At 60.8% G+C, this 57,053-nt stretch carries 52 protein-coding genes and 3 pseudogenes (2 of these 55 cut by a window edge); 30 read left to right on the top strand and 25 right to left on the bottom strand.

Going from position 1 to position 57,053, the window contains the following annotated elements; all coding sequences use genetic code 11:
• From LB545_RS08710 to LB545_RS08680, 7 genes are all read right to left on the bottom strand, one after another.
• Positions 1 to 57, bottom strand: the 5' portion of a protein-coding gene (locus LB545_RS08710) for an ABC transporter permease subunit (protein WP_140523229.1). The gene continues 783 nt to the left of window position 1, outside the view; the window shows 57 of its 840 coding nt (coding positions 1-57); it begins with the start codon at positions 55 to 57; the stop codon falls past the left edge of the window.
• Positions 54 to 800 carry an amino acid ABC transporter permease gene (locus LB545_RS08705; RefSeq protein ID WP_140499588.1) on the bottom strand — a complete coding sequence of 249 codons (747 nt, stop codon included), beginning with the start codon at positions 798 to 800 and terminating at the stop codon, positions 54 to 56. The genes LB545_RS08710 and LB545_RS08705 overlap by 4 nt, the downstream gene beginning before the upstream one ends.
• A 48-nt stretch (positions 801 to 848) precedes the next feature.
• Positions 849 to 1,709 carry a transporter substrate-binding domain-containing protein gene (locus LB545_RS08700; protein WP_140523232.1) on the bottom strand — a complete coding sequence of 287 codons (861 nt, stop codon included), beginning with the start codon at positions 1,707 to 1,709 and terminating at the stop codon, positions 849 to 851.
• Complete coding sequence (locus tag LB545_RS08695) at positions 1,706 to 3,292, bottom strand: FAD-dependent oxidoreductase (protein ID WP_140523234.1); 1,587 nt, start codon at positions 3,290 to 3,292, stop codon at positions 1,706 to 1,708. The genes LB545_RS08700 and LB545_RS08695 overlap by 4 nt, the downstream gene beginning before the upstream one ends.
• Positions 3,293 to 3,361: 69 nt before the next feature.
• On the bottom strand, positions 3,362 to 4,312 hold the full coding sequence (locus LB545_RS08690; RefSeq protein ID WP_224656359.1) for a LysR substrate-binding domain-containing protein: 951 nt from the start codon (positions 4,310 to 4,312) through the stop codon (positions 3,362 to 3,364).
• Positions 4,313 to 4,504: 192 nt separating this feature from the next.
• Complete coding sequence (locus tag LB545_RS08685; protein ID WP_140523237.1) at positions 4,505 to 6,043, bottom strand: FAD-dependent oxidoreductase; 1,539 nt, start codon at positions 6,041 to 6,043, stop codon at positions 4,505 to 4,507.
• A 202-nt stretch (positions 6,044 to 6,245) separates the two neighbouring features.
• Positions 6,246 to 7,097 (bottom strand): transporter substrate-binding domain-containing protein, encoded by an 852-nt coding sequence (locus LB545_RS08680; protein ID WP_140523240.1) that lies wholly within the window; start codon positions 7,095 to 7,097, stop codon positions 6,246 to 6,248.
• Positions 7,098 to 7,252: 155 nt separating this feature from the next.
• Between LB545_RS08680 and LB545_RS08675 the strand changes: the two genes are divergently transcribed.
• The 5 genes and pseudogenes from LB545_RS08675 (at position 7,253) to LB545_RS08655 (ending at position 11,614) form a co-directional block, all read left to right on the top strand.
• The gene (locus LB545_RS08675) at positions 7,253 to 8,173 is read left to right on the top strand and encodes a LysR substrate-binding domain-containing protein (RefSeq protein WP_181165427.1); all 921 of its coding nucleotides are present in this window, start codon (positions 7,253 to 7,255) and stop codon (positions 8,171 to 8,173) included.
• A gap of 99 nt (positions 8,174 to 8,272) precedes the next feature.
• A complete protein-coding gene (locus LB545_RS08670; RefSeq protein ID WP_224704887.1) occupies positions 8,273 to 9,559 on the top strand; it encodes an NAD(P)/FAD-dependent oxidoreductase in 1,287 nt (428 codons plus the stop codon).
• Positions 9,463 to 9,933: pseudogene (locus tag LB545_RS30985) on the top strand (DUF1403 family protein); the annotation flags it as partial. The gene LB545_RS08670 and the pseudogene LB545_RS30985, both read left to right, overlap by 97 nt.
• 81 nt (positions 9,934 to 10,014) lie before the next feature.
• Positions 10,015 to 10,266, top strand: a pseudogene (locus LB545_RS08660) (DDE-type integrase/transposase/recombinase); the annotation flags it as partial.
• Between the two features lie 205 nt (positions 10,267 to 10,471).
• Positions 10,472 to 11,614, top strand: a complete 1,143-nt coding sequence (locus LB545_RS08655; RefSeq protein WP_140560036.1) for a GSU2403 family nucleotidyltransferase fold protein — start codon at positions 10,472 to 10,474, stop codon at positions 11,612 to 11,614.
• Positions 11,615 to 12,058: 444 nt separating this feature from the next.
• On the opposite strand, the gene LB545_RS08650 is transcribed toward LB545_RS08655, so the two are convergent.
• From LB545_RS08650 to LB545_RS08625, 6 genes are all read right to left on the bottom strand, one after another.
• On the bottom strand, positions 12,059 to 12,973 hold the full coding sequence (locus tag LB545_RS08650; protein ID WP_140523252.1) for a polysaccharide deacetylase family protein: 915 nt from the start codon (positions 12,971 to 12,973) through the stop codon (positions 12,059 to 12,061).
• 197 nt (positions 12,974 to 13,170) lie between these two features.
• Positions 13,171 to 13,929 carry an SDR family NAD(P)-dependent oxidoreductase gene (locus tag LB545_RS08645; RefSeq protein WP_140581761.1) on the bottom strand — a complete coding sequence of 253 codons (759 nt, stop codon included), beginning with the start codon at positions 13,927 to 13,929 and terminating at the stop codon, positions 13,171 to 13,173.
• Positions 13,926 to 14,222, bottom strand: a complete 297-nt coding sequence (locus LB545_RS08640; RefSeq protein WP_140581764.1) for a hypothetical protein — start codon at positions 14,220 to 14,222, stop codon at positions 13,926 to 13,928. The genes LB545_RS08645 and LB545_RS08640 overlap by 4 nt, the downstream gene beginning before the upstream one ends.
• Positions 14,223 to 14,281: 59 nt before the next feature.
• The gene (locus tag LB545_RS08635) at positions 14,282 to 15,451 is read right to left on the bottom strand and encodes a mandelate racemase/muconate lactonizing enzyme family protein (protein ID WP_140581767.1); all 1,170 of its coding nucleotides are present in this window, start codon (positions 15,449 to 15,451) and stop codon (positions 14,282 to 14,284) included.
• Between the two features lie 8 nt (positions 15,452 to 15,459).
• Positions 15,460 to 16,536, bottom strand: coding sequence for a tartrate dehydrogenase (locus LB545_RS08630; RefSeq protein WP_140581769.1), 1,077 nt, complete (start codon positions 16,534 to 16,536; stop codon positions 15,460 to 15,462).
• 79 nt (positions 16,537 to 16,615) lie between these two features.
• Entirely contained in the window at positions 16,616 to 17,593 is a 978-nt protein-coding gene (locus LB545_RS08625; protein WP_140581772.1) for an asparaginase, read from the bottom strand.
• A 213-nt stretch (positions 17,594 to 17,806) separates the two neighbouring features.
• Between LB545_RS08625 and LB545_RS08620 the strand changes: the two genes are divergently transcribed.
• The 15 genes from LB545_RS08620 to LB545_RS08550 all read left to right on the top strand — a co-directional run bounded on the left by LB545_RS08620 (position 17,807) and on the right by LB545_RS08550 (position 32,981).
• A complete protein-coding gene (locus LB545_RS08620; RefSeq protein ID WP_140560030.1) occupies positions 17,807 to 19,468 on the top strand; it encodes an ABC transporter substrate-binding protein in 1,662 nt (553 codons plus the stop codon).
• A 63-nt stretch (positions 19,469 to 19,531) separates the two neighbouring features.
• Complete coding sequence (locus LB545_RS08615; protein ID WP_140523273.1) at positions 19,532 to 20,455, top strand: ABC transporter permease; 924 nt, start codon at positions 19,532 to 19,534, stop codon at positions 20,453 to 20,455.
• Positions 20,455 to 21,465, top strand: coding sequence for an ABC transporter permease (locus tag LB545_RS08610; protein WP_210239516.1), 1,011 nt, complete (start codon positions 20,455 to 20,457; stop codon positions 21,463 to 21,465). The genes LB545_RS08615 and LB545_RS08610 overlap by 1 nt, the downstream gene beginning before the upstream one ends.
• A gap of 97 nt (positions 21,466 to 21,562) precedes the next feature.
• Positions 21,563 to 22,498 carry an ABC transporter ATP-binding protein gene (locus tag LB545_RS08605; RefSeq protein ID WP_181171881.1) on the top strand — a complete coding sequence of 312 codons (936 nt, stop codon included), beginning with the start codon at positions 21,563 to 21,565 and terminating at the stop codon, positions 22,496 to 22,498.
• On the top strand, positions 22,495 to 23,550 hold the full coding sequence (locus LB545_RS08600; RefSeq protein ID WP_140560028.1) for an ABC transporter ATP-binding protein: 1,056 nt from the start codon (positions 22,495 to 22,497) through the stop codon (positions 23,548 to 23,550). The genes LB545_RS08605 and LB545_RS08600 overlap by 4 nt, the downstream gene beginning before the upstream one ends.
• 29 nt (positions 23,551 to 23,579) lie before the next feature.
• Positions 23,580 to 24,329 carry an SDR family NAD(P)-dependent oxidoreductase gene (locus LB545_RS08595; protein ID WP_140523280.1) on the top strand — a complete coding sequence of 250 codons (750 nt, stop codon included), beginning with the start codon at positions 23,580 to 23,582 and terminating at the stop codon, positions 24,327 to 24,329.
• A gap of 84 nt (positions 24,330 to 24,413) precedes the next feature.
• A complete protein-coding gene (locus LB545_RS08590; protein ID WP_224704886.1) occupies positions 24,414 to 25,178 on the top strand; it encodes a FadR/GntR family transcriptional regulator in 765 nt (254 codons plus the stop codon).
• 41 nt (positions 25,179 to 25,219) lie between these two features.
• The gene (locus LB545_RS08585; protein ID WP_140560027.1) at positions 25,220 to 26,119 is read left to right on the top strand and encodes a polysaccharide deacetylase family protein; all 900 of its coding nucleotides are present in this window, start codon (positions 25,220 to 25,222) and stop codon (positions 26,117 to 26,119) included.
• A 317-nt stretch (positions 26,120 to 26,436) separates the two neighbouring features.
• On the top strand, positions 26,437 to 27,972 hold the full coding sequence (locus LB545_RS08580; RefSeq protein WP_140581777.1) for a sugar ABC transporter ATP-binding protein: 1,536 nt from the start codon (positions 26,437 to 26,439) through the stop codon (positions 27,970 to 27,972).
• Positions 27,973 to 28,052: 80 nt separating this feature from the next.
• Entirely contained in the window at positions 28,053 to 28,949 is an 897-nt protein-coding gene (locus LB545_RS08575) for an ABC transporter permease (RefSeq protein WP_181171880.1), read from the top strand.
• A complete protein-coding gene (locus LB545_RS08570; protein ID WP_140581782.1) occupies positions 28,949 to 29,959 on the top strand; it encodes an ABC transporter permease in 1,011 nt (336 codons plus the stop codon). Before LB545_RS08575 ends, LB545_RS08570 begins: the two co-directional genes overlap by 1 nt.
• 30 nt (positions 29,960 to 29,989) lie before the next feature.
• On the top strand, positions 29,990 to 31,204 hold the full coding sequence (locus LB545_RS08565; protein ID WP_140581785.1) for a sugar ABC transporter substrate-binding protein: 1,215 nt from the start codon (positions 29,990 to 29,992) through the stop codon (positions 31,202 to 31,204).
• A gap of 183 nt (positions 31,205 to 31,387) precedes the next feature.
• The gene (locus LB545_RS08560; RefSeq protein ID WP_140523295.1) at positions 31,388 to 31,720 is read left to right on the top strand and encodes a hypothetical protein; all 333 of its coding nucleotides are present in this window, start codon (positions 31,388 to 31,390) and stop codon (positions 31,718 to 31,720) included.
• Entirely contained in the window at positions 31,713 to 32,753 is a 1,041-nt protein-coding gene (locus LB545_RS08555; RefSeq protein ID WP_140581788.1) for a CobW family GTP-binding protein, read from the top strand. Before LB545_RS08560 ends, LB545_RS08555 begins: the two co-directional genes overlap by 8 nt.
• Positions 32,754 to 32,807: 54 nt before the next feature.
• Entirely contained in the window at positions 32,808 to 32,981 is a 174-nt protein-coding gene (locus LB545_RS08550; protein ID WP_181167739.1) for a hypothetical protein, read from the top strand.
• Between the two features lie 496 nt (positions 32,982 to 33,477).
• On the opposite strand, the pseudogene LB545_RS08545 reads toward LB545_RS08550, so the two are convergent.
• Positions 33,478 to 34,045: pseudogene (locus LB545_RS08545) on the bottom strand (transposase); the annotation flags it as partial.
• 430 nt (positions 34,046 to 34,475) lie between these two features.
• Here LB545_RS08545 and LB545_RS08540 point away from each other — a divergent pair.
• Positions 34,476 to 35,351, top strand: coding sequence for a hypothetical protein (locus LB545_RS08540; protein ID WP_224704885.1), 876 nt, complete (start codon positions 34,476 to 34,478; stop codon positions 35,349 to 35,351).
• 215 nt (positions 35,352 to 35,566) lie between these two features.
• On the opposite strand, the gene xth is transcribed toward LB545_RS08540, so the two are convergent.
• Positions 35,567 to 36,343, bottom strand: a complete 777-nt coding sequence (gene xth / locus LB545_RS08535) for an exodeoxyribonuclease III (RefSeq protein ID WP_140560023.1) — start codon at positions 36,341 to 36,343, stop codon at positions 35,567 to 35,569.
• Positions 36,344 to 36,353: 10 nt separating this feature from the next.
• Positions 36,354 to 36,536 (bottom strand): DUF3606 domain-containing protein, encoded by a 183-nt coding sequence (locus LB545_RS08530; protein WP_140523303.1) that lies wholly within the window; start codon positions 36,534 to 36,536, stop codon positions 36,354 to 36,356.
• Positions 36,537 to 38,122: 1,586 nt separating this feature from the next.
• On the opposite strand from LB545_RS08530, the gene LB545_RS08525 reads away from it, so the two are divergent.
• From LB545_RS08525 to LB545_RS08515, 3 genes are all read left to right on the top strand, one after another.
• Positions 38,123 to 39,133 carry an SDR family oxidoreductase gene (locus tag LB545_RS08525; RefSeq protein WP_140555432.1) on the top strand — a complete coding sequence of 337 codons (1,011 nt, stop codon included), beginning with the start codon at positions 38,123 to 38,125 and terminating at the stop codon, positions 39,131 to 39,133.
• A 187-nt stretch (positions 39,134 to 39,320) separates the two neighbouring features.
• Positions 39,321 to 39,527 (top strand): sugar phosphorylase, encoded by a 207-nt coding sequence (locus tag LB545_RS08520; protein ID WP_140560021.1) that lies wholly within the window; start codon positions 39,321 to 39,323, stop codon positions 39,525 to 39,527.
• Positions 39,528 to 40,644: 1,117 nt separating this feature from the next.
• Positions 40,645 to 41,421 (top strand): MBL fold metallo-hydrolase, encoded by a 777-nt coding sequence (locus LB545_RS08515; protein WP_210239517.1) that lies wholly within the window; start codon positions 40,645 to 40,647, stop codon positions 41,419 to 41,421.
• 115 nt (positions 41,422 to 41,536) lie between these two features.
• Here LB545_RS08515 and LB545_RS08510 read toward each other — a convergent pair whose 3' ends face one another.
• The 9 genes from LB545_RS08510 to LB545_RS08470 all read right to left on the bottom strand — a co-directional run bounded on the left by LB545_RS08510 (position 41,537) and on the right by LB545_RS08470 (position 51,172).
• Positions 41,537 to 42,151, bottom strand: coding sequence for a TerC family protein (locus LB545_RS08510; RefSeq protein ID WP_140560019.1), 615 nt, complete (start codon positions 42,149 to 42,151; stop codon positions 41,537 to 41,539).
• Between the two features lie 171 nt (positions 42,152 to 42,322).
• Positions 42,323 to 43,579, bottom strand: coding sequence for a CaiB/BaiF CoA transferase family protein (locus LB545_RS08505; protein WP_140560018.1), 1,257 nt, complete (start codon positions 43,577 to 43,579; stop codon positions 42,323 to 42,325).
• A 71-nt stretch (positions 43,580 to 43,650) separates the two neighbouring features.
• Complete coding sequence (locus tag LB545_RS08500) at positions 43,651 to 45,177, bottom strand: tripartite tricarboxylate transporter permease (RefSeq protein ID WP_181171879.1); 1,527 nt, start codon at positions 45,175 to 45,177, stop codon at positions 43,651 to 43,653.
• Between the two features lie 20 nt (positions 45,178 to 45,197).
• Positions 45,198 to 45,662, bottom strand: coding sequence for a tripartite tricarboxylate transporter TctB family protein (locus LB545_RS08495; protein WP_140560016.1), 465 nt, complete (start codon positions 45,660 to 45,662; stop codon positions 45,198 to 45,200).
• Between the two features lie 20 nt (positions 45,663 to 45,682).
• A complete protein-coding gene (locus LB545_RS08490) occupies positions 45,683 to 46,672 on the bottom strand; it encodes a Bug family tripartite tricarboxylate transporter substrate binding protein (RefSeq protein ID WP_181171878.1) in 990 nt (329 codons plus the stop codon).
• A gap of 407 nt (positions 46,673 to 47,079) precedes the next feature.
• The gene (locus tag LB545_RS08485) at positions 47,080 to 47,784 is read right to left on the bottom strand and encodes a GntR family transcriptional regulator (RefSeq protein WP_181171877.1); all 705 of its coding nucleotides are present in this window, start codon (positions 47,782 to 47,784) and stop codon (positions 47,080 to 47,082) included.
• A 288-nt stretch (positions 47,785 to 48,072) separates the two neighbouring features.
• Positions 48,073 to 49,026, bottom strand: a complete 954-nt coding sequence (locus tag LB545_RS08480) for a hydroxymethylglutaryl-CoA lyase (protein WP_140581790.1) — start codon at positions 49,024 to 49,026, stop codon at positions 48,073 to 48,075.
• 92 nt (positions 49,027 to 49,118) lie between these two features.
• Positions 49,119 to 50,279 (bottom strand): galactonate dehydratase, encoded by a 1,161-nt coding sequence (gene dgoD, locus LB545_RS08475; RefSeq protein WP_140560012.1) that lies wholly within the window; start codon positions 50,277 to 50,279, stop codon positions 49,119 to 49,121.
• A gap of 209 nt (positions 50,280 to 50,488) precedes the next feature.
• Entirely contained in the window at positions 50,489 to 51,172 is a 684-nt protein-coding gene (locus tag LB545_RS08470; RefSeq protein ID WP_140560011.1) for a metal-dependent hydrolase, read from the bottom strand.
• A 182-nt stretch (positions 51,173 to 51,354) separates the two neighbouring features.
• Between LB545_RS08470 and LB545_RS08465 the strand changes: the two genes are divergently transcribed.
• The 6 genes from LB545_RS08465 to LB545_RS08440 form a co-directional block, all read left to right on the top strand.
• Positions 51,355 to 52,035 (top strand): GntR family transcriptional regulator, encoded by a 681-nt coding sequence (locus LB545_RS08465; protein ID WP_140630286.1) that lies wholly within the window; start codon positions 51,355 to 51,357, stop codon positions 52,033 to 52,035.
• A 121-nt stretch (positions 52,036 to 52,156) separates the two neighbouring features.
• Positions 52,157 to 53,008, top strand: coding sequence for an enoyl-CoA hydratase/isomerase family protein (locus tag LB545_RS08460; protein WP_140560009.1), 852 nt, complete (start codon positions 52,157 to 52,159; stop codon positions 53,006 to 53,008).
• A gap of 236 nt (positions 53,009 to 53,244) precedes the next feature.
• Positions 53,245 to 54,276 carry a Bug family tripartite tricarboxylate transporter substrate binding protein gene (locus LB545_RS08455; RefSeq protein ID WP_140560008.1) on the top strand — a complete coding sequence of 344 codons (1,032 nt, stop codon included), beginning with the start codon at positions 53,245 to 53,247 and terminating at the stop codon, positions 54,274 to 54,276.
• A gap of 75 nt (positions 54,277 to 54,351) precedes the next feature.
• Complete coding sequence (locus LB545_RS08450; protein ID WP_140560007.1) at positions 54,352 to 55,386, top strand: Bug family tripartite tricarboxylate transporter substrate binding protein; 1,035 nt, start codon at positions 54,352 to 54,354, stop codon at positions 55,384 to 55,386.
• 39 nt (positions 55,387 to 55,425) lie between these two features.
• Entirely contained in the window at positions 55,426 to 55,923 is a 498-nt protein-coding gene (locus LB545_RS08445; protein ID WP_140560006.1) for a tripartite tricarboxylate transporter TctB family protein, read from the top strand.
• Positions 55,911 to 57,053: the 5' portion of a tripartite tricarboxylate transporter permease gene (locus LB545_RS08440; RefSeq protein WP_140560005.1), read on the top strand. The gene runs 378 nt beyond the window's last position; only the first 1,143 of its 1,521 coding nucleotides appear in the window; it begins with the start codon at positions 55,911 to 55,913; its stop codon lies beyond the right edge, outside the window. Before LB545_RS08445 ends, LB545_RS08440 begins: the two co-directional genes overlap by 13 nt.

Raw genomic sequence — 57,053 nt, 5'->3', positions numbered from 1 at the left:
GCAGAAGCTTTCTTCTGCGAAGCGGCCCCTTTCGATACGGAAAGCCGCGCCGCTCATTGGCCGTATCCCGGCAGGGTCAGCCTGTGCTCGATGAAATGGAGCCCGGCGGCCAGGAGCGAGACGACGAGCACATAGAACAGGAACAGGAGCAACATCATCTCCGGCACGTTCACATTGTCCGACCACACCTGGTTCAGCGTATAGGTCATCTCCGGGACGGAAATGACGTAGGCGAGCGATGTCGTCTTGGCGAGACTGACGAGATTGTTGGTGAGGGCCGGCAGGCTGATGCGGAAGGCCAGCGGTAGGGTGACATACAGGTATATCTGCCACTTGCTCATGCACAGGCTCTCGGCTGCTTCCTTCGTCGATCCCGGCACCGCCTCCAAGCCGGCGCGGAAGATCTCGACATTGAAGGCGCCGCCGAAAATGCCGAGCGAGATGATCGCCCAGGCGAAGGACGAGATCAGCGGCTGGTAATAGCCGCCAACATCGACCTGCGGCGTGAAGGCGCCGAGAGCGAAATAGAAGAACAGGAGCTGGATCATCGGCGGCGTGTTGCGGAATGCCTGGATATAGGCATCCATCAGCACCCGCAGGACGGGAGACCGGGCGCTTTGCGCCCAGGCCCCCAAGACGCCGATCACCAGCGACACGACGATCGACCAGAAGATCAGCTGTAGCGATATGCTGATGCCGGACAGGAAGCGCCCATATTCATAGCTGTCGTAGAAGACGATGAAATTGAGGCCCGTGCGGTCGTAGAGATCCTGGAAGAAGGGCGCGATCAACTGGAACATTTTAGCTCCGGCAGCCGGTCATCGATCAGCGTTTCGCAGAGCATCGGCTCAGTTGCCGCCCTTCAGGTAGCTCGTGTCCCACTCAGCCTTCTTGTGCTGCTCGGCGATCCACTGCGACGGCTTCACCTTCCATTTCTTTTCAAGCTCGACCAGCTTTCCGGACGCTTGCCAGCGATAGGCCATGCCTGCCATGAACACGCCCAAGGCCTTGTCCACTTCCGCCACGGGCACCGCGGCCGCCCAGGGATTGTCGAAGAGAACGGAAACAGGCATCTCATAACCCTTCCACTCGCCCGAAGCGAGGTCGGCCATAATGCTCGCATCGTCATAGACCCAGGCGATGCACTTGCCGGAGCGCAAGGCTTCCTTACCCTCCGTGTTTCCGGTGAAGGCGACGACCTTGGCGTGATATTCCGTCTCCACCAGCTTGTTGTAGTAGACGCCCTGCTTGGCGCAGACCGGCTTGTCGGCGATGTCCTTCCAGTCCTTGATGACACCCTCCTTGGCCAGCAGGGTCGGACCGGACGTCCAATAGGCCGGCTCGATGATGCCGACCGCCTTGCGCCGCTCAGTGGTGTCGTACATGCCGCCGATGATGACGTCGATCTTGCCCTGCTGCAGGAACTGCATGCGGTTGGCGGACGTGACCACGACCGGCTCAAGCTTGACGCCGAGCGCATCGGCTACCGACTGGGCGAGGTCCACCTCGATGCCTTGCATCGAACCATCCGGCGATGGGAAGGACCAGGGCTTGAACGCGCCGAGAACGCCGACACGCACGGCGCCTCGTTCCAGAATCTGCTGCAGATGCGATTCGGCCGCCTGCGCGCTGCTGGCGGGAAGGATCGCACTTGCGGCCAGCGTGACTGCAAGGGCGGCGATGGTTTTCAGTGCTGATCCGATTTTCATGCTTCTACATCTCCCATTTTGTGTGTTGTCGGCTGAATTGGAAGGTCCGATGCGGCGCGGAACGCCGTCTTCTGGTATCGGATGAACCCGTCGATTTCACTGACGGTCCGCTCCGGCGCCCAGCCGACCAGATCGGCAATGGCATCGGCAGCCTCCTCAACCTCGGCGCGGTCGAGATGGCGGCGCCAGGCGAGGCCTGTCCTCGTATAGAGAATACCTTTCAGGTCGCGGGCATGCTCGACCGAAACCGCTGTGCGGAAAGCGGCGCGCCTGCCTTGCGAAAGCGGCCTCGAAATTGCGAACTCCGCACCGCTGTCGCCTGTCTCCGGGATCCGCCTCGCCACGGACTTGCGCGTCGGCTTCAGTTGCTTCTCGACGATCCGCAGCATCTCGCGCCCTGCGCTCAGATGGCTCATGACCGGCCCTGCCGTCATCGCGAAGATACCCGGCCTGCCGGCAGATGCGAGATCGTGGATCTGACGCGTGCGCCGCCCCATCGGCTCGGCTGCATCGAAGGTGAGCGGCCGCACGCCGGCCCAGGTGAATTCGACGTGGCGGCGGCCGAGCCGCAGGCCGGGAAGCATGTGACTGGCTTCCGCAAGCAGGAAATCGATGTCTTCGTTGGTGGCTGCGGCACCGGCGGCGTCGCCGTCGAAAGGCGTCTCCGTCGGCCCGAAATAAAAGCAGTCGTCATGCGAAGGCAGACAATAGAACGGCATACCGCTGCGGTTGATCGTGGCGATGCCGTAGCCGCGATAGGAATCCGGCAGCCTGACCGCGATATGAGCGCCCTTGGTGCCGCGAACAAGGCAGGGCGCTGGCTTGCCGGCGACGGGATTGGCGTTCACCGCGTCCACCCAGGTGCCGGCCATGTTCAGCACGACGGACGCGCGAACCTCGGCCGCTTCCCCCTTACCGTCGCGCAGTTCGACGAGCCAGCCTTCCGGCTTCCTACGTATAACGGAAGCTTCGCAGAACAGGCGTATTTCGGCGCCGTTTCGCTCGGCGTCGAGGGCGGCATCCACGCACAGCCTGTCCGGCCAGTCCATGATGTATTCACGGTAGGTGGCAATCGACCGCAGACTTTCGGGGTCCCGCAGGTCGTTTGCGAATGGCAGGTGGGTTTCGAAATCACTCTTCAGCCGACGATAGGCGAGCGCCGGTTCCGGTGGCCCGAGACGGCGCAGGATGCGGAAACCGAGATCCAAATGCCAGCCGCGGACGGGGCTCTCCGGATAAATCGGAAAGCACATGGTGAAGGGCTTGCACCGTTGCGGGCTCCGCCCGACAAGTTCGGTTCGCGCTTCCATCCCCGCCCGCGCCATGCGCAAGGCCGCGGCGAAGCGCTGCGGATGAAACGCAAAGGTGCGGATCGGGTTGGGCGTTTCGAAATATCGAAGGCCGCAATGCAGGATGCGCGAGGATCGGCTGGAGGCGCCGGCGGCGAAATCGCTCCTGTCGACCAGGAGGACGCTGTAACCCGCTGCGGCCAGTTCTCGCGCCGCGCTCGAACCGTTGATGCCGGCGCCGACCACGACGACATCGTAGTCCCGGCCCTGCATCTCGATAATTCTAGGCGACATTGGCGGCCTGTTTTCCTGGACGGTCGATCACGCCAATAAAGCGCTGATACCGAAATGTTCAAAATAGAATTATCGGCGATTGATATGCGTAGTGTGCATATCGTCCTGGTCCGGCAATTGTCTCAGGATCCGATCGCGCTTTTGCGCCATCAGCTCCAGCAGGGCATCGGCGGCGGGGTTGGGCCCGCGCGACTCCGGGCGCAGCAGGGCAACGTTAAACGGGATCTTCGGCGCGAAGGGGATCAGCCTGACCCGGTCGTCCAACTGCTCGACCGCGGTGTAGGGATCGATGATCGCAATACCGATCCCGTGCTTGACCATTTCATAGGCCGACACCGAAAAGGTCGTCTCATAGGCGGCATCCACCTTGACGCTACTGGACAGCAGCGCCTGATCGAGGAGATGCCGTGCCGAGACGAAGGAAGTCCAGGAAATGAATGGCCCCTGGCGCAGGTCGGCCGGGCCGAGCCGGCTGCGCCCGGCGAGCGGATGATCGCGCGGAACAGCCGCGATATAGGGCGCGTCACTGAAGACTTCGGTCCGGAACCCGGAGCGCTTGAACGGTGTTTCCGCCAGTCCGAAATCAATCTGCTGCGCGGCCGCCCATTCCTCGATCTTGACGGACATGCGCACGTTCAGCGTGACCTTGGTCTTCGGCCAGTTCTTCCTGAAATCGGCCAGCAGATGCGGCACGAAATTGATGCCCAGCGCCGGCATGACCGCAAGGCTGATCTCGCCGCCTTCCCCGCTTGCCAACCGTGCTGCGAAGCTGCTCAACGCGTCCAGCGAGACATAGGCTCGCTCGATCTCGTCGAGTAACAGGTGTGCCACGGTGGTCGGCGTGATCAGGCCCCTGCGGCGCTCGAAAAGCGAAACGCCAAGCTCGTATTCCAGCTTGTCGAGAAGCCGGCTGACGGCCGGCTGGCTGCGCCCCAGCAATTCGGCCGCGCCGCTGACGGTGCCGGTGAGCATGACGGCGCGAAATGCCGAGTAGTGCAGAAGGTTCAACGTACTTGTCATGGCGCACCGGTCTTCCCCGGACTCCCTGCAAAGCCATTCGTCCCGTAATCGCGATTCCCGCGATCGCGTACCGGCTGTGTAGCATCTATCCATCAGCAGGCTGTCATTATCTTTGACGGCTTCAAGGCGCGGACTGTCCTGCAAAGAGGGCATGAAACACTGCCTCTGGTGGCAGGTGGGCCCGATATTGGGTCAAGCGGGCGGATCAATGTGCAGCCGATGGGCGATAGCCTCCCGGGCGGAAGCAGCCTCCTGCCGCTTCCTCTGCGCCGACCATGAGCGCGCCTTGGCAAGCACCTCGGCTGCCAGGTCTACGTCTTCGCCAAGCGGGTCGTCGTTCCAGACGAGGCCGCTGCGGCGTACCAGCAGATCGTCGATGGTCTCGGCATGCTCGCTCTCCACGCCCCGTTGCATGATCGAAAGCTTGTCCTCGCGTGAGCTGTTCCCGGTTTCGCGCGGAACGCTCCTGGAAGCGAAATCCGGCTGCTGGCTCGGCCGTGACGGTGCCAGTCCCTTGCCCAGTGCCGTCAATGCGAGCTGCCCTGCCGAGCGATGGCTCATGATCGGCCCTGCCGTCATGGCGAACAGGTTGGGCGCTCCTTCAGGACCGAAGTCATGCAGTTGCCGCGAACGTGCGCCCATGGGCTGCGCCGGATCGTAAGTGAGCGGCCGCACGCCCGCCCAGCCATAGAGAATGTCGGACCGCCTGATATCGAGCGTCGGCAGGAGATGATTGGCTTCGCCGAGCAGGAACTCGAAATCCTCCTCGGTCGGATGGATGTCGTCGGGATCGCCGTCATACAACGTTTCGGTCGGTCCGAAATAATGCAGGCCACGCCACGGGATACAGTACAGCCCCTCATTCAGCCGGTTGAGCGTTGCGATGCCGAAACGGCTGCATTCGGGCGGCAGGCGGACCACGATATGCACGCCCTTGGTGCCGGTGATGCGACGACCGATCCGCCCAGCCTCGACGCGCGCATTAATGCGGTCGATCCATATCCCGCCCATGTTGAAAACACTGCGCGCGACGACGTGAACGGGCCGGGCGGCAGCATCCAGCGTATCGCCGAGCTCCAGCTGCCACAGATCGCCCTGCTGCGCCGCATGGGTGACTTCGGTATAGTTGCGTACCGACGCACCCAGACGCTGCGCTTCCAGCACCGCATCCACCACCACCCGTTCGGGCCAGTCGAACTGGTATTCGTCGAACATGGCGACCGACTGGAGCGCCTGCTTGTCGCGCAGATGCTGGAGAAGCGGCATCTGCGCGACTTCTGCGCCCGATAACCGGCGGTAATTCAGCGGCACCTCGCGGCCGCCCAGGGATTTCAGGATGCGGAACGCCGCATCGATCTGCCACCCGCTATAAGGGCCTCCACGGTAGACGGGAAAGCAGAACCTCATGGAGCGTATACGGTCGGGCGTGTCGCGGACGAATTGCGCCCGTGACTGCATCGCCGCCCGGGCCATCCGGCACGCGGTCAGGAAGCGCTGCGGCTGGCGCACGAATTCCCAGACGGATTTTCCGGGCGCGAGATAACGCAGACCACAATGAAGGAGCCGCGAAGACCGTCCGCTGGCGCCGGCGGCGAAATCACTCTTGTCGACGAGCAGCACCGAATAGCCGGCAGCACTGAGGCAACGCGCTGTTTCGGCGCCGTTGATGCCGGCACCAACGATGGCGACGTCGAAGACTGATCCGGAAAGTTCATCGAGTGAAAGGCGCATGATATCCCTGCTTGTTTGCAACTATGGATCCGCTTGGCGCAGGCGCCCGCGCCGGGCCGATCGAACCAAGAGTTGAAAAAAATCGACCGGAGGACCGCGTCCACCGGTCTCAAAATGGAGCTTTTCCGTCTCCGGCCGGCGGCTCGACAAAGGCTGTCTGTCGACCGCCAACCGGCCTGGCGGCGCGCCTGTCGCGTTGAGACTACTGGCTGTCCATTTTCGTGTTGTCAGCCTCAAGCAGCTTTTCGTGTTCGGCTTCGAACCACGGATCCGCGACCACTTTCCATTTCTCGGCAAGTTCGATGAGCTTGCCGGAGGCATGCCAGCCATGGCTCATGCCGGTCATGAATTTTCCCCAGATGCCGTCGCGCTCCTCCAGTGGAACGCCTGCCGCCCAATAGCTGTGATAACGGGATTTCAGGGGCATTTCGTAACCATCCCAGCCTTCGGTTCTCAACGACTGCTGGATCGCCGTATCGTCCGACAGCCACGCTGCGCATTTGCCGCTGCGCAGGGCCTGTTTGGTTTCCGTATTGCCGGAAAAGGAAATGATCTTGGCGTCATAGGCCTGAGCGATCACGGTATTGTAGAAAAGGCCTTGCTTGGCGCAAAGCGGCTTGCCGCTGAGATCCTCCCAACTCTTGATCAGTCCGGCCTTGGCCATGACATTGGCGCCCGATACCCAATAGGCTGGCTGCACCATCCCGACGACCTTGCGTCGCTCCGGCAGGTCGGACATCGCCCCGAGGATGAGGTCGATCCTTCCCTGCTGCAGGAGTTGCATGCGGTTGGCGGATTCGATCTGAACCAGTTCCAGCTTGACGCCCAGCTTTTCGGCGACATCCGCAGCGAGATCAGGCTCGATCCCGACGAGCCTGCCATCGGGGTCACGATAGGACCAGGGCGGATAGGCACCCTGCACTCCGACCCGCAGCGTGCCGCGTTCAAGGACTTCCTTGAAGCGATCATTGGCCGCGTCCGCCTTTGCGGCAACTCCCGCAAGGACCGCGCCAGCCACGACGGCGATCGACGTGAACTTCACCCATAAATCCATTGCCCAATCCTCCCATTGCAATTATTGGCGACAAATGTCGCGGTCCGGCGATTGGTCACCGCCTCATCAATCGGACTTCGCGCCGATCCCATTGTCAAATAAGGGGAATTATGGACGCTATGCAGTTCCGTTATAGGCTGCAAAGGAGAGGCGGCTTGAACATCAGGCAACTCGAAGCCTTCAAGGCAACGATGACTGCAAAGACCACCATCGGGGCCGCGGAGCTTCTCGGCGTTTCCCAGCCGGCCGTAAGCCGGCTTCTGGGTCAATTGGAAACATCTTTGTCAGTGACCCTGTTCGACCGGTCCGGCGGGCACCTCAATCCCACGCCGGAAGCCCTCCTGCTGCATGAGGAGGTTCTTCGTGCCTTCGTGTCGATCGACAAAATCCGCGAGATCGCCCGCGAAATGCAGGTCGCCAATTCCGGGATGGTCTCGGCGGCGTCGCTGCCGATGCTGGCAATGGACTTCATGCCTTCGGCGATCGCCCGCTTCACGGCAAGCCGGCCGGAGAGCCGCATTTCGCTGCGTATCCAGATGTCGCCGCGCATAGAAGAACTCGTCGCCAGCCAGCTTGTGGATGTCGGCATCGCCGAATATCCCTTCGACCGCTCCGGCATCGAAATCGAGGAATTCTGCTCCGCGCATTATCTGATGGCGGTTCCAAGCCATCATCGGCTGGCGCAGAAGGCACGGCTGACGCCGGAAGATTTACGCGACGAACGCTATATCTCCATCACCCACAATCATCTGGGGAGGCAACTCGCCGACCAGATTTTCGACCGCTACGGCGTTAAGCGCCGCATTGTCCTTGAAGCCCAGCTTTTTAGCACCATCGCCAACATGGTGGCCAAGGGGCTGGGAATCGGATTGATCGACCCCTTCACGGCGTTCGATTTTCGCGAGCATCCGGGAGTGCGCTCCATTCCCTTCGAGCCCGCGGTCAGCCTGCGTCTCGGCATGCTTTATCCGACACACCGTTCCCCCTCGCGCGTCGCGCGCGAATTCATTTCCAGCCTCAAGGCATCGCGCCGCGATGTCCTGCGTCAGATCGACGATATCTTCCACCGCAATTGAAGCCGGGCGCGCATCTATGCCGATCCGGCATAGCCCTATGCCACGCGCGGCTGCCTTCTCCTGTTATTGTCGCGGCGAAGGATCGGGCAAGGAACATAGATGGGCACCTTTCAAACGGACGTGGCCATTGTCGGTGGAGGAATTGTCGGCTGCTCGACCGCTCTTTCCCTAGCCCGCAAAGGGAGGTCGGTAACAATCTTCGAGCGCGGCAAGATCGCTTCCGAACAATCCAGCCGTGCCTGGGGTTTCATCCGCCGGCAAGGACGGCATGAAGCCGAGCTGCCGCTCGCGGTCGAAGCCTTGGAACTGTGGGCGGACTTGACCTCGAGATACGGCACACAGGCGACGCAGTTCACCCGCAGCGGAATCCTGGTCCCCGCGGAAACCGCTGCCGATGAGGATCGGATCCGCAGCGGCCACGATATTGCGCGCAGCTTCGGCCTTTCGACGCGCCTGCTGGATGCCGCGGACGTTCGTCAGACAATCCCCGAATTGGCTGGGCAATGGCGCGGCGGACTTTTCACCGCCGACGACGCCCATGCCGATCCGGCTCTTTCGACCCGGACCATCGCGGCTGCGGCACGCGAAGCCGGAGTCACTATCCTGGAAGATACACCGGTTTTCCGGCTCGACCTCGACAGGCAGGACAGACCGAGGCTCCTGGCGTCTAACGGGATCTTCGAAGCAAAAACCGTCGTTTTGGCAAACGGCATCGGCGCACCGGTGCTGGCCGCTTCGGCCGGCCTGCACCTGCCTATCCAGATCGTCAAATCCTCCGTCGGCCGCACCCGGAAGGCAGCACCCTTCACCCGCATCGCGATGTGGGGTCCCCGCGTTGCATTCCGCCCCTCTATGGGCGGCGATTTCATTATCGGTAACGGCTATCGCGGCATGGGAGTCGATTACGAAATCACCGTCGACTCATTTCGCTGCATGCGCCATTTCATACCCGCCTATCGCAACAACTGGCGTCAACTGCACCTCAGCATCGGAGCCGATTTCCGTCATCAATTAGCCGCGCGCTTCAGCCGCCGCAATGCCGTGCAGGCGCTGCCGGAGCCGAAGCCCAATATGCGCAAGGTGATGGCCAACCTTGCTGGCTTCCGGCAGATCTTTCCGCATCTGAATACGATCGAACTGCAGAACGCCTGGGCCGGCAGGCTGGATATCACGCCCGACGTCATTCCAATCATCGATCAGCCCAAGCCAGAGCTCGAACTCTTCGTGGCGGCCGGCTTCAGCGGCCACGGCTTTGCGCTTGGACCTTCCATCGGCAAACAACTCGGCGAATGGGTCACACAGGGCAGCCCCTCGATCAATCTTTCCGCCTTTGCTCTTTCCCGGTTCGAAAAGGGCATCGTTCACAAAGCGCAACAGGCGCTTTGAGATCGTGTTCGTTCACGCGGCCTCGCCTTAGACTTAACGGCGGAGCCGGGCTTGACGGACTTGTCAGACAGGCCGGAGCCGAGCTCACCGCGATAGGAAGCGCGGCCGGCAGCATGCGGCTCGCCGGCCGCGCCGAGGACGCCCTGCGCGACCCCTGGTACCTGCGCCCGGCCGGCGCCGATCCCGGCCCCGCCGGCGCGGTTCTTGGCGCCTGGCGGCAGCTGTCCGTGCAGCCGCCCGCTGGCAGCGCCGACCGACTCGAAAAGATCGTCGACCAGCTCGGGCTCCATTGCCACCGCGCGGCGCTCGCCGACCTTTGCACGGAGATCGAAAAACTGGCGGGATCGCAGCGGCCGGTGCCGTTCGCTGCAACGGCAATCGCCGCCCGCGTCGCCGCGATTCGGCCCGACCCCGAGCTTTTGGCCTGGTGCTTGCCGACCTGGTGCTGGCAGCACCAGCCCACCCTGGAGGCTGTCGTTTCCTGTGACAACTCAAATCGCTTGCAGTATCGTTCCCGGCGTCGGCTAAAGCCGATCCGGACCCGCAAGAGTAAATACCTGAGTAACCGGATCGAACAGGACCATCGGCGCATCAAGCGCCGCATCGGGTCAATGCTCGGCTTCAAATCACCGGGATCAGCCGCGATCATCCTAAACGGCATCAAAATGGTTCACATGATCAGCGGCGGTCACGCGGTGCCTGATTGATCGGCGCGGCTCCAGCATCGTTGGCGGTAGCATTGGCCAAAGCCGGGCGCATCGATCGCCATGTGTGGCATGACGGGTCTGCGTGAACCCTGGATGATGCGGCGGCGTTATAAGATTTCTGCAACTGTCTTATAACCACCGCTTGCGTCGCTTGAGTTCATCCTGTTATAAGAGAAACTCATTTTTCTTATAACGGAGCCGGCGCATGAAGACGGTCGATCTCGTTTATCGCACGATGTATGCGGAACTCGTTCAGCGCTGCCTTGGTGCATCGTTCGAAACCGACTTCTCAACGGCGGGAAATTTCGTTCGGGTTCCGGTGAAGGGGCGGGATTATTGGTATTTTGAGGAGACCCAACCCAAGAAGACGCGGAAGTATGTCGGCCCGTCCGATGATCCCGAGATCGCGAAACGCGTTGCAGCCTTCCAAGAGATCAAGGAAGACCTCCGCGGGCGACGGAAACTCGTCTCCACGCTGACTCGCCAAGCAGGGCTGACTGCACCGGACCGGTTCACTGGCGATGTCGTTGGAGCAATGGGAGCAGCAGGAATCTTCCGCCTGAGAGGCGTGCTCGTCGGTACGGTTGCCTTCCAGACGTATGCGGGACATCTCGGCGTGAGATTGCCCGGTGCCTCATTGCAAACCGGCGATGCCGATTTCGCGCAGCACTACTCGATCTCCTCGTCAGTCGACGACAGCCGGCCGCCGATCTTGGAAATCTTGAGAGAGATTGACCCGACCTTCAGGGAGATCCCGCACAGATCGGATCCCGCACACGCGACGCAATTCGAGAATGCAACGAGATACAAGGTCGAATTCCTCACGCCGAACCGGGGATCCGATCACTACACCGACCATGCCACTCCGATGCCAGCACTGGGCGGAGCTTCGGCGCAGCCCTTGCGTTTCCTTGATTTCCTCATCCACGAGCCCATCCGGACCGTGATGCTGCATCGGTCAGGGGTGCCTGTAACCGTGCCGTCGCCGGAACGCTATGCAGTTCACAAGCTCATCGTCGCCTCTCGCAGGCAATCAGATGCAAACGGCGTCGCCAAGCGCGAAAAGGACGTCTATCAGGCCAGCCTCCTTATCGAGGCACTGGAGGCCACCCGTCGCCAGGACGACCTTGCAACAGCGTTCGCGGAAGCGTGGGGCAGGGGGCAGCACTGGCGCGAGGCGATGCTGAAGGGGCTGAGCCTGATGCCGCCGAAGAAACGACAGGAAGTTGAGGAGACAGTCAGAAAGGCCCTTGTCGAGATCGGCGAGGAGTTGGACGGCTTCAACTCGGCCGTGAAGTCGTCGCCAGAAAAAAGTGCGACCCGAAAGCCGCCCTGTCGCTTGGACTGAGGAATATCCTCGTTGATCAGGATCGCGTACGAGGGAATATACCGTAGCTGAGGTCTGTTCGCCGTGTTCGTCTAAAACAAGGCACTAAGGAACTATAAGCTGGATTGCCTCGGGCGATCGCTTGCCTACCTGGCCAATACGGTAAAGAACCCTGCCTGACCAGCCGGAAAAGTGCGTAGATCGCACCACGACCGCAGCGGCCGTATGGTGGTTTTGCGTCTTCACCACGCTGGCGAGTTGGAGCGCGACCTGACCCGTGAATGCGCCAGCTGGTCTTCCTACCGCCAGAGCACGCGGCCGCAAAGGCGGACGGAAATTAGCGCTCACCAAAGCGCGGATACGCCTCGCCCAAGCTGCCACGGGCCCGCCAGTTCCGCAATAGCATTCCGAACAGCCCGATCGACGAGAATGCTGCGCTTCGGTGGAGACGAGCGTTTGCTTTTTTCAACCCATAGCCGTGCCAGACAGCTCTACCGACCCTGCGGGGAGCCGCGCAAAAGTGTACCAATTATAGATCTGCTCGCCCGTCCAGAATGCCACGTCGCGATGAGAGGAGATATAATCCAGCAATTCCTCCAGATAGCCAATCCGATGCGGAACACCGCTAAGATAAGGATGGACGCTGATGGACATGATCCGGGGCGAGGTCGCGCTCTCCCGATACAGCCGGTCGAACTGGCGCTTGCCGCGCTCGAGCAGTTCCGCCGACGAGTGCTGCGCCACAGCCATTATTGCGACATCGTTAATCTCCACCGTATAGGGGAGTGTCACCAGCCGGCCGGCCGTCGTCTTCAGTTCGCAAGGCAGGTCGTCCATTACCCAATCGGCGACGTACCGAATTCCTTCTTCAGCGAGGATGTCGGCCGTGTCCGAGGTCTCCGTAAGCCCTGGGCTTTCCCATCCCACCGGCGGCTTACCGGAAATCTTGGACAGCGCGCCGATTGTGCGCCGAATTGCAACGCGCTGGTCTTCGAGGTTGTGCATCGGCCCTTGGAGCCAACCGTGACCCATCAGTTCCCATCCGGCGTCGTGCGCGGCATGCGCGATCCTGGGATAGACCTCGCACACTGATCCATTGATGGCCAACGTCGGAACAATTGTTCGGGATGTCAGGCTCTCGTGGATGCGCCAGAAGCCGACCCGCATGCCGTATTCGTGCCACGACCAATTCGGAATATCGGGTAGCATCGGCATGCCCATCGGCGGCGGCAAGACGGTGCGCGGCATCGGCCGCCTCGCGTCCCAATGTTCGACATTGACGATCAGCCACACCGGCATCCTGACGCCGTCAGGCAATTTCAGCGGCTGTCTATCGACGATGGCCTGGTAGTCTATTCGTTCGCGAGGGCTCAGCGGCATGCGACGGTCCTAAGGGCTTGGAACGCACTTGGATTGATCAGCTTCATAGGGTGACTCGCCGTCAACCCAGTCGCACCACCAGTGGGCCGATACGTATAGACCTCCACCACGCCGCCGCCAAGCGGATGCAACGTGGGGCGCCTTGGCTTGGCACAAAGGACGACCAGTTGCACAAGCAAGCAGACGCATGATGATGTTTAGCCTTGTTTGATCGTCAGCCCGCCGTCTACCAGCAAAGTCTGGCCCGTCACGTATCGCGCTGCGTCGGAAGCCAGAAACAGGATTACATCCGCCACCTCGTCGGGTTCGCCGATGCGACGCAATGGAATGGAAGGAGCCTGAGCCACCAGCCGCGCTTCACCCATCGAGTGCTCCTCGGAGAGGGATTGTGCCGTGCGGATGAAACCGGGCGCGACGCCGTTGACGCGGATCCCGTCGCCGCCCAACTCGGCGGCCAAGCCTCGCACCAAACCCAGAACGCCGGCTTTGGCGGCGGAATAATGGACATGTTCGGCCCAGCCATAGCTCATGCCTGAAATCGACGATACCGCCACGATGGCGCCTTTGCGACGCTCTCGCATGCGCGGCGTGGCAGCGCGTGCCATCCGGAACACGCCTTTTAGGTCGATGTCGACTGTGATGTCCCACTTGGCATCGCTCATCTGCGCCAGCGGCACCTTGTGGGCGATACCCGCATTGGCCACCACGACGTCCACGCCGCCATACTGCTTGTCGATTTCTCCCACGACGTCGTTGACCTGATCCGATCTGGTCACATCGAGTTTGCGGAAATAAGCATCCCCGCCGCCCGCCTTGATCTCTTCGGCCACCTGCTTGCCTTCGGTCTCGAGAATGTCGGTCACGCAGATTCTGTAGCCAACCCTGGCGAAAGCGAGGGCCGTGGCGCGGCCAATGCCGATGCCGGCGCCGCTGATGATTACGGTAGGCTTGGTCATGACGATCTCCCGGACACTGCGTGGTTCGATGCGATTGTGGACATGCGCATCACTCGATGACGGCCGATCTTGCCGTGTTCCAGCGAAAGAAACACCGCAAGGATGAGAATTAGGCCGGTGATGATCTTCTGCTTCTCGGACCACATGCCGAGAATGATCAGGCCATTGCCCCGCATGGCGATTATGAGGGCGGATATCACACTGAGTTCGAAGGAGGTTGCGGCTGTCGGCGTCGCCGCACCCAATCTTGCGGCGACGACGCGCGAAGTCACCGAAGCAGTCTGCAACGCCATAGGCGGGTGCAACGTCCTGACAGGCTGAAAACCGTCGTTCGGCACGGCCGGCGTCTCGCTCACGGCTGGTGCAATTGTCGGAACAGCTTGAACAGTTCGGCTTTCTTCTCGAAGCCGACACCGGGAACATCGGGTAACCCGACATAGCCATCTTCGACCGCGATGTCGTCGGCGAAGCCGCCAAAGGGCTGGAAAACGTCGGGATAGGATTCGTTGCCGCCCAGATGCAGCCCTGCGGCAATGTTGAGCGACATCTGGTGTCCGCCATGCGGCACCACGCGTCGTGACGACCAGCCAAGCGCCTTCATCACCTCCAGCGTGCGCAGGTATTCCACCAGGCCATAGGAGAGGGCACAGTCGAACTGAAGATAGTCGCGGTCGGGCCGCATGCCGCCGTAGCGCAAGAGGTTGCGCGCATCCTGGTGCGAGAACAGGTTCTCGCCTGTCGCCATCGGCCCACCGTAGTGGTTCGCCAGTTCCGTCTGCAACGCATAGTCCAGCGGATCGCCGGCCTCCTCGTACCAGAACAGGCCGTATGGCTGCATCGCCTTGGCATAGGCGACGGCGGTCTTCAGGTCGAAGCGTCCGTTGGCATCGACAGCCAGATACTGGCCCCCACCGACCACCTCCAGCACGGCCTCGATGCGGCGCAGATCCTCATCCAGGGGCACGGCGCCGATCTTCATCTTCACGACCTTGTAGCCGAGGTCGAGATAGCCCCGCATCTCCGCCTGAAGCTTCGAGTGATCCTTGCCGGGATAATAGTAGCCGCCTGCCGCGTAGACCCAAACTTTCTCGTCCGCCACGCCCGCCCGGTAACGGTCCGCCAGCAGGCGCCACAGCGGGACGCCGGCGACCTTGGCGACGGCATCCCAGACGGCCATGTCGATGGTGCCCACCGCCACGGACCGTTCGCCGTGGCCTCCGGGCTTCTCGTTGGTCATCAGCGTCTTCCAGATGGCGAACGGGTCAAGGTTGTCGTTCTCATGGTCGATCAGCGTTTCGGGATCGGCCTCGAGGACGCGCGCGAGGAAACGGTCGCGCATCAGCGCGCCCTGTCCGTAGCGGCCATTCGAATTGAAGCCGTAGCCAACCACCGGCTTGCCGTCACGCACGACGTCGGTGATCACGGCGACGGCCGAGCAGGTCATCTTCGAAAAGTCGATATAGGCGTTGGCGATGGGGGAGGCGATCGAGACGGTCTTTTCCCTGATGTCGACGATGCGCATGCTTGGTCCTATCCTTCGAGTGCCTCCGCCACCGCCTTGCCGCAGGTGACGGTATCGGCCTTGCCCCCGAGATCGCCGGTGCGGGTGGCTTCGCTCTTCAGCGTGGCTTCGATGGCTTCCACGATCGCGCGGCCAGCCTCCTCGTGACCAAGATGGTCGAGCATCATGGCGGCCGTCCAGATCTGTCCGATCGGATTGGCGATGCCTTTCCCGGCGATGTCCGGAGCCGAGCCGTGTACCGGCTCGAACAGCGACGGAAAGCGGCCTTCCGGGTTGATGTTGGCCGACGGGGCGATGCCGATCGTGCCGGTGCAGGCGGGTCCGAGATCCGAGAGAATGTCGCCGAACAGGTTCGATGCCACCACAACGTCGAAACGGTTCGGATTGAGCACGAAATGGGCTGCCAGAATATCGATGTGGTACTTGTCCCAAGAGACATCCGGGTATTGGGCGGCCATCGCCTCGACGCGCTCGTCCCAATACGGCATGGTGATCGAGATGCCGTTGGATTTGGTGGCCGATGTGAGGTGCTTGCGCGGACGCTTCTGCGCCAGATCGAACGCATAACGCAGGATGCGATCGACGCCGACGCGCGACATCACGGTTTCCTGGATGACAATCTCGCGCTCCGTGCCCGGATACATCCGGCCGCCGATAGATGAATATTCGCCCTCGGTGTTCTCGCGCACGACGTAGAAATCAATATCGCCGGGCTTGCGGTTGGCGAGCGGCGACGGCACGCCCGGCATCAACCGGACGGGGCGCAGGTTGACGTATTGGTCGAACTCGCGGCGAAACTGCAGCAGCGATCCCCAAAGCGAGATATGGTCGGGAACCATGGCCGGCCAGCCCACCGCGCCGAAGAAGATGGCATCATGGTTTCCGATCCGGGACTTCCAGTCCTCCGGCATCATGCGGCCATGCCTGGCATGGTAATCGCACGACGCAAAGTCGAAATGGTCGAACTGTAGGTCGATGCCGAAGCGCCTTGCCGCCACTTCCAGTACACGAAGTCCCTCGGGGACGACCTCCTTGCCGATCCCGTCACCGGGAATGACCGCGATCCTGTGCTTCTTTGCTGACATCATGGTTCCTCGGCTGCAGGAATGGGACGGCGGCGACGGACGGCCGCCTTACGGAAATCAGGCGGTGGAAGAGCGGGCATCAGCCGCCGAAATATTCGATCTCCTGGCGCAGGCGTTCGCCCTCGATGCCCATGCCGAGCAGGACTGCCACGAGCACTCGTGCTTTCTGGCCGCTCAAGTCGCCGGCAAAGATCACGCCCCCGTCGGAGAGTGTCTTGCCGCCGCCATTGCCATAAATCGGCTTGACCCGGCCGCGCTGGCAACGACTGGTCATGATGACGGGAGTACCATTGGCGACAAGCGACGTCGCGGCGGCAGTGACGGCGGGCGTCGCGTTACCCCGCCCGAAACCCTCCAGAATGATGGCCTTGGCACCATCCTGGGCGGCGAAGCGGATGTAGCGGTCACCTATCCCCATGACCAGCTTGATAAGATCGACATCAGCGACAATGCCTTTTGCGTCGTAGGTGCGGCGCAGGACCGGCTTGCGGTGCAATACGATACGGTCGCCGTCCACTTCCCCGAGCTTGCCGTGCTCGTAGGAGATGAAGGTATCGGTGCGTGAACTGTGCGACTTGCTCACGTCACGCGCAGCATGGAATTCCTGCTCGAAGCAGATCATCGCGCCCAGGCCCCGCGCAGTTTCGGATGCGGCTAGCCGGATGGCATCCGTGAGGTTGCGTGGGCCGTCGGGGTTCGCCTCATCGGCCGCGTGCTGTGCGCCGGTGAACACTATCGGCTTGTCAGTCGCGACAAGGAGATCAGCCAAAAAGGCGCTTTCCTCCATCGTATCGGTCCCGTGGGTCACCACGACCCCATCGAAGTCACCTTGAAGGTGGTGTGAAATCCGCTGGGCCAGTGCAAAGCCGAGCGGGAGGTCGATGGCATAGCTGCCGACGTTGCAGAACTCGTCGATGGCGATGTCAATGCCATCGAGCGGATCGTGCAGCATGGCGCGCAACTCCGATCCTGTGACGCTTGCGGTGACATGTCCACTCTCGGCTTCCAGCTTGGATGCGATCGTCCCTCCTGTTGTCATCAGACAGATTTTTCGCATTTCGGTTCCTCGCTGCCGTACCCGACGTTGAATAATTTGGTCAGACCAAGAAATCAAGAAGCTATTTTTTTGTGCATGAAATGCACGAATTTTTCGCATTTTTTGTGATTGACGGTCAGGCCAATTTGTCCATTAATGTCAGTTACGCTCTTTGGTCTGTCCAAAAGCGGAAAGATAACGAAGCGTATTCGCGCAACCAATGGGGAACGAGAGATGGTTGATGATTTTACCAGAATTCGGTTGGCGCCCACGCGCCGTCAGTTCCTGAAAACGACTGCCGCCTTCGGCGGCGCTGCACTTGCTGCATCGACCGGCCGCTTGGGGGAAGCCTTCGCGCAGGACGCAAACAGTACGCTGGTGATCGCGGCGCCCGCGACGCCCCAGGGCCTCGACATCGAGTTCGACGTCAGCCTGGGCTCGATCGATTCCCTCGGTGCGCTCTACGAGTACATGCTTGGCTATGAGAAGATGGATGATCCCAATGCACCCGGCGTGCTGCGGGAGGATACCGGCGTCCATACCGACAAGCCGAACAACCTCGCCTTGCGCGGCCGGTTGGCGGAAAGCTGGGAAGTGGCCCCCGATGGCCGCAAGGCGACCTTCAAGCTACGCGAGGGTGTCGTCTCCAACTGGGGCAACAAGTTCACGTCCAAGGACGTGAAATGGACTTGGGACCGCAAGTTCAACCTCAAGGGGCAAGGCCTGTTCCAGACCGCGGTGCTCGGTCTCAAGACGCCTGACCAGATCAAGGTGGAAGGCGATTATGCGGTCTCTTTCAATCTCGAACAGCCAAATCCATTGCTTCTCAAGCAGCAGTGTAACCTCGCCAACCCGATCTACGACGCCACCAAATGCGCCGAAGCCGGTGGCTCCGACGACCCGTGGGCGGTCAATTTCCTCAAGAACGATAGTGCTGGCTTTGGTCCATATCGCCTTGCCCAGCTCGTGCGCGGTCAACAAGCCGTATTCGAGGCGCGCGAAGACTACTGGGATGAAAAGCCCTTCATGAAGCGCGTCATCATGCGCGAAGTGCCGCAGTCGGCCAGTCGTTTCTCGCTGCTGCAGGGCGGGGCGGTCGACATCGCACAGTTCCTGCAGCCGCGCGAACTGGAGGCGCTGAAGAAGCAGCAGAACGTGGCGGTGGATGCCGTCAATTCGTCCTACATGATCTGGCTGGAGCTCAACTCCAAGATCGCTCCATTCGATAATGTCGACGTGCGCCGAGCCATCAACCTCGCTATCCCGCGCGACGAGATCATCCGCACCATCTACTACGGCTATGCCGACGAGCAGAAGGCGCCGATGCCCTATATCTACCCGATGGCGGATGAAAGCTTCTTCGCGTACGGCTATGATCTTGCCAAGGCCAAGGAGCTTCTTGACAAGGCAGGTGCCAAGAACCTGGCGACCACCTTGTCCTACAACGCCGGCGACCCGACGCAGGAGCCGATCGCATTGCTGATCCAGACCGCGCTAAAGCAGATCGGCGTGGAGCTGACGTTGGAGAAGCTGCCGGCCGGCGTGTTTTACGAGAACGTCACCAAGCGCGCCAAGCCGATGATCTTCTATCTGGATTCGCCGTGGACGCCGGATCCGGGCTACTCGACCTACCTCTACTTCAACTCCGAAAGCTACGTGAACTATTCCAATTATGACAACAAGAGCGTCGATCAGATGATCAAGGACGGTCTTGCCACGCTTGATGACAATGTGCGTAAGCAGAAATACTCGGAGGTGCAGAAGACGTTGATGGACGAAGCGCCCTGGGGCTTCATTGCTTATCCGAAATACACGCTGGCGCGTAAGGCGAACCTCAAGGGTTACACTTACTACACGTCCAATAATCTTCGGTTCCAGGATTTCAGCCGCGGCTGATGAGGTCTTGTCCCTGGAGGCTGCCGCCTCCGGGGACAAGTTAGTGTATCGGAAAGATCTTAGATGTCTTCGAAGCTTAGCCTTCTCCTGAGGCTGGCGGTCATCCGGCCGAGATTTGCGATCGGCTATCTGATCGTCATCGCGATCACCCTGCTGGCGATCTTCGCGCCGGCCATTGCACCCTATTCGCCGACCGAGGCGGATTCGGCCAGCTTCCTGCAGCCGCCGGATGCCACCCATCTCTTTGGCACCGACAATGTCGGCATGGATATTTTCAGTCGTTCCATCTACGCGCCCCGCATTGACTTGACGATCGCGATACTGGGCACGCTCCTGTCGGCGCTGATTGGCGGCTCGATCGGTGCTGTTGTTGGTTTCTACAGCAGCGGGCGCGGCATTCGCGTGTGGCTATCCTTCGCCGTCATGCGCGCGGCCGACGTGCTGCAGGCATTTCCCATTTTCGTCTTCGCCATCGCCCTGGTTGCCAGCCTCGGTCAGAGCATCCAGACGGTGGTTCTGGCCATAGCCTTCGTCAATGCGCCGATCTACTTGCGTCTCATGCGCTCGCAGGTGCTCAGCATCCGCTCCATGCGCTATGTCGAGGCTTCGCAGGTCAATGGCCTGTCGGACATGCAGACCATTCGGCGCCACATCATTCCCAATGCGATGGCGCCGGTGCTGGCGCAGCTATCGGTCAATGTCGGCTGGGGCATCCTGCTGACCTCGGCGCTGTCCTTCGTTGGTGCCGGCGTGCGCGCGCCGACACCTGAATGGGGCAGCATGATCGCCATGGGCTTTCAAAACGTGGTGACCGGCCAGTGGTGGCCGTCCATGTTCCCCGGCGCGATGCTCGCGATCACCGTATTCGGCTTCTCGTTGGTCGGCGCGTCCATCGAGGTCCTGGCCGATCCGTCCAAGCGCCGGCAGCTGCTGAGCGATGCACGCGAGCATCGCCGCCGGGTCGACCGGCCGGCGGAGGGCGCCTGATGCGCATCCTGGCCTATCTCGCCAAGCGCCTGATTTTCGTGGTCCCGCAGTTGCTGGGCATTGTGCTCGTCAGCTTCCTGCTGGTGAAGAGCATTCCGGGTGACCCCGCTGTGCTGATGCTCGGCCCCACGGCGACGCCTTCGGCCATCGCCTCACTGCGCCAGCAGCTCGGGCTCGACCAGCCTCTCTACATGCAGTTCCTGATCTATGTGCGCAATCTCTTGCATGGCGACCTGGGAACCTCCTGGCAGACAACGCGGCCGGTGCTCGAGGATCTGCTTCAGCGCTTCCCGGCGACCCTCGAACTCGTCACGCTTTCGCTGCTCCTGGCTATCATCGTTGGGGTAACGCTGGGCGTTTATGCGGCGCGCAAGCCAAACGGCTGGATCGCGCGCCTGTCCGATCTCTATGGCTTGAGTGCCGGTGCGCTACCGGACTTCTGGTTCGCCCTCGTGCTGATCTTCATCTTCTATACCGTGCTCGGCTGGGCGCCTGCGCCTCTCGGCCGTATCGACATGATCGTCATACCGCCGGCGCCGGTCACCGGAGCCCTCACCATCGACGCGCTTCTCGCCGGCGACCTGCAGGCCTTCTGGTCTGCCTGCGCGCATCTGGTCCTGCCGGTGATGACGCTCGGGCTCCTGAATGCCGGTCCCATCCTCAAGATGACGCAGGCGACGATGGAGAAGATGCTGGACTCGGATTTCAGCCGCTTTGAAGTTTTGTGCGGGGTGCCGCAGAACCTAGTCGTGCGCCATGCGCTGCGCAATGCGTTGCCATCGATCGTCACCATTATCAGCGTGCTCTACGGCTTCCTGATCGGCGGTGCGGTGCTCGTCGAGATCGTGTTCTCGTGGGGAGGGGCGGGGCAATACGCGGTGCAAGGTGTGCTGAATTCGGACATCTATCCGGTTCTAGGCTTTGTGCTCTTCTCCGCCATCTTCTCCCTCATCGTCTACATCGCGGTCGACCTCATCTATTTCCTGCTCGACCCGCGGATCAGCAATTAATGTGAGAATGTCATTGGGCGCAGCAGAAATCATAAGCAAAACGCGCAACGCGTCCGGCGGCGACAAGCCGCCGTTGATCGACATCAGGAACTTGCGCGTGACGTTCCCGTCCGGAAGCGCCGAACCGAAGGCGGTGCTGAAGGGCATCGACCTTGCAGTACAGCCTGGCGAGATCGTTGGCCTGGTCGGTGAGAGTGGCGCGGGCAAGACGACGCTCGCCCGCTCCATCCTCGGGCTGCCGCCATCGCCGGGCCGCATCGCCGGCGGCGAAGTCCACTTCGAGGGCCGCCAGATCCTCAGCCTGTCCGAATCCGAACTCCGCCGTCTTCGCGGCCGCCGTCTCTCGGTCGTGGTGCCGAATCCCCGCGCTGAGCTCAATCCGCTGCTCAAGGTCGGCGACCAGATCGCCGCGATGGCGAGGATCCATCTCGGCGTCGGCGGCAAGGAGGCGCGGCGCATGGCGTTGAAGATCCTGCACGACGTGCAGATACCGGACCCGGAACGGCGCATGGATGCCTATCCTCACGAACTGTCCGGCGGCATGGCGCAGCGCGTCGTCATCGCCATGGCGCTGATCTGCAGCCCGGCCTTTATCATCTCGGATGACGCCACCAGCGGACTCGACGTCACGGTGCAGGCGCAGATCCTGGCCCTGCTGACCAAGCTTGCCTCGGAGCATGGCAGCGCCATGCTGTTCATCACCCGCGACGTCGGCATCACCGCGCATTTCTGCAATCGCATCGCTGTGCTGTTCTCGGGCGAAATCGTCGAAATCGCGCCGCGCGAGGCGCTCTTCCTCGCGCCCGCGCATCCCTACACATTGATGCTGCTTGCAGCCTTCTCCCATAGCCCCAGGCTGCGCGACAGCTGGAGCGTGCCGGACACTGGCCGGCGGCGCGAACCGCCCACCGGCTGCCAGTATGCCGACCGTTGTCCCATCTCTCAGCCGGTTTGCCGCGCACAGCGGCCACCTTTCGCCGAGATCGGTCCGGGCCACTTCGTCCGCTGCCATTTCCCCGTGAGGCACGCATGAACGCCGTCCTGACCATCGACAACCTCTACAAGCGCTTCCCCATTGCCGGCTCCAAGCAGGTGGTGCAGGCGATCAACGGCGTCAGCCTGACCATCGAGCCGGGTGAGACACTGGGGCTCGTCGGCGAGAGTGGCTCAGGCAAGACCACGGTCGGCCGCTGCATCGTCGGCCTGATCGAGCCGACCGCCGGAAACATTCGCTTCCGCGGCACCGACCTGGCGCAGCGCCATCAACACAAGAGCAAGCTGGCTGGCAAGATTCAGCTTGTATTCCAGGAACCGAACGAGTCGCTCGACCCGCGCATGAAGATCGGCGACACGATCAGCGAGCCGCTCCTGCCGCTAAAGCTCGACCGCGAAACGAGGCGCCGCCGCACGGCCGACGCCTTGCGCCTGGTGCGGCTGGATACCGACTTGCTCGACGCCTATCCTTCCGAGCTGCCTTCCGGGCAACAGCAGCGTGTCGGCATAGCGCGCGCCATGGTCACGGAGCCCGAACTCGTCGTCCTCGACGAACCGACCTCGGCGCTCGACCCGACCGCCCGCGCCGAGATCATCGATTTGCTGCGGCGCATCCAGAGCGAACGCAACACCGCCTATCTGTTCATCTCCCACGACCTCTCCACGGTGCGCTTCATCAGCCACCGCGTCGCGGTGATGTATCTCGGCATGATCGTTGAGCAGGGCAGCGCCGAAACGGTCTTCAATCGCCCGCAACATCCCTATTCCAGTGGTTTGCTGTCGTCGGTCATGCTGCCGCATCCGCATCTCAAGATCGAAAGCAGCGTCAGCCTCAAAGGCGAGATCCCGAGCCCGATCAATCTGCCCCAGGGCTGCTTCCTGGCATCGCGCTGCCCGTTCGTCATCGATCGCTGCCGCCGTGAGATGCCGCCGGCTGAGACGGTCGGCGAACGGCACACGGTCCATTGCTTCCGCCACAAGGACGTCGCCGCTTCGGTGCCGGCCTCCGACACCTTCAACGTGTTCATGAAGGAAGCCGAACGCATCCTCGGCCGGCCGGCGCCCGGTGGTCTCGCGTCTTCGCTTCGATAGTCAATCAACCAGGAAATGGGAAACCAAGCATGTCAGGACGTCTCGCTGGAAAGAAAGCACTGGTCACGGGAGGCGCACGCGGCATCGGTGGCGCGATTGCCACGGCCTTCGCGCGCGAGGGCGCCGACGTGGCCGTTCTCGACCTGAAACTCGAGGCCGCCGAGGCGCGCATCTCCGCCCTTGCTGATTTCGGTGCAAGGACCTTCGCCGTCGCGGCCGACGTCAGCGACGAGGCGCAGGTCGAGGCAGCCGTCAAGAAGGTGGAGGCGGCGCTCGGCCATATCGACATACTGGTCAACAATGCCGGCATCGACACGACGTCTGTCGTCGCCGAAATGAGCACCGGCATGTGGGACCAGATGATGGCCGTCAACCTGCGCAGCGTCTTTCTTTGCACGCGCGCGGTGCTGAAGCCGATGATTTCCCGCAAGTTCGGCCGCATCATCAATATCGCCTCGCAGCTCGGTCACAAGGGCGCGCCGGAAATGGCGCACTATGCGGCCGCCAAGGCCGGTGTCATCGGCTTCACCCGCTCGCTCGCCTATGAGGTGGCGCGCGACGGCATCACCGTGAATGCCATCTGTCCCGGCCCGATCGAAACGGAGCTATTCAAGGCGCTGCCGGAGGAATGGAAGAAGCGCAAGCTCGGCGAACTGCCGATCGGCCGCGCCGGCCATGTCGACGAAATCGCTCCCACCGCCGTGCTGCTGGCGTCGGAGGAGGGCGCTTACTACATCGGCGCGACCATGAATCCGAACGGCGGCGATGTCATGCTCTGATCAACCGCGGGCTGAATGGTTCCATCCAAATGTATCTTGTTCTAGCTATGTGGCGACAATTCCTGCTGACGCTGGGGCCTAGCCATGATGAAACGCAATCTTAGTGATGATGGAAAGACGGCGGCCTTACAGCCGCCCGACCTGCGGCGCGAGCGCCGGGAAGCCAGCGGCGGTGTGGCCCAGGCAACGGTGGCCGCCTTGCAGTCGATGATCCGCGACGGCAGGTTGCGACCAGGCGATACATTGCCGCCGCAGCGCGACCTGGCCCGCGACCTCAATGTGAGCCGCGCCACGCTGCGCGAGGCTCTGTCGATCCTCGCCACCATCGGCGAGATCGTTGCGCGCGAGGGAGGGCGGGGCTTCGTTTGTGCCGACCCTTCCGGCGCACCGGCAACTCCGTCCTGGCGCTTCGCGGCGCGTTATTCGCTGAGCGAGGTCTATCAGTTCCGCTACATCGTCGAATCCTACGCGGCCGAGCTCGCGGCGCTGACCCATACCGATCAGGAGATCGCCGACCTGAAGGAATGCACGACCGCCTTTCGCAACGCGGCGCGCGAAAAGGACCTCAATTCCTACGCGCAGACGGACTTCGATTTCCACAACCTCATCATGCGCATCTCGCGCAACAAGCTGCTGGTGGACATGCACCAGACATTCGCGAGCGTGCTGCTGGAGAGCCAGCGCCTGCCCACCGAGCGGCGGGGCAATCTGCTGTTCGCGGTGCAGGAGCATGACCGCATCCTGGAGGCGATTGCCATGGGCGATCCCGATGGCGCCAACTACTACATGCGCAAACATATCAGCATGGCGGGAAGCCGGGCCGGTCTTCCACCCTCGCAACTACCCTAGACGCCCTTCGGCCGGGGACATGAACAACGAAAGGAAGAGAGATGCCGAAAGAAATGTTTGTATCCTACGGAGTGGACGTTGACGCTGTCGCCGGCTGGTTGGGTTCCTACGGCGGTGAGGACAGCCCTTGCGACATCTCTCGCGGCGCCTTCGCAGGCAAGGTCGGCAGCCTCCGGCTGCTTCGGATGTTCGAAAAGTGGGGGATCAAGACGACATGGTTCATCCCCGGTCATTCCATCGAGAGCTTTTGGGACGAAATGAAGGAAGTGGCGGACGCTGGCCACGAGATCGGCATGCATGGCTACAGCCACGAGAACCCGATCGCCATGTCGCCCGAGCAGGAAGAGGCCATCTTCAACAAGTGCGTCGACCTCATCACCAAGCTTTGCGGCAAGGCGCCTCGCGGCTATGTCGCTCCCTGGTGGGAGTTCGGCTCGAAAACAAATGAGCTGTTGAAGCAGAAGGGGCTGCTCTACGACCACTCGCTGATGCATAACGACCATCACCCCTACTATGTGACGGTCGGCGACCAGTGGACGAAGATCGATTATTCCAAGCATCCATCCAGCTGGATGAAGCCGTATTCGCAAGGCGAGGAGACCGATCTCATCGAGATACCGGCATCCTGGTATCTCGATGACCTGCCGCCGATGATGTTCATCAAGGCCTCGCCCAACAGTCACGGCTTCGTCAACCCGCGCGATATCGAGCAGATGTGGCGCGACCAGTTCGACTGGATCTACGAGAACTACGACTATGCCGTGTTCCCGCTGACGATCCATCCCGACGTGTCGGGCAAGCCGCATGTGCTGAAGATGCACGAACGGCTCCATGACTATATGAAGGGCTTCGAGGGCGTGAAGTTCGTCAAGATGGAAGAGATCGCGGCCGATTTCGGCAAGCGCTTCCCGCGCAGCGGCAAGGCACGTCCCAAATCCTGAGCGGCTTCGGCGTACTATGCCGGGACCGCCGCGCGGTCTCCGGCCCGGTTCGCTTGAATGGTCAGACCCGATAGATCGGATTGATTATGCTTTCTGTGTCATCTCGCCGATGGCAGCGCCCATCAATTCTGCTGGAAACAGCAGAATTGATGGTGGAGTTGGTGCCTTCGCACCACTTTTCGACTATCCATTTCCGGTCAGACCAAATGTGCTGAAAATTCAAGCTTTCTTGCAAGTTTTCTTAATTGTCATGGCGGGTAAGGCGTGCTAGCTCCAATCTTGGTCTGACCAAACAGGGAAGACTGGGAAGAGGTGGAATGAAGGATAGAACGCACAACGTCCTTGATTTCCGATCCGTGTCCAAGCGCTACGGTGCCACGATTGCGCTTGAGGATATTTCGTTTGAAATGCGCTCCGGCGAAGTATGCGGTCTGCTCGGCGAAAATGGCGCCGGCAAATCGACACTCGTGAAGATACTGAGTGGCGTCGTCACACCTGATACCGGCTCCATCGAATTGCGCGGCGCTCCTTTCAAGCCGCAGGGCATTGTCGACGCCCGCTTGGCCGGCATAGCAACCGCCTTCCAGGAACTCAGCCTGATTCCGACATTGTCAGTAGCCGCGAACCTGTTCCTGCCGCGCCCGGCACTCAACCGCCTTGGTCTGGTGTCGGCGCGCAACATCGAGCGTGAGGCGGCTGAGATTCTTCAAGCCCATGACGTGACGGATATCGCGCCCCGGCGGCTGGTCGAGGATCTGCCGCTCGGCATGCGCCAGAAGGTCGAGATCGTGCGTGCGCTGCGGCACCGCCCGGCCGTGCTGGTGCTCGACGAAGCGACCGCCGCGCTCTCCGACCGTGAATGGCTTTTCAAGCTGGTCGATGCCGCTGTTCGTGGCGGCACGTCAGTGCTCTACATAAGCCACAAGCTCGACGAGATCCGCCGCCTGTGCCAGCGCTGCGTTATCCTGCGTAACGGCCGCAAGGTGCTGGAAAGCGATGTTGAATCCATGAGCGACGAAGCGATATTCAGCAGTATGGCCGGTCGCTCCGTGGTTGAAGCCGCGGAGAAGGTGCCGTCGGCGGTTCGCGTCGGCGCCACGCCGGCGCTGGAGGTCGGTCACCTGATCGGCCCTGGCGTCAATGATATCAGCTTCTCGCTGGCTCCCGGCGAGATTCTTGGTGTGGCGGGCCTGGAGGGGCACGGGCAGTCCAGTCTCTTCAAGTCGCTGGTGGGCTTGTCGACGCTGCGGGAGGGCACGATCTCGATCGCAGGCAAGGCGACTTCGGTCGGCTCGCCTCGCGCGGCGCGTAGGCTCGGCATGGTGCTGGTGCCGGAGGAACGAAAGTCCGAAGGACTGTTTCACGATCTCACCACGCAGGCGAATATCTCGCTGCCGGTGATAGACAAGGTGAGCCCATTCAAGCTCGTAAACAGATCTTCCGAGCTGCGGCTGGTGGAACAGGTAACCCCGGCAGTGAACCTTTCGAAGCAGCTCCTGCCCCTCAACGTCGGCGCGCTTTCGGGCGGTAACCAGCAGAAGGCGGTCCTGGCGCGGGCGCTGATAACGGGCGCGCGGTGCCTGCTGTTGTTCGATCCCACGCGCGGTGTCGACGTCGGCGCCAAGCGCAACATATACGCCATGATGCGCGCGTTCGTGCGCGATGGCGGCTCGATCCTGTTCTATTCGACTGAACTGGACGAACTCGTTCAGCTCTGTGATCGCTGCCTCGTTCTCTACCGCAATTCGATTGCCGGCGAGCTGGGTCGCGACCATCTCTCACAGGACCGTATGCTGTCGCTGGCATCCGGTTATCGCGACGGGTCGCGGCGGCCTGCCGCCCAAGGGGCGTAACGATGGCATCCGATACGCCTCGCGGCCGCTTGACAATTCTGGGCAACGGAGCGGTCGCCGCCATCGGCCTGCTTATCGTCATGTTCGCCGTCTATGCCGCCCACGAGCCTTCGGCACTCTCGCTGTTCGGCATCGGTAACCTCCTCAACAACGCCATCGTACTCGCCCTCGCCGCAACGGGACTGACGCTCGTCGTGGTATGCGGCGAGCTGGACCTTTCGGGCCCCGGTGTGATCGCCATCGCGAATGTGGTGGTGGCGACGGTGAGTGGCGGCGATGCGGGCGCCCTCGGCAGCTTCGGCCTGGTTCTGTTGGTCGGCCTCGTGGTCGGTGGTCTCAACGGCATACTGGTCGCCTATTTTGGACTGCAGTCGCTCGCCGTGACGCTCGGTTCTCTGATCGCATGCCAAGGCATCGCGCTCCTCATCCTTCCGGCACCTGGCGGCGAGGTGGTGGAATCCATCGCTTATGGCATCACCGGCGACATTCTACGCATTCCCGTGCCGGCGATCCTGTTGGTGCTGGTGCTCGTCTTCTGGTTTCTGCTCAAGCATTCGCGCATGGGTATAGCAATGTACGCGGTCGGCACGGATCAGACGGCCGCGCGGCTCTCGGGGCTCAATATCCGCGCCACCAGGCTATTCGCTTTCGTGGCCGCCGGCCTGTTCTATGCCATGGCCGGCTTCGTTTTCAGCGCCGAGATCGGTTCGGGCGATCCACGCATCAGCGATTCCTTTTTGCTGTTCATGTTCGCGGCGGTCGCGATCGGCGGCACGTCCCTGTTCGGCGGTCGCGGCGGGGTGGTCGGCACGCTGGCCGGTGCAGGTATTTTGACGGTGCTGCAAAAGATGCTGTTCGCGCTCGGCGTGGCTGACTTTTACACCAACATCTTCAACGGACTTATCATGATCTTGGCAATCCTTTTCGGCCAAGCCTCCGCCTATTTGGCGCGCCGATCCGCGAGAAGGGAAGCCTGATGACCGACAAGGACATTACGACCCCCGCACAGACGTCCGAGCACGGCGCGCAGAGCGCGCGCCGCGCACTTGTCTCATCGGACCTTGTGCCGCCGATTACCGTGTTCGCCGCCACGGCGCTGCTGGTCATCGGCACGAAGATCGCCAGTCCCAATTTCGGTTCGTTCGACCAGCTCACCGCCATACTGGTTACCGCCATCTTCCTGGTGGTCGCTTCGTTCGGGCAGGGGCTGGTGATCCTTCTGGGCGGCATCGACTTGTCACTGGGCGTGGTCATCGGTGTCGGCGGCATGATGATCGCGGAACTTACGCGCGGCAGCAACGACGCGCTGCTGTACGCCATTCCGCTTACCCTCTTGTGCTGTCTTGGCATCGGTCTCATCAACGGCATCGGTGTGGCGATTGCCAAGATCCCGCCCTTCATCGTGACGCTGGCGTCCGGCATCACATTCTTCGGGGTGGCGCTGGGTTTCACCGCGGGCAATTCGCAACAATCGGTCGCTCCTGCGATCCAGCAGTTCATGAGCTCCCGCTGGCTGGGTGTACCCTATCCCGTCTATTTCATAATCGTCTTTGCGGTGTTCGCCTGGCTGTTCCAGAACAAGAGCGCGGAAGGCCGCAAGCTCTACGCCATTGGCAGCAGCCCTGGCGCGGCCAACGTGCTGGGCCTGCCGATCGCCGCGCTCACCATCGCGGTCTATGCCATCAGCGGCCTTTGTGCCGGAATGACCGGCATCCTCTTGGCCGGCTATTCCTCGAGCGCGACGCTTGACATGGGCAATGCGCTGCTGATGCCCTCCATCGCCGCCGTCGTCATCGGCGGCGCACGGGTCACCGGTGGCTCCGGCATCTATCTCGGAACTCTTGCCGGCGCGCTCTTCCTCAGCACGTTGTCCACCGTCATCACCACGCTCAGCCTCTCGCAGGGATTCCGCGACCTGGTGCAGGGCGGGATCATCATCATCGCTTTGCTGCTCCAGCGTGGGCGGCTCAATCTGCGAAGCCGTTAGTCGGCGGTCGCTTCAAATGGGAGAAAGAACATGAAGAACGCTTCGCGTAGACTGACTTACGGCCGGGCGGCCATCGCCGCCACGTTGCTTGGTCTGGGGACATCCAGCGCGAATGCCCAGGATACCTACAAGGTGTTCCTGAACATGAGCTACAGCGGCAACACCTGGCAGGCGAGCGCCGCCAACGGCATCAAGGCACTGGCTTCGACCCCGCCTTACGACAAGCAGGTACAGTTCAAGACCATTATCTCCGGCACCGACGTGCAGAAGCAGATATCTGACCTCCAGAGCATGATCGCGGCAGGCGCCAACGCCATTCTTCTGTATCCGCTCTCGCCGACTGCGCTCAACCGCACCATCAAGCAAGCCTGCGATCAAGGCGTCGTGGTGTTCACCTACGACAGTACGGTTACGGAGTCCTGCGCGCACAACGTCTCCAACATCACCGCCCGTTACGGCGCCAATACGGCGCAGTGGATGGTGAACCAGATGGGCGGCAAGGGAGAGCTGATCTTCAACCACGGCGTCGCCGGCACGACCGTGACCAAGACCTATGACGAACAGGCCTATGGCGTGTTCAAGAAATATCCCGACATCAAGATCGTCGGCGATTTCTATGGCAACTGGAACGACGCGACCTCGCAGGAGGAGGTTGCCAAGATCTTGGCCGCGCACCCCAACGTCGACGGCATCTGGACGGTTGACGGCACCTTTGGCTCTTTGCAGGCCGTCATCAACAGTCGTCCCGACAAGCTGGTCGTGATTGCCGGCCAGTCCAACAACGGCTATCGCCTGGCGATGGCGGATCCGGCCATGCAGGCCAAGGGCCTGAAAGGCGTTTCCTCGAGCGCGGGTCCGGCCGTTGGCGGCTACGCCTTCAAGCTCATGATGGAAGTCGTGACCGGCAAGAAGAAGCTAACCGCCAACAACATCGAATATCCGCTGCCATGGGTTGAGCCGCAGGATGTGAAGCTCTGCCAGGGTGAGACCTTCGTTGACGGCTGCAACACCTTCCCTGCCGACAAGGTGCCACCGCTCTTCATCGACACCTCGCTGAACGGCGATCTGCTGCCCGAACTCAGCTTGAAGTCGGTGCAAGATAGTACGCCCACGCCGGGCGCAACCATCAAGGATCTGCCCGACGTGACCTACGCCGACAATTTGCCCGGCATCAATTGCGGAAAATGTGAGCCGACCAAGGACTGGCTGGAGCCAAACAAGGTTAAGCCGATCCCGGCCCCTTGAGTTCCTCGACAGAAGAACGCGGCCTCGGCATTTCCGAGACCGCGTTCTTCTTCTGGTCGAAGCCTGCGGTAGACCAGGCAGGGGGGACTTGGCATCGCCAGGCAGGGCAACCACCTACAGAGGAACTGTAAGGCCCTGTCGGGGTCAAACGGTCTCCGAAGACGGTCATCCAAGGAGCAGATCATGTGCTCGCTATGCGGCGTTCTAGGCAGCAACGAACATTGGACCGATGCCGTGGCCCGGCCCGGCGTTTACACGCGCAACGTCGAAAACGTTGACCGGCGCCGTGAGCGCGCCAATCGCGTCAGGATAGCTAATCTCATCCTGGCCTCCTTCGGCATGCGGCTGGCGGACTGGCAGGGGACGGCCTTTGTCATTTCAACGCGAACGGGCAAGACCGAGATCATCAACGATCTCGGACACCTATGGCAGGCTGCGGAGCGTCTTTCGGGCAGGACTTGCGATCCGTTGGAGGCCGATGTCATCGCAAGCTTCGAAGCCGGTCGCGATGGCTGAACTACCGCCTTTCACCCCGGTCCACCTGCTGACAGGTTTTCTCGGCTCGGGCAAAACCACACTTCTGAAACGGTTGCTTGATGACCCGGATCTATCGGACGCGGCCGTGCTCATCAATGAATTCGGCCAGGTTGGGCTCGACCACCACTTGGTGGAACGAATTGACGAAACCATGGTACTGCTTCAGTCCGGCTGCGTGTGCTGCACCGTGCGCGGTGAACTGGCCGACGCGATCCGCGATCTATATTCGAAGCGGGAGCGAGGCCAGATATCCCCGTTCCGGCAGGTAGTGGTCGAAAGTACGGGGCTGGCTGACCCATTTCCGATTCTTTCGACGCTAAAATCCGATCCGATGCTGAAGCACCATTTCATCGTGGGAAATGTGGTGACCACCGTCGACGTCATGAACGGGATTGCCAACCTCGACCGATATATCGAATCCAATCGTCAGGTGGCCATTGCCGACAGGCTGGTCATGACCAAGACCGATCTCGCTGACGACGCCAAAATCGGGCGACTTGCAGATCGGCTGGAGCGCATCAATCCGGATGCCCCGATACTGAATGTCCGCTCCGGGTTCTGCGCACGAGATCTGTTCGAGCAGGAGACTGTAGCCCGTGCAAGCCAGCTGCAATCGCAGTCAGGCTTCTTCTGCGAGGAGGCTGCCGTGTTGGCGACTGCCGCCGGACAGGCGCATCAAGCGGCGATCGCATCCTGCGTCCTGGTCTGGGACGAGCAAGTCGATTGGACCGCGTTCGGCTTATGGCTCACCATGCTGCTCAACAGACATGGAGAGCGTGTCCTTCGGGTGAAGGGCATCCTGAACATCGCAGGTGAAGACCGCCCGGTCGCGGTCCACGGTGTGCAGCATCTCGTTCATCCTCCTGTACATATGGAGGCGTGGCCGAGCCAAGACCGCACATCGCGGCTGGTCATCATTGCCGACGGCCTCGATTTAGAACGGGTGCAGCGCTCATTCGCTGCATTCGCATTGGCCAGCCAGCCCAAAGTCATGGTGATCGGCGGCGCGTAGCCGAGCGCCAATGTACCCCACACGGACCAACCGACCGCGGCGATGGTCATTGGCATGCCGATCATGATGATCATCGTGGCGATGCTGGTGCTGCTGATGATCATGCGTCATCGGCGACCGAAGCGCGGCGGCGATGATCAGCATCACGCTGCCTTCGTCCCAAGCGAAAGCCGCTCCCCGCTCAGAAGACACAAACCGCCAAGCGCGGCGCGGCCGACGCGATGTTGAGCGCCTCTCATACACGCTGCGGCTCGGTGCGGCATCCCAGAACCACGATCACGCCCAACTGCGTCGGCATCTTGCCGATTTGGTCGCGGCCTACAATTTCGGTCGCAGACTCGAAACCCTCAAAGTCTCACCCCCTACGAGTTCATCTGCAAGCCATGAGCTTCCCAGCCCGAGCGCTTCACTCTCAATCCGCTCCAGCAAATGCCGGGACTTCTCTATTCGGTGTGTTGAAGTCAATCGCTTTCAAGCTTCCTCTACCATGGGCATTTGATGTCTTTCGCGAGGCCCTGCTTCTCTTCGGGATCGGCGCTTTGGCCCTCCCAGCATGGGATCAGTTGGAATGAAGGGGACAATCTAAACAGCGTTCTCACCACGTTGCCGCGGTGGAAACGAGTCCCGGCACGTCCTCTCTTCATCCTCCGTCCCGCGAAGGACATGTATCCGCCCTTGGCGGATCCCGTTATCGGATCTTCTCCCTTTCGTTTGGTGGACCCGGCTATATCACCCCCGTCGCTTCCTCTCGCGCCCAGCGGAACTCACCGCCGTCGGACCATATTCTGTGCATGATGACAGCCATTCTGCGAGCAAGGGCAACGGTCGCCCTTTGCCGGCCTCGACGTTTGGCGATGTTCGTCGCCCAAGTTTTCAGCCATGACCACTTTCTCACCACCGTCAGCAAGACTTGCGCGGCTTCATAAAGCAGCGTCCGCATCATGGCGTCACCGCACAGGGAAACACGTCCGACGCGATTGTCCTCGCCTGATTGATGCAACCGCGGCGTCAACCCGAGAGCCGGACCTACGGCTTTCGAGTTCTTGAAGCGTGCAGGAACGTCGACCGTGGCATTGAAAGCCAGCGCAACGACAGGGCCGATGCCAGGCACGGTCATCAACCGCCTGCAGAACCGTGTCATCCTTCACGATCGACAACAACCTTTCATGCAGCACCGTGAACTGCTCGCGAAGTTTCTGTCGGGCGGCAAGCAACGCCTCCATAATGTCACATAGCTCCGGAATGTCGTTGGAAAGGTCCTGGATGCGATCTGCAAATTTGGCAGCGCCGACAGACTGGTGCAGCCATGGGTATCTCCCCTCGACAACCCCCTTCAGAAAAAACGCATCCAGCGGCCATTTCTCCTGAATTCCCGCACTTTGGCTTTCCAGCGATAAACTGGCCTTGGGCGATGAATGGAAACGGTCAGGTGTCTGTGCTCGAGAAGGTCCACATAATTGGCACTGTTGAATTTCGATTTCGGTCTCGAATTAAGAAAGCTGGTGCAAATCCAGCTTGATCGGCCTCTCGGGCTTCCGGACGAAAAGCGCAGATCCTGTTGCATTGCGCGCTGGATCGCCGATCGCGCTATCGCCCAGGCCCTAGCGAAGTAAGCAAAGGTCCGTTCGCCTCCTGCAATCTGGGAGTTCTTGCCGACATCGGCGCGAAGGGCACTTGCGCTTTCGTAAAGCGTTCTCCTGTCAGAGATGCGGTGAAGGCTCCATGATCATGAAGAGAACGGATGGATCAGGTTCGAATGACAATGTCTCAACGGGCGTGCCGGCGTCCTTCCCCTTTGATCGGACCACCGTCGAACGCTTCCGGAAGAGTTTTCCCCGGGCCCGCTGGAGCGATCAACTCAAGGCCTGGTTTGTCCCGGGAAAGACCGCAGCTCGGCGCGTCAATCGTTGGATGGAGCAAGAACTCGCCGGATCGAGCGTGCATGCTGACAGCAGAGGACGCGACGCCTACGCCTTCGATCCTATCGTTTCCAAGTACCTGTTCGTGCACCAGGATCGGCTGGAGGTGCAAACACCATATTCTCGCTCGGTGGTGAAGGTGATGCGCGACGTGCCGTTTGCGTCCTGGGATCCCGACAGGCACGCTTGGAAAGTGCCATATCGCTCCTATGAACAACTGCATCGACGCTGGGCGGAAATTGAGGCTGCCGCTCTTCGCAACGAGCCCGAAGCGCGAAAACAGCGCGCGGCGCAGAGGCAGGGGTCTCCGCAAGAACTGGCGTCTCGCGCCCATGCCACGGAACGCCGCCGCAGGCGCTATCCGCTGGATCCAAACGATCTTCCGCCGCTTGGCCGGCCGGTAATGACACGGGGCTACGGTGTCATTGTCTTCATCGGGTGCGATGGCGAGCCCGTCGATGGCGACATTCTTGGTACCCAGTACGCCGACTTTCCAGACCACCATGACTATGTCTGGGGTCGGTGGCGTCCCGCCGCCCTCGATGAGCTCATCAAGACCTGGCCCTCGCGAACCAAGACGGAGATTGGTGACGCGCTTTGGTGGCAGCCAACTCTCGATGACCTCAGGGTCGCACGAAAGGCGGCGCGTGGGTTGGAAAGACGGCGAGGTCGAGTGTGACCCTGTTTGCCACCGTTGAGGCTCTTCTCGATGCCTCCACCGAAGTCTGCAAAGTCGGCGGGTCCATACCTCGTCGGGTTTGGACTCGATCCGTGCAAGCACGCGCGAACGGAAATTGCTGTCAGGCTCAACCAAGGACATGTCCGAAATATGCGACAAGTTTCGGACAAAGGCGTGAACCTGCTGACATCTGAACTTGGCCCCGTCAAAATCGACTAGTCGAGCTCTATCCAAGCCGGCGCATGATCGCTGGGCTTTTCCCACCCTCGCGTCCCAACATCCACGCCGGCATCGCGAAGCCTGGGCGACAACGATGGACTGACGAGCAGATGGTCCATTCGCAGGCCAGAACTCTTGTCGTAGCCGCCGCCATAGGTGTGATTCCAATAAGTATAGACCCCCTTCTCCGGGCGGATGCGCCGGACCGCATCGATCCAGCCATCCTCAAGCATCTCGGCATAGGCTTGCCGGCTCTCGGGGAAGAAAACCGCATCGCCGAGCCATCGTCGCGGCACCACGGCGTCAATCGGAGTTGGAACGACGTTGTAGTCTCCACACAGCACTGTCGGCGCTCCCGCTTTGAGCAAGTCCTGGCCGTGGCTGATCAAGCGGTCGAACCAGCGCAGCTTGTAGTCGAACTTGGGACCAGGCGCTGGATTCCCATTGGGCACGTAGAGACAGCCGACAACGAGCCGGTCCACCTGGGCTTCGATGTAGCGGCTGTGAGTGTCATCAGGATCGCCAGGCAAGCCGCGCCGGCGTTCAACCGGGTCCATCCCTCGAGTTACAATGGCCACTCCGTTGTAGGATTTCTGGCCATGCCAGATGGCGCCGTACCCCGCCTCGCGGATGGCCTTGATCGGAAATTTCTCGTCGGACGTTTTTAGTTCCTGGAGGCAGACGATGTCGTAGTTGGTGGCCGAGAGCCACTTGAGGAGCACGGGCAGCCGTCCATTGACACCGTTCACATTGAAGGTGGCAATCCGAACCATTTGCCGTGGCTCATTTCTTTCCGAGTTTGTCCTTGACCTTCTTGCGACTGTTGCCGACCGATTTCACGGCCGATTTGACGTCGGCTTTGCTTGCCCCACTCTTGCCCGCCTCGTATTTCACCTCATGATTCTGCCCACCAGCGACCTTTGCGCGGTCCTGGCTGCGCCCGCGAGTTGTTTGAGTAGCGGCCATTTCTTCCTCCAAGGATTAGTTTCGATTTCCCAACAACGCGGCCGGACTCTTCCGGTTCAATTCATCGGCGCGTAGTGTGGAACTGAAAGTCAGGGCCAGCTATTGGATCGAACTATGTGTTCGGGTTCCGCATGCCGGCAGGCCGCCCTCTACCCGGACATAACCCCCTGCCTCAGTTTCGTCCGTTCCAGCGCTGCGCGATGATCGACGACATACCGGTCCATACGGGAATGACGAAGTGCAGGTGAAATGAATAGGGGATCGCGGCGATCTCTTCTCGATATACACGTGGCGAGGCGAGCGACCGCGAGAAGCACGAATGTCCTCTTTGGAAACCCGGTACCCATCCGGTGAAGCAGCCTTGCTGACATAGGCTGAAGGGCTGCAAGTTCTAGTGCCAGCACTAGGAGTAGCCCTATGACGAAGCATCAGATTGAAGTGATCACCTCGGTCGAGCGGCGCCGGCGCTGGGCCGGAGGAGAAGGAGCGGGTGGTCGGCGCGACATTTGAACCGGACGCCAATGTTTGGAGCTTGCGCGATCGGCCGGCATTCAAGGATCGATGACGGACGCTTTGATCGCATTGGTAGCCGCGGCCACAGAGCGCACGGGACTGCCGCTCCCGGGTCCAGCGGCTTCACTTCGTCCAAGTTTTCAGGCTCTCTCACATTCTCCCGAGCAGCCAGATCAGCCCAGCGTCCGGCTCGGCCTCAGTGCTGCTGGTACCTGACGCCCTTTCGAGGGCGCAATGGATGTTTCGCAAAGTCGAGGTGCATGACTATCATAGTTAATTGTAACTGCTGGTAACCTTGCGTAACCGGTAGCCATCAGTAGCTTTTGAGCAGAGAACGGTATGTTGTATCCTGGTCGTTTTTTGGGGCCGAGCGATATTGTTATGCTTGCCCACGTTTGTCACTCCGTCTGCAAAGAGCGCGGCGTAGCCCCTGCTTCGAACGAAGCAGCGCGCATTGCTGCGCACGTCCTCAGGCTCTTTATGAACGGCCTGACTGAGGAGGATGAACTGCTCGATGCTGAGAGGAACTGGGCTCGACGGCTCGACCCGTCATACCTGCAGATTCCCGTCAATTACGCTGAGACGGAAGAGGCCGCGTAATCCCCAGGCGCTTGTCAAAGGTGAAATTATGTCGCTCGTGCAGACCGATTAGATCAATCACCAGCCGCGAGCTCCGGATCGGCCGGCTCAAATCATTGGACGAAGATGCGTTGCCGCTAACGGGCAAAGAACTCTGCTAGCGGTCAATTGGGTAGGCGAAATTCTGTGGGCCCACAACGCCAGCAGGATCGCCTCGTACGCACTGCCGATCTCCAGTCGAGGTAATTTCGGCTGTCATAGCCGATGATTTGCTCCATTGCTTCCTTATCTCGGGCATTGAGAGCTCTTGGGTTCGCGGTCAATCGGACCTCCTGCGCAACCAGCCGCCCAGCCATTCGCCATCCCGTGGAGAAAATTCGCCATCCCGTGGAGAAAAGATGACATGGCGGCCCTCCTCGGGCTCTCTCGATCGGACCAAGGAACCTTATCAGGCCGAGGCGGTTCGGACGTTTCACGCGCCTCGGAGAAGTCGAATGACCAAAGACCGTCCCCGTTCATTGTCCCGACGTGAAGTCATGGCGGCAGCAGGAGTCGGAATAGCGGCCGGCGTCTCGGGTACGGCCAGCGCCCAGCAAACAACGACCAAAATCTCAGAGAACGGACCCGCGATGCAAGATCCCCGCTCCAAGTACCCGAAGCCGCCATTCGAAGCACAGACGCAGCCCTGGCCCGGCCTGGCACGCGACATGAAGCCGAAACCCGACCACGGAGAGACCAGCTACAAGGGTTCAGACCGGCTTGCGGGTCGCAAAGCTCTGATCACGGGAGGCGATTCCGGTATGGGCCGGGCCGCCGCTATTGCTTATGCGCGCGAAGGAGCGGATGTCGCGATCAACTTCTATCCGTCGGAAGAGCCCGACGCGAGTGAGGTGATCCAACTTATACGAGATGCCGGCAGGACCGGAGTCGCGCTTCCCGGCGATTTGCGGGAGGAGGCTTTCTGCCAGAAATTGGTTGCCGACGCCCTGCAGCAGCTCGGCGGGCTCGATATCGTCGTCTGCAATGCCGGCCGGCAGCAGGCGAAACCCTCCATCCTCGACATAACGAGCGAGGACTTCGACGCTACAATGAAGACCAACATCTACGCGCCGTTCTGGATCATCAAGGCGGTGCTGCCGCATCTGAAGCCAGGATCCTGCATAATCGGAACGACCTCGGAACAGGCCTACGATCCTTCGCCCGAGCTCTACGACTACGCTCAGACCAAGGCCGCGACTATGAACTACGTGAAGTCGTTGGCGAAGCAGCTCGGACCTAAGGGTATTCGCGTAAACGGCGTGGCCCCGGGACCGATCTGGACGCCCCTGCAGATAAGCGGCGGCGCGTCGGAGGAAAAATACAAGAAATTCGGCAGCACAACTGCGTTGGAACGGCCGGGTCAGCCGGCGGAACTGGCCTCCATCTATGTGCAGTTGGCAGCCAACGATGCAAGCTTCGCAACCGGAAATATCTACGGGTCCGGCGGCGGCCAGGGGCAGCCATAAGCAAACGAAGGGGCAAAGGTGATGCTCCCAAGCGGATCCTTCATCACCTCGTCGCCCGCAAGATCCGCTGAGCGGCTGAGCGATGCCATCAGCTCCGCCTGCGGGGATATTCGCCGTGCAGGAGGAACATTTCGCGAGGGGGGCAGTTTGCGATCTGTGTCTTCCACTTCCATGAAACAGGTGCGAAATGACCGTTCGCGAGCTTTTAGAGCAGATCAAGGATTTACCGCCGGAGACGCTGGTCTGCAGCGCCGAAGTGGACGAAGCCTTTGGCATGAATCCTACTGCGGTAGAAATCGTTGACGACGCTCAAATTGGTAGCCGCAAGTCCGATGGCACCGAGGCGATCCAACTGGGCGGCGGGAGAGATAAGGTGATCGTCATTCGCTGGTGAGGCGCCGAGGGCAGCTTCCGTTCTTCCATAGAATTCACGTCCAGCCATCGACGGCAAAGGCAAAACCGAGTTTGGAAGGAGCTTTGTCATGGCCATGCAGTCGAAAGCGCCGGCCTCGTGAAGCGCAGAAGGAGACCGTTCAGCGGGTGACGCACGAGTACAACCACGGCCCGCTATCGCGCCTCGAACTGGAAAGCCCGAAGGAAAACCGGGAAAGCTGAAGAAGCCGAGGGCCAAGGAATGTAAGGCGAAACCGGGCAGGCAGAAGCCGAAGGCAAACGTCCTCAAGCCACCATGATGGCGATGGCACTACGAAAGCCGAATTCTACAACCATTCCAGCGTCGCAACATTCCGGGCCGATCGAAAATGTCGAACGGCAGCTCGAGTGCCCCAGACCATCCCAAGGCTCACATAGAGGGTGGCGGTCAGGAAGAACCAGAAGGGAATTCCGCGCATCGGCCAGGGTGCTTGCCTGTTCACGAAGAAGCTTGAACGCGGCCGCTTCATCTGGCCGTCGGCAGCCGACGGGACTGTGGTGAGGGATGCCGCGCCGATCTCCCCGATCGCGAGACGGCGAAACTGTGCGATAGAGCCGCAGAAGCAGTCGTGGCGCTCCGATCAAATTTCTAGAAACAGGCTCAAGCCACCTGCGGTCTTCACCGGATGGGCACGGGGCGATGGCATAGTTGAGTTTTGTTTGCGAGGCGTGCGAGCCGCAAAGCTGCCCGAAGCGAGGCCGACGCTAAAGCATTGATATTGCGGTCGTCAAAACCTGGCAATTTTGGAGCTATTCCTTAGCTTTGAGAATGATGGATATTCGGAGAATAGATTTGGTGAGGACGTTGTTTCCACACTCCCCAGGTTTCAAACCCAAACCGCGCAAAGCTGGGGCTCCAGGAGGCCAGGAGGGGATGAAGAATTGTTTGCACTTTGAGGTGGTAGACGAGAAGGGTGTCGAACTGTCGGACTTGACGTTGGGTAACAAGTACCTCAGGCAGCCAAACCTCAGCGAAACGCGCGATACGGTGCGTTAGACATCATATTCGGCAACTCGCTTGCCTCGGGAAAACCTTGATGCCCTTTTCTACGGAATCGGAACCCCCTCGCGGGATCTACATGCCGGTGCTGCCCGGTGTCGGCCGTGTTGTGGCACCAAATCCTGGGCCTATGACTTACCACGGCACTAACACGTACCTCCTGGATCGTCCTGAAGGCACTTTCGTTCTTGATCCAGGACCAGATGACGCTGGTCACGTCGCGGCGGTGATCGCGGCGATTAAGACGTCACCGGCCGGGATCCTGGTCAGTCACGCCCACTATGATCACATCGGCGCCCTACCGATGCTGAAAGCAGCGCTTGGTGTCCCCACATACGCTTTCGGGAAAAACCCGACCACGGACTTTATCCCCGACCGCGCGATCACGAATGGTGACGTCGTTGCAGATCTGACCGCGCTCCACACTCCGGGCCACGCTCCTGATCATTTATGTTTTTGTGGTCCCGATGGGACCGTTTTTACCGGTGACCACGTCATGGGATGGTCGAGCACCGTTGTCTCGGCGCCCCTTGGTGACATGAGGGCATACTTCGTCAGTCTGCAGCTTATGATCGACCGATCAGACAAGGTCTATCTGCCGGGGCACGGGCCAGCCTTGTTCGAACCCTTGCCACATGTCTGTGACCTTTTGGAACGAAGGCAGACCCGCGAAAAAGAGATCCTAAAATCGCTGACCGTCGATGGTATGTCGGTAAAGCAGATTTCGGATGCACTATACCGCAACGCGCACCCCAAGCTGATGCGGGCTGCGCAGCGCAATGTGGATGCGCATTTGATAAAGCTTCAAGACGAAGGAAAGGCATGGAAATTGAATGAACTTTGGTATCCGGCGTAACATATGGCACCATGTCGCGGTCCATTTTGCACCCGTGCTGCTGACGCATGCCGATGCCGACGCTAGCGAGGTTGAGCCAACTGCTCGTTGACCGGAGGCATGCCAGCTCGGTGGGTTACAACGAGTTTCCGAGTATCCCGGAGCTCAACATTTGTTCGGAGCCCTGCCAAATCATTGTGACGGCGACATAAGCAATCAGGGCTACACCAGCATAGCCGAGCCACCTCCATCGGTTCAGCACATCGGCGATAAACGTAGCCGCAACGCCCATCAGTGCGATAGACATCAGAAGTCCCGCAACGAGTACGGTCGTGCTCTGGCCTGCGGCTCCTGCAACAGCCAACACGTTGTCCAGCGACATGGACACGTCGGCAATCACGATCTGGGTGACTGCCTGAAACAGCGTCTTTGAAGGCACATTGTCCGGGTGTCCCTCGTTATTCAGGCAGTGAGCCTTGTTGTCTTGGCGCAGTTCGGACCACATCTTCCAAGATACCCACGCAAGCAGGACGCCGCCGACAAACAACAGCCCGAACACATCGAGCATCTGGCTTGCGATAAGGGCAAAGCATAAGCGAAGTAGAGTTGCTGCAAGTATCCCAAAAAGGATAGCCTTTCTGCGTTGCTGCCCCGGCAGGCCTGCTGCGGCAAGGCCGATCACGACGGCATTGTCACCTGACAGTGCGAGGTTGATGACAAAGACTTCGCCGATTCCAATCAGAGAATTCACGGTTCCAAGTTCCTGTTGTTTCGGTCAGGTCGAACCCATGGCCGTAACAGGTTCAGCGGGCGCAGTGCGAAATCCTGCAAATGCCTATGCTGTGGACAAGAACCGGTTTTCAGGAAGAGGTCATTGTAAAACGGCAAGATAGGGCAGGACATCGTTCAACCCGGGCAAGCGTCAATCTACGCGAGGCGCGCTATTGTTGAGGCAAGCGCGCTTGATCACTCCCTGGGATTCAAGCTGTTCGAGCGCATCGCTGGAATAGCCGAGGTCGCCAAGCACGCTTTCGGTATCGGCGCCAATCTCGCGCCTGCCCAGCCAGCGCATATGGACGGGTCGGTTGGTGAATCGAGGCACAACATCCTGGATGCGCACCTTGCCGAGCGCCGGGTCATCGAGCTGGGCGAATGTGCCGCGGGCCTGCACCTGCGGGTCATTGAAGATCTGCTCGATGTCGTAGATGGGGCCGGCCACCACGTCGTAGGTATGAAAGCGGGCCATAACCTCTTCAAGCGTGTGCCGGACGATCCAGTCCGCTATCGCGCTGTCACATTCATCCATGCGCTGCGCGCGCAGCTGATTGGTGGCCAACCCCGGATCGTCTGCCATGTCGTTGCGGTCTATGGCGCGAAACAGGCGCTGCGTGACCGAGTTGGCAGCGCCCGATATGGCCACCCAGCGGTCGTCGCTGGTCCTGTAGGCGTTCCTAGGAACACTCCAGATCGACCGATTGCCGTGCCGCCTGGCGACGAAACCGAGCTGGTCGTAGTCTATGGCCATGGAGCCCATCAAGCTGAGCAGAGGCTCGTACAAATTGATGTCGATCTCCTCGCCCTTGCCGCCGCGTTTCTCTCGAGCCCACAGCGCGGCCATGACCGCATAGGCGCCGTAGATGGCCGCCACGCTGTCGGCTACGGGAAAGGAGGGCAGGGTCGGTGGGCCATCCGTCTCACCGTTCACGTGGGCGAACCCGCTGAACGCCTCAGCGAGCGTGCCCAGGCAGGGCCGCTGGCTGTAGGGCCCTTCCTGACCGTAGCCGCTGATATGCAACATCACCAAACCAGGGTTGAGCCTGGACAGGCTTGCATAGTCCAGCCCCCATTTTCCGAATCGTCCGGCTCGGAAATTCTCCACCAGAACGTCGGCGGAGCCGGCCAATTTGCGCACGACTTCAGCGCCTTCGGGCTTGCCCATATCGATCGAGATGGCCTTCTTGTTGCGCGCGGTCACCCGCCACCACAAGCCTTCGCCGTCCTTGAACTTGCCCGTCTTGCGCACATCGTCGCCCTTCGGGTGCTCGATCTTGACGACATCCGCGCCGAGATCGCCCAGCAGCGTCGCCACCAAAGGACCGGCAAAGATCACCCCGGCATCGATGACCCTGAGACCGGCGAGCGGCCCCACATTGTCGGTTTTGGCTTGTTCTTCGGCCATGTACTGTCCTTCCCTTGTCGTCGATTGGCCGCCCAGCGCGGGTGTTCGTGTCGTCTCGCGGCGGCTTTAGGCTATTCTTCGGAATTGGGGATTGCCTCGCCTTCGGGTACGCCCAGTATACGCCTAACCAGCTTTCGGACGGGTGAGCCCAGCAGCGTAACCAGCACGATCAGCCAGATGACGATTGCGACGGGGCTGGTCCAGAAGGCGCTGACATCTCCGAGGCTCATGAACATTCCTTCGCGCAGGTCCTTTTCGATCATCGGCCCCAGCACGAGGCCAATCACCATCGGCGCCAACTGGAAGTCGCACTTCTTGAGGATGTAGCCAAAAATGCCCATCACGATCAGCACGAACACGTCGAGCATGCTGTTGTTGACGCTGTAGGCACCGATGATGGCCAGCAGCAGGATTGCGGGAAGGAAGATGTGCAACGGTATGCGCAACATCGATACCCAGATGCCGATCATTGGCACATTCAGCAGCAGCAGCATGACGTTGCCGGCGTACATCGAGGCGATCAGGCCCCAGAAAATCTCCGGATGCGTGATCACCAGCATCGGGCCAGGCTGAATGCCTTGAACCATCATGGCCGACAACATCAGCGCCGTGACGGCGCCGAATGGCAGGCCAAGCGCCAGGAGTGGCACCATGGTCGCGGTGGCGGCGGCGTTGTTGGCGGTCTCCGGTCCGGCAACGCCCTCGATAGCGCCAGTGCCAAGCTCGTGACGATATTTGGAAACCGCTTGCTCCAGCCTGTAGGATATGAAACTGGACAGCGTGGTGTGTGGGCCAGGCAAGAGTCCAAGCAGGAAGCCGAGAACGGTACCGCGTCCGAATGGCGCCCATGAGCGGCGCCACTCCTCGCGGTTTGGCAGCAACTCGCGTATCTTGACCTTAGCCGGGCGCACCTGGCTTTCCTTGGTCTCGACCACCGACATGATCTCGGCGACGCCGTAGACGCCCACCACGACGGCGACCAGTTCGATGCCCAGGCTCAGTTCCGTGAACCCGAACGTGAATCTGTTCAGTCCGCTGACAGCCTCCTGTCCGACTGTGCTGAGTACGAGGCCGATGGCCATCGGAAATACCCCGGCCGCGAACGTGCCGCCCGAGATCCGTGAGAACAGGAGCAAGCCTCCCGCCGCCATGGCGAAGAATTCGATGGGGCCGAATTCGATGGTGAAATCCGCCAGCAGCGGCGCAAACAGCATGACACCCAGCGTGGCAAAAGTGCCGCCGATGAAGGATCCGACCGCTACGATGGTAAGTGCCGCCCCGCCGCGGCCTTTCTTGGTCATCTCGTAGCCATCGACGCAGGTCATGATCGATCCGGCCTCGCCAGGCATGTTGACCAGAATCGCCGTGGTCGAGCCGCCATACATGGCGCCGTAATACATGCCGGCCATCATTATGAGGCCGGTGGTCGGATCGAACGAATAGCTGATGGGCAGGATCATCGCGATGCCCGCCGTCGGCCCCAATCCGGGCAGAACGCCGATCGCCGTGCCGGCAAAGGCGCCCGCGAAGGCCGCCAGCAGGTTCTGATAGGTGAAGACGACACCGAAGCCGTAGATAATTCCGTCGAGCGCATTCACGGGATAGATCCTTTCGGCCTTCAGAGTCCGAGCACGCCGTGCGGAAGCGGCACGGCCAGCAGTCGTTCGAATACCAGGTCGAGGATGAGCGAAAGGGTCACCGAATAGGCAATGATGCGCAACCAGGACGTATCCGACAAAACCCGCATCAACAGCATGCAGAAGATTGCGCCGGCGACGATCTGTCCGAGCCAGGGGAGTGCGAAAAAATAGCCAAACAGCAGCGCAACAAGCGCAAGCACCCTCTTGAGGTCGGTGCCCACGGGAAATCTGATCGATGGAATGGAGTTCATCCGCCAGCCTTCCCAAAGCGCGGCAAAGCTGGCGATGATGAGAATGATGCCGACAAAAACCGGAAACACTCCCGCTCCCGGCCGGTCCATCCGCCCAAAGGGCAGACGGACCGCGAGTGCCAGATAGGCACCTGCGAGGATAATACCGACGATCCCGGAAACGAGATAGACGGTTCGCTTCTGGAACGTCATGGTCGTTAGGTCACGCTGGCCTATTCTTTGCCGATGAATTGAATCAGGTCTGAAAAGTCCTTTCCATACTGAACCAATTCCGCCTTGACCTCATCTGGGCCCTTGGCGTCGCGCAGGAAGCCTTGCTTCTTAAGAAAGTCGAGGAAAGCATCGCTCATGACGACCTGTTTGGAAGCTTCCGCCAGCTTATTCTTCACATCGTCGGGCAGGCCTTTTGGGGCGACCACATAGTTGGCGGTTCTGAGGCTGACGTCGTAGCCGGCGTCGATCACGGATTCGGCTTCGGGGAAGTATTCCAGCTTGCCCTTCTGGAAATGAGCGAGGATCTTGACCTTGCCGGCATTCAACTGTCCCACCACCGCAGCGCCGTAGCCGATGTAACCTTCGACGCGGCCGCCAAGCAGCGCCACCATGGCCTCGCCGCTCCCGCCTGTGAATGGCACGCTGGCGATCCTGGTGCCGGCATTCTTGTCCAGTTGCTGGATGAGCAGGTCGGGTAGCGTGCCGACGCCGGAATTGGAAAGCCTGATCTTGCCCGGGTTCTTCTTGACGTCCGCCATGAAGTCCTCGAACGTTTTCCAGGGCGCATCGGCGCGCACCGCCAAAATGGCCGGAAGATCGTCGAGCTTGATGATCGGCTGGTAGTCGTCAGGTGACTTCCAGGCCAAGCCGTCATTAATGAAGGGCTGATAGGCAAGCGCCGAATTGGTAGCAATCCCAATGGTGTATCCGTCGGCCGGCGATTTGACGATCTGGCCGATGCCGATCGAACCGGAGCCGCCCGGCTTGTTGATGACGTTGATGTTTACGTTGAGCACCTTCTCCAGTTCGGCGCAGTAGAAGCGGGAAATCGGATCCGTGCCTCCTCCGGGGTTGAAGGGGACGATGAAGGTAATATCCCGGTTGGGATAGTCCTCGGACCGCACCGCCGACGTGGCTGCTAAGCCCGCCGATACCGTGATCGCCACCGCGGCTGCGAAGCGGATCAATGAATGAAATTTCGAAACCATTTTTTCCTCCCGTGTTTTCGGCTGTTTCGGCCAGCTGTGCCGGGCCAAAAGGGCCATTTGAACAGTTGAACGGGACAACCTATTTCGGCCGATCCGCCACAGAGCCTCCCGTCTAATATTGTATTAAATACCACGCTATTATATATAACTCGATGGCAGGGTCAACAACAGTCGGGAGGGCCATCACACTTTCGTTAGCCGGGAGCGATCGGCAAAAACGTGGGGGGACGGCGAGTTGCTCGAACGCAGGGCGCACATGGTCCCAGTGCATTCGCGTGAAACGACATGCACAACGGTCGTGGCGAACGACAGGGGAGGTCGCGTCGCCGGTGTCTTGGAACAAGGATGGATGGCCGGGCGCGAGACGGCTCGTCAAGGTCGCCAGGACGCTCGCCTCGGTAAGCGCATCAAAGGTTGTTTTGAGCGGGGGGCGCTTTTTTTCTGGTGACACCATTATGCATCAGGGCAAGCATGTCGAGCTTTGCGCCCTCGCAATGGCGTTCGATAAGATCGGTGAGAACTTCCTCGTCCTGTGCCCGTAGCGCCATGAGGATTTCCTCGTGCTCGATCATCATGCGCCCTATCCGCGCGACGCTGAAGCCGAATGCCTCACGCAGTGTGCCAAGCAGGCTTGCGTAGCGATTGTACATGGCAAGTGCCTCGGCATTGTCGGCGTGCCGGTAAATGAGGTCATGGAACTGGCTGTTGAGCGCAAAGAGGTGGCTGAGATCCTGCTGACCGACCTCGGCCTTCATTCGTTCATGAGTGGCCGCAATCTCGGCCATGGCCCGGTTGCTCAGATTGGGGACGGCGAGCCGAATCAGCAGCGATTCCAGAGCGCCGCGCAGATCGTAGATGTTGCGAACGCGCGTCTCGTCGAGCGGCAAGACCGCTGCCCCGCGGTGCGGTGCGATCTCGATCAGCCCTTCGCCCTCGAGTGCCTGCAGCGCCTCGCGAACCGGCATTTGGCTGACACCGAAGCGCTCGACCAGCGATGCCGTGGTGAGGCGGGCACCTGCGGCCAGCTTGCCCGACAGGATTTCAGCGCGTAGCCTATCGCGAAGCGCAGCATAGGCCGGAATGCCCGATTCAATCTCCAGCTTCGTCGACATTTGCCCCCGTGGACTTTGGCGATTCATCTGATGCTACGACTCTGACCGCTAACTATTCTTTCGGTGAGGAGAAAATATATTTGCGCATTGCAATTATATTTCGAGACATTCTTGCCTTCACCAGTAAGACGTCACCTTTAGCTGTCTAGCACACCATGATGCGCTCGTCCATGCACACAGCGGTGCGGCGATGTCTCGATCCACTGCTACGGTGTCGCGGACAAACACGGAGAACCCGGCGAACGAACGCCGGGTTCTCAGTACAGTAGGACGGCCGGACTGCCTGCGTCAGGCGATTTTCTGCTGCCGTTCCGGCGCGGGCAGAAGTACGTTCCCGCGCCCGGCGCGCACCAGAGCGCTGTCGAGGGTGTGTGGGATGAAGGCCTTATGGGAATTGGCGATCGCCAAAAGCTTGTCGAGGTCGATTCCGGTCTCGATTCCCATGCCGTGGAGCATATTGACCATATCCTCGGTGGCGATATTGCCCGTCGCGCCTGGCGCGTAGGGACAACCGCCGAGCCCGGCGACGCCGCCATCGAACCGCGACATCCCCGCCTCCATCGCTGCCAGCGTGTTTGCCAGGGCCATGTCGCGCGTATTGTGGAGATGCAGGTTCCAGGTGACTTGCGGATGCTTCTTCAGCATGTGCGAAGCGATGTCGTGCACCAGCTTCGGATTGGCCACGCCGATGGTGTCCGCAAGCGACATATTTGTAATGCCGAGTCCAAGATATTTGTCCGCCACGCGTTCGAGCTGATCGGTCGAAACCTGTCCCTCGAACGGACAGCCGAGGCTGCAAATCATGCTGCCCGACACCGTAAAACCCGCATCCTGGGCGATAATCGCCATGCGTGCGATTTCTTCCAACGTTTCGTCGATCGATCGGTTGCCATTGGCGCGATTGTGCGACTCGGTCACCGAGAGCATGAAGCTCACTGTGGTGATACGGTCCTTGAAGGGCAGGGCGCGCTGCAACCCGCGCATGTTGGGCGTCATGACGCGATAGCTGACACCGGGTACGATGTCGATCCCGGCGACCACGTCCTCGGCATCGACGAACTGCGGAATGGCCTTGGGATGGACAAACGACGTGATCTGGATCTCAGGCACGCCAGTCCGCGACAGTGCGTTGATGATCTCGATCTTCTTCTCGGTCGGCACGAATTGCTTTTCGGACTGGAAACCGTCCCGAGGGCCGACTTCCATAATGTGGACCTTCTTAATCTTTTCCGTGGCCAGCATGTCGTACACCCTTCTTCATATGGTCTTGCGTATGGCGGAGCCCATAGGTGCCCCGAGATGTCGGCTGCCGCTATCAAAGGGCGGACAGCGGTTCAGAACCAGCGGCATGAGTCCGGCGGTCTGATGTCGGTCAGCTTGCCGGTGAAGTGGCGCAGGCTATGCTGCTTGTAAGGATGCTTGCACAAGGCTTCCTTGCGCAGTTCCACGCCCAGGCCGGGCGTCTCGGGCACCAGCAGGCATCCGTCCTGGAACGTCCAGTCCTCGGTCGTCATCTCCCTGCGCCAGGGCACATCGATGGCGAACGTCTCGAGGACCATGAAATTGTTGCAGCTGGCCGCGAAGTGCAGGCCCGCCGCATGGCAGACCGCGCCATTGGCATTGTGCGGGGCCACGGGGATAAGCTCGGTGTCGGCCAGCGCGGCGATGCGTTTCATCTCCAGAAGCCCCGAAACGTGACATATATCGGGCTGGATGACGTCGACCGCCTCGCAGGCGAGCAACTCACCGAAGTCGAAACGTGAATAGCTGCGTTCGCCCGCGGCGATAGGCACCTGCGTTGCCTTGCGCACCTGGGCTATCGCGGTGTTCCGCTCGGGGACTGTCGGCTCTTCCAGCCAGCGTATCCTGAAATCCTTCAGCGCTCTGCCGACTTCGATGGCGGTCATGACGTTGAAGCGGCCGTGCGCCTCGACCATGATGTCGATGTCCGGTCCCACCGCGTCGCGTATCTTGGCGATCTTGCCGATGGATTCGTTGAGTTCCGCTGTCGTCATGGAGAGATAGGCTTGACCGAACGGATCCAGTTTCAGGCCGCGAAACCCTTGTTCCACGATGGAACAGGCTTTCTCTGCGAACTGCTCGCCGGTCCGCGCCCCGGCGAACCAGCCATTGGCGTATACCGGGATGCGGTCGCGCACCTTGCCTCCGAGCAACTGGTAAACCGGGACGCCGAGGGCCTTGCCCTTGATGTCCCAAAGCGCGAGTTCCACGGCGCTGATGGCTGTACTCAGGATCGGGCCGGACCACCAGTAGCTCTCGCGCTGCATCAGCATGTGCAGCCCTTCGATGGCGAACGGATCGGCGCCGATGAGTATCGGAGACAGTTCTTCGATCGCCTTGCAGACCGTGTGTTCGCGATACTCGATGCTGCCTTCGCCGACGCCCACTATGCCTTCGTCGGTTCGCACTTCGACGAAAATCCAGTTCGTCCGGTAACAGTCGACGACGAAAGTTTCGATGCCCGTTATCTTCAAGTTCTGTCCTCGACCCTAGACTGCTCCCGATGGACGTCGAGGCCTGCTTCAGCACACCCGGCTACCATCTCGCGCCAGGCGGTCCACCTTTAGCATCTTATTATCAAATGACTATCGATAAGATCATATAGCTGTCGATTATATATAATATGTCCGGCTGTCAATGGCGGTCTCGGAAAATGCTTCCGGATTGGGGTCGTCCTACAGTCCTACAGAAGAAACTCGTCGCCGGGATCGATAACGTGGACCTTGGACCGGGGAGCATCCTGCGCGGCGCGCTGAACGAACTCGTCGGCACTCTGCGCCAGCAGCGGAAAGGTACGGTAGTGCATCGGCACCGCCGCTCTGGCGCGCAGCAGTTTCAGGGCGCGCGCGGCTTGACGAGCGTCCATTGTGAATCGGCCGCCGATGGGCAGAAGGGCGAGGTCGATATCGAACAGTTCGCCCCATGTGGACATGTTGGCATGCAGGCAGGTATCGCCCGCGTGATAGACCACCTTGCCGTCCTCCAACGTCAATATATATCCCGCCGGGGTCCCGCTAGCGCTGGTGTGATAGGCGTCCGTCATGGTCACCTGGACCCCATCGAGATCGATGCTGCCTCCCGTGTTCATGGCAAGCGTGTTGGGGGCGCCTTTTTCCTTGTATATGGCCATGGTTTCAGGCTGCCCGACCAAGGTAGCGCCGGTCTTTTTGGTGACGGCCACGGCATCCGAGGCATGGTCTGCGTGGTCGTGGCTCAGCAACAAGAAGCCCGCCGCGGGCAAATCCTCGATCTTGACCGGCGCCAGGGGATTTCCGGTCAGCCATGGGTCGATGAACAGGACTTTGCCCTTGGAGGTGGTGATCTGCCAGCCGGATTGTCCGAGCCACTTGAGGCTGTTTTGAGCCATGACTTTGCTCCTTGCTTCGGTGAGTGCCGACCTCATTTAACGCCTAAGCCAATTCGATACAATCATGCTATCTTATATAAAAGCTGCACCCTTTGTCGCCCATGCGGGAAATTGACATTGACGTATGATTAGATCTAAAGACAAATATTATATCAAACTTGGCGGCCGACGGAGCGAAACAAATGAACGTCGACACCCCTCTGGATCTGCTGCCCGGCGTCCCCGCCTATGCCGCAATAAGAGATTTCATCCGCGCCGAGATCCTGTCCGGCAGACTTGCGGCCGGCACCCGCTTGACCACGGGCTCCCTCGTGCAGCGCTTCAACCTGAGCCAGATGCCGGTCCGGGAAGCCCTGCAGGCCTTGGAGGGGGAGGGGCTTGTAACCATCCTGCCGCATCGCGGGGCGACTGTTCTGTCGCTCGACGCCGGCCGTGTCGCCAATATCTACGATCTCAGAACGGCTATCGAGGTGCTGCTGGTGCGCAGTTCGCTCCCAAACATGACGAACTCCACCATGGCCAAGCTGGTCGCATTGCATGAGGAACTCGCCGCAGCCGCCGAACGGCGAGACGTCCATACCGTCTTCGAACTTAATCTGCGGTTCCACGATCTTCTCTACTTCCACGCCGACAATCCGGAAGCGCGTGGAATCTATGACCGCTTCGCCAAGCTTCTTGGGACATTGCGCGGGCGCTACGGTTACAGCGAAGCGCGGATGTTCGACATGGTGGAAGAGCACGAACGCATTCTACAGGCCCTGCGCAATCAGGAGCTTGCTCGCCTGATCACGCTGGTTCGCGATCACGCCAACGGTGCCAAGGCCGATCTTGTGGCTAGCATTCGCGCCAAGCGCGAATGCTAGAGCCTGATGTCGAAAAGTGTGAAGCGATTTCGGGCGACATCGTGCTCTGTCTCTTCGATTTGGAAACGGATTCAGATTGCAAGCCGATTCGGCCTGAAGTCATCCGGCTCTAGGCATCGCGATGCCGCAGCAGGAGGCGGCGGTCACCAATGGGAGGAACATCATGACTGGTAAAGCAAGCAAAACACCGACTGTCACGACTGCTGCCGAGCAGGCGGGACACTTCGAGACGCTTCTTTTCGGGGCGAGGGACGGCATCGCCACGGTAACGTTCAACCGTCCGGAGCAACGCAACGCGCTCACCATTCGCTTCTTCACGGAAATGCTCGAGGCGCTGGATATCGTGGAAGCTGACGACAGCATCCGCGTCCTGGTTCTAGCCGGTAACGGACCGGCCTTCTGCGCCGGGCGCGACTTCAAGGAATCGACAAGGGCCACCCCTGCCGAAGGCGCGCTTTACGGTCGCCTGAACCTTGGTACACGCGATCGCCTGCGCAAGTTGCCAAAGCCGGTCATCGGCCGTGTCCACGGTCCTGCCGCCGGCGGCGGCTGCGCGATCGCCACGGAATGCTGCGACATCACCGTAGCCTCGAAGAGTGCGCGCTTTTCAATCCGCGAGGTGCAAGCGGGGACTTTGCCTGGACTACCGCTGTTCACGCTTGGCCGCGCCCGTTCGCTTGGCATGTTGCTGACCGGCGATTGGGTGTCGGGCGAGCAGGCGGAGCGGTGGGGGCTCGTCTACAAGGCGGTGGAGGATCGCGAGCTCGACGGAGCCGTCGCCGCCATCGCCAAACAGCTGGCGGGCCAGCCGGTGCAGGCGATGGCCTATACGAAGCGTGCCATGTCCTATCTTCTTGATCTTGCCGGGCATACGCAGGCCGAACAGTTCCTGGCGGAGTGCCGCAAGCTGCTGCACCAGACGTCCGAGCGCGTCGAGGCGCAACAGGCCTTCATCGACAAGAAGCGGCGTTAAGCGAGCCCTTGCTTCTCGTTCTGCGGGCGAGGCAAGCCAAGGATTTCATCTAATAATTGCGAGTTGTATATAGTTATGTCATAGTGTATAAAATCTGCGGAGGAGCTGCCTTGACCAATGGCAGGGCGGATGATGCGCCGGAGGAGGAGATCGGTCCAGCGACCGGCAACCGGCGAAAGCGCAGTGAGAGCGGGCTCGCACTGCGGGGGAGAACGCTTCATGGGAGGAAAAAACACATGAGCACAGTGCAGCAATCGAGCGCCATGGACGGGATTGGCGACATTCGTCTCGATCGTCGAGGCTTCATGGGAGCCGTCGCCGGAACCGTTGGACTGGGTTTTTCCGGAACCAGCGTTTTCGCCGCCGACACGTTTCCAAACAAACCAATAACATGTCTGGTGCCTTGGGGTGTCGGCGGCGGTGCATCGACCATCGCCGACGTGGTCAGCAAGATTGGGATGGAGCAAAAATTCTCGCCGGTGCCCATTACGCTCGACCATCGTCCGGGAGCCAGCGGCCTCATCGGCACCGCGTTGGTCGCGGACCGAAAGGGGGATTCATATACCTACATGCCTGGTGGCGGTGCGCTGCTGGCTCAGGTGGTGGTCAAGGATACCCCAGTCGATCCGCTGAAGGATCTGACGCCGCTGGCGCTCAACGCGGTGGATTCTTCCGTGGTCATGACCCGCACGGCCGCCCCCTACAAGACGATGGCCGACGTCATCAAGAAACTGCAGTCCTCGCCCCGCTCCGTGACCCTGGCCGGCGCCGGCGGCGGACCGGGCAGTTGGGACGGCATGCTTGAGACCGTCATGAACAATCTGGCGGGCGTCCAGTTCAACCAGATACCATTCGGAGGCGGCGGCGATGTGCAGGCAGCCGTTCTTGGCGGGCAGGTGGACGTCGGCACCCGTCAGCTGTCCGACGCCCAGGACCTTCTGAAGGCGGGGCAGGTTCGGGCGCTCGCCATTTTCGACGCCGAGCGCAATCCGAGCCTTCCCGACGTCCCGACCATGCGCGAGCTTGGCTTCGATGTGGTGCTCAATCTGTCGCGCGGCTGGTTCGCGCCTCCTGGCCTGAAGCAAGAGGAGGTGGCCTGGTACGCCGACTTCTTCAAGAAGGTCGGCGCTTCCAAGGCCTGGCAGGACTTCTGTACCTCTTCCGGCATCCAGAACAAGTATCTGGGACCTGAAGACTGGGCGAAGTTCATCAAGGACGGCCTCGACACCGTCGGCAGCATCTACCGCAAGATCGGTGTCGTGAAGTAACGCTATTCAGCCGGCCTCGGACGACGAGGTCAGCTGCCTAATGGCATTTGCCAGACGTCAAACGGGAGGAACCTGATGATGGATGATTTCCAAAACGATGCGGCACGCCGTCTGGCGGGCCTTTCGCCGAACCGCAGGCAGGTGCTCAAGGGCTCGATGATCGCCGGCATTGCGGCGGGCTCGGGCCTCTTCGCCGGCAGCGCCGAAGCGTTGGACGCTTTCCCAAGCAAGCCGATCACCATTCTTGTCCCGTGGGGGCCGGGCGGGGGACCGTCGCAGATATCGGATGCGGTCGCGAAGATTTCGGCGCAGGCGAAGTACTTGTCCCAGCCGATGACGCTCGACCACCGGCCAGGTGCAAGCGGTCTGATAGGCACCGCGCTGGTCTCCGACCGCAAAGGCGATCCCTATGTTTTCATGCCCGGCGGTGGAGCGCTGCTGCTGCAGGCGGTTCTTGGCGAATCGCCCGTCGATCCCCTGACGGGCCTCACCCCGCTTGCCCTCTCGACGCTCGACTCCTCCGTCGTGATCGCGGCAGCCAATTCACCCTACAACACCCTCGCCGATGTGACGGCGGAGCTGAAGAAGAAACCACGTTCGGTGACCATGGCGGGTGCCGGCGGGTCCGGCTGGGACAGCGTCGTGGCCAACACGCTCGGCGCCGCGGCCGGGGTCGAATTCAACCAGATACCGTTCGCCTCCGGCGCCGAAGTGCAGGCGGCCGTGCTTGGGGGCCAGGTAGCCGTAGGGTCCAGGCAACTTTCCAACGCGCAGGAACTCATAAGCGCCGGGCAGATCAAGGCGCTGGCAATATTCGACGCCGAACGGAATCCGAGCTTGCCGGACGTCCCGACAATGAAGGAACTCGGCTACGACGTCGTCCTCAACCTCGCGCGCGGCTGGTTTGGTCCACCCGGACTGAAGGACGAGGAGGTGCAGTGGTATGGCGAACTGTTCAAGAAGCTCAGCACCAACGGCACATGGGTAGACTACGTTCAGAAGTCCGGCAGCCAGAACAAGTATCTCGGGCCGGCCGAGTGGCGCGGCTTCATCCAGCAAACGATGCAGACGATCCAGCGGATCTACAAGCAAATAGGCCTGATCAAATAGCGGCCGCAGCCCGCCTGGCATGGATAGACGGGAGGTCTCGTGAGTAAAGCGCATATCATTCTGCCGGTGTTGCTCGCCGCGTTCGGTGCCGTCATTCTGTGGCAGTCGGTTACGCAGATGGACTATTTCTATTTCGATCGCGGCGCGCCTGGACCGGGTTTCCTGCCGTTCTGGGCCTCGCTTGGCGTGCTTGGCTTCGGGATCGCCGTGGCAATCCAGGCGGCCCGTGAATGGAATGGGCTGGCTGCGGACGAGGTCTGGCCGGATGCCACGGGCCGGCGGCACATTATCTCGATGCTCGCCGGTTTCATGCTCTTCCTGCTGCTTATTAATCCGCTCGGTTTCGTGCCCACGACGATGCTGTTCGTGGCCGTGGTCGGCTACCTGCTCGGAATGCGTCGGCTCTACGTGCTTTTGCCGGTGGCGCTTGTCATGGGCATCTTCGTTCACCAGGTCTTTGACGTGGCCCTCGAAATCACGTTGCCCAAGGGTTTCCTGGGCGACAACGTCACGGGAGTATGGTCGTGGATCTTCTGAGCCATCTCGCGACCGGCTTCTCGGTCGCCGTGACGCCCGTTAACATGCTGTTCTGCACGATCGGCGTGATCGCCGGCACGCTTATCGGCGCGCTGCCCGGCATCGGGCCGGTCGCCGGCATCGCGATGCTGCTGCCGTTTGCATATGGAATGGAACCGGTCACCGCGATGATCCTGATGGCCGGCATCTATTCCGGAACGATGTTCGGCGGCAGCATAACTTCGGTGCTGGTCGGCATTCCCGGCGAGGCCTCCAACATTCCGACCTGCCTGGATGGCTACGAGATGGCCAAGAAGGGGCGCGCCGGTCCGGCGCTGACGATCTCAGCCATCGGCTCTTTCATAGCCGGCACGTTCAGCGTGGTGATGCTCATGCTGTTTGCGCCTCCTATCGCCCGATGGGCGCTGAGCTTTGGGCCGCCCGAGTATTTCGCGCTGATGCTGCTCGGCCTCGGAGCGGTGGCGGGCCTGATGGGCGATGCCAAGCTCAAGGGCTACCTGATGGCGTTTCTCGGCCTCACACTGTCGCTGGTCGGTTTCGACATGATCACGGGTTATCAGCGCTTTACCTTCGGGTCGCTCGCGATGGCCGACGGCATAAAATTCCTGCCGATCGCGGTCGGCCTGTTCGGCATCGCGGAAGTGCTGCTGACCCTGGAGCAGATGGCCAGCTACAAGGTCATCAGGGCCTCGCTCAAGGACATGATGATCACCCCGCAGGACATCAGGGAAAGCGCCGCGCCCATCGCGCGCGGCACCGTGATCGGCTTTCTCGTAGGCATCCTGCCCGGCGCCGGCGGCGCCGTCGCGGCGCTGCTCTCCTATGTCACCGAGCGCAAGTTCTCCAAGCATCCGGAGCGGTTCGGCACGGGCGAGATCGCCGGCGTCGCCGGTCCGGGTTCGGCCGACAACGCGTCCACCGGCGGCTCGATGATCCCGATGCTGACACTGGGCATCCCAGGTTCGGCCACGACAGCGGTGATGCTAGGCGCGCTGACCCTGTTCAACATCCAACCGGGGCCGTTCCTGTTCGCCAGCCATCCCGAATTCGTCTGGGGCCTGATTGCCTCCATGTATATCGGAAACGTGATGCTGCTGGTGCTCAACATCGCTTTCGTGCCGGCGTTCGTG

Source organism: Mesorhizobium sp. BR1-1-6, from assembly GCF_020165355.1.
In the GTDB taxonomy this organism is placed as follows: domain Bacteria; phylum Pseudomonadota; class Alphaproteobacteria; order Rhizobiales; family Rhizobiaceae; genus Mesorhizobium.
The sequence above is the reverse complement of the archived record's forward strand: the minus strand, read 5'-3'. Positions and strand labels throughout refer to the sequence as shown.

What these genes read in the sequence shown, in the direction of transcription:
- LB545_RS08705 (WP_140499588.1), bottom strand. Translation starts at nt 800, where the DNA reads ATGTTCCAGTTGATCGCGCCCTTCTTCCAGGATCTCTACGACCGCACG.
- LB545_RS08700 (WP_140523232.1), bottom strand. Translation starts at nt 1,709, where the DNA reads ATGAAAATCGGATCAGCACTGAAAACCATCGCCGCCCTTGCAGTCACG.
- LB545_RS08695 (WP_140523234.1), bottom strand. Translation starts at nt 3,292, where the DNA reads ATGTCGCCTAGAATTATCGAGATGCAGGGCCGGGACTACGATGTCGTC.
- LB545_RS08690 (WP_224656359.1), bottom strand. Translation starts at nt 4,312, where the DNA reads ATGACAAGTACGTTGAACCTTCTGCACTACTCGGCATTTCGCGCCGTC.
- LB545_RS08685 (WP_140523237.1), bottom strand. Translation starts at nt 6,043, where the DNA reads ATGCGCCTTTCACTCGATGAACTTTCCGGATCAGTCTTCGACGTCGCC.
- LB545_RS08680 (WP_140523240.1), bottom strand. Translation starts at nt 7,097, where the DNA reads ATGGATTTATGGGTGAAGTTCACGTCGATCGCCGTCGTGGCTGGCGCG.
- LB545_RS08670 (WP_224704887.1), top strand. Translation starts at nt 8,273, where the DNA reads ATGGGCACCTTTCAAACGGACGTGGCCATTGTCGGTGGAGGAATTGTC.
- LB545_RS08655 (WP_140560036.1), top strand. Translation starts at nt 10,472, where the DNA reads ATGAAGACGGTCGATCTCGTTTATCGCACGATGTATGCGGAACTCGTT.
- LB545_RS08650 (WP_140523252.1), bottom strand. Translation starts at nt 12,973, where the DNA reads ATGCCGCTGAGCCCTCGCGAACGAATAGACTACCAGGCCATCGTCGAT.
- LB545_RS08645 (WP_140581761.1), bottom strand. Translation starts at nt 13,929, where the DNA reads ATGACCAAGCCTACCGTAATCATCAGCGGCGCCGGCATCGGCATTGGC.
- LB545_RS08640 (WP_140581764.1), bottom strand. Translation starts at nt 14,222, where the DNA reads ATGGCGTTGCAGACTGCTTCGGTGACTTCGCGCGTCGTCGCCGCAAGA.
- LB545_RS08635 (WP_140581767.1), bottom strand. Translation starts at nt 15,451, where the DNA reads ATGCGCATCGTCGACATCAGGGAAAAGACCGTCTCGATCGCCTCCCCC.
- LB545_RS08630 (WP_140581769.1), bottom strand. Translation starts at nt 16,536, where the DNA reads ATGTCAGCAAAGAAGCACAGGATCGCGGTCATTCCCGGTGACGGGATC.
- LB545_RS08625 (WP_140581772.1), bottom strand. Translation starts at nt 17,593, where the DNA reads ATGCGAAAAATCTGTCTGATGACAACAGGAGGGACGATCGCATCCAAG.
- LB545_RS08620 (WP_140560030.1), top strand. Translation starts at nt 17,807, where the DNA reads ATGGTTGATGATTTTACCAGAATTCGGTTGGCGCCCACGCGCCGTCAG.
- LB545_RS08615 (WP_140523273.1), top strand. Translation starts at nt 19,532, where the DNA reads ATGTCTTCGAAGCTTAGCCTTCTCCTGAGGCTGGCGGTCATCCGGCCG.
- LB545_RS08610 (WP_210239516.1), top strand. Translation starts at nt 20,455, where the DNA reads ATGCGCATCCTGGCCTATCTCGCCAAGCGCCTGATTTTCGTGGTCCCG.
- LB545_RS08600 (WP_140560028.1), top strand. Translation starts at nt 22,495, where the DNA reads ATGAACGCCGTCCTGACCATCGACAACCTCTACAAGCGCTTCCCCATT.
- LB545_RS08595 (WP_140523280.1), top strand. Translation starts at nt 23,580, where the DNA reads ATGTCAGGACGTCTCGCTGGAAAGAAAGCACTGGTCACGGGAGGCGCA.
- LB545_RS08590 (WP_224704886.1), top strand. Translation starts at nt 24,414, where the DNA reads ATGATGAAACGCAATCTTAGTGATGATGGAAAGACGGCGGCCTTACAG.
- LB545_RS08585 (WP_140560027.1), top strand. Translation starts at nt 25,220, where the DNA reads ATGCCGAAAGAAATGTTTGTATCCTACGGAGTGGACGTTGACGCTGTC.
- LB545_RS08580 (WP_140581777.1), top strand. Translation starts at nt 26,437, where the DNA reads ATGAAGGATAGAACGCACAACGTCCTTGATTTCCGATCCGTGTCCAAG.
- LB545_RS08575 (WP_181171880.1), top strand. Translation starts at nt 28,053, where the DNA reads ATGTTCGCCGTCTATGCCGCCCACGAGCCTTCGGCACTCTCGCTGTTC.
- LB545_RS08570 (WP_140581782.1), top strand. Translation starts at nt 28,949, where the DNA reads ATGACCGACAAGGACATTACGACCCCCGCACAGACGTCCGAGCACGGC.
- LB545_RS08565 (WP_140581785.1), top strand. Translation starts at nt 29,990, where the DNA reads ATGAAGAACGCTTCGCGTAGACTGACTTACGGCCGGGCGGCCATCGCC.
- LB545_RS08560 (WP_140523295.1), top strand. Translation starts at nt 31,388, where the DNA reads ATGTGCTCGCTATGCGGCGTTCTAGGCAGCAACGAACATTGGACCGAT.
- LB545_RS08555 (WP_140581788.1), top strand. Translation starts at nt 31,713, where the DNA reads ATGGCTGAACTACCGCCTTTCACCCCGGTCCACCTGCTGACAGGTTTT.
- LB545_RS08550 (WP_181167739.1), top strand. Translation starts at nt 32,808, where the DNA reads ATGCCGATCATGATGATCATCGTGGCGATGCTGGTGCTGCTGATGATC.
- LB545_RS08540 (WP_224704885.1), top strand. Translation starts at nt 34,476, where the DNA reads ATGATCATGAAGAGAACGGATGGATCAGGTTCGAATGACAATGTCTCA.
- xth (WP_140560023.1), bottom strand. Translation starts at nt 36,343, where the DNA reads ATGGTTCGGATTGCCACCTTCAATGTGAACGGTGTCAATGGACGGCTG.
- LB545_RS08530 (WP_140523303.1), bottom strand. Translation starts at nt 36,536, where the DNA reads ATGGCCGCTACTCAAACAACTCGCGGGCGCAGCCAGGACCGCGCAAAG.
- LB545_RS08525 (WP_140555432.1), top strand. Translation starts at nt 38,123, where the DNA reads ATGACCAAAGACCGTCCCCGTTCATTGTCCCGACGTGAAGTCATGGCG.
- LB545_RS08520 (WP_140560021.1), top strand. Translation starts at nt 39,321, where the DNA reads ATGACCGTTCGCGAGCTTTTAGAGCAGATCAAGGATTTACCGCCGGAG.
- LB545_RS08515 (WP_210239517.1), top strand. Translation starts at nt 40,645, where the DNA reads ATGCCGGTGCTGCCCGGTGTCGGCCGTGTTGTGGCACCAAATCCTGGG.
- LB545_RS08505 (WP_140560018.1), bottom strand. Translation starts at nt 43,579, where the DNA reads ATGGCCGAAGAACAAGCCAAAACCGACAATGTGGGGCCGCTCGCCGGT.
- LB545_RS08495 (WP_140560016.1), bottom strand. Translation starts at nt 45,662, where the DNA reads ATGACGTTCCAGAAGCGAACCGTCTATCTCGTTTCCGGGATCGTCGGT.
- LB545_RS08490 (WP_181171878.1), bottom strand. Translation starts at nt 46,672, where the DNA reads ATGGTTTCGAAATTTCATTCATTGATCCGCTTCGCAGCCGCGGTGGCG.
- LB545_RS08485 (WP_181171877.1), bottom strand. Translation starts at nt 47,784, where the DNA reads ATGTCGACGAAGCTGGAGATTGAATCGGGCATTCCGGCCTATGCTGCG.
- LB545_RS08480 (WP_140581790.1), bottom strand. Translation starts at nt 49,026, where the DNA reads ATGCTGGCCACGGAAAAGATTAAGAAGGTCCACATTATGGAAGTCGGC.
- LB545_RS08470 (WP_140560011.1), bottom strand. Translation starts at nt 51,172, where the DNA reads ATGGCTCAAAACAGCCTCAAGTGGCTCGGACAATCCGGCTGGCAGATC.
- LB545_RS08465 (WP_140630286.1), top strand. Translation starts at nt 51,355, where the DNA reads ATGAACGTCGACACCCCTCTGGATCTGCTGCCCGGCGTCCCCGCCTAT.
- LB545_RS08460 (WP_140560009.1), top strand. Translation starts at nt 52,157, where the DNA reads ATGCCGCAGCAGGAGGCGGCGGTCACCAATGGGAGGAACATCATGACT.
- LB545_RS08455 (WP_140560008.1), top strand. Translation starts at nt 53,245, where the DNA reads ATGAGCACAGTGCAGCAATCGAGCGCCATGGACGGGATTGGCGACATT.
- LB545_RS08450 (WP_140560007.1), top strand. Translation starts at nt 54,352, where the DNA reads ATGATGGATGATTTCCAAAACGATGCGGCACGCCGTCTGGCGGGCCTT.